Origin of the sequence: Methylobacterium sp. W2 (assembly GCF_020662345.1) — a bacterium.
In the GTDB taxonomy this organism is placed as follows: domain Bacteria; phylum Pseudomonadota; class Alphaproteobacteria; order Rhizobiales; family Beijerinckiaceae; genus Methylobacterium.
The window spans coordinates 1-56,284 of sequence record NZ_VMOA01000032.1 but is presented as its reverse complement, the minus strand read 5'-3'; the positions used below and the strand labels follow the sequence as shown (position 1 = coordinate 56,284).

The following is a 56,284-nucleotide window of genomic DNA, read 5'->3' as shown; positions in this document are numbered from 1 at the left end:
CGTCCTTGGCGAGGCTGATGCCGCGCACGCCGGTGGAATCGCGGCCCTTGAAGACGCGGACATCCTCCACCGGGAATCGGATGCACTGGCCGGCCTGCGTGGTGAGCAGGACGTTCTGATCGGCGCGGCAGATCTCCACGTGGACGATGTGGTCGCCCTCGTCGAGTTTCATGGCGATCTTGCCGGCGCGGTTCACCTGCACGAAGTCGGACAGCTTGTTGCGCCTCACCCCGCCGCTGGCGGTGGCGAACATCACGTCCAGCGTCTCCCAGGACGCCTCGTCCTCGGGCAGCGGCATGATCGTGGTGATCCGCTCCGTGCCCGCATCCATGGAGAGGATGTTGACGAGCGCCTTGCCGCGGGCGTTGGGGGCGGCCATCGGCAGGCGCCAGACCTTCTCCTTGTAGACCTGGCCCATGTTGGAGAAGAACAGGATCGGCGTGTGGGTGTTGGCCACGAACAGGCGGGTGACGAAATCCTCGTCGCGGGTCGACATGCCCGAGCGGCCCTTGCCGCCCCGGCGCTGGGCCCGGTAGGTCGAGAGCGGCACGCGCTTGACGTAGCCGGCATGGGACACGGTGACGACCATGTCCTCGCGCTGGATCAGGTCCTCGTCCTCGACGTTGGAATCCCAGTCGAGGATCATGGTCTTGCGCGGCGTGGCATAGGCCTCGCGGACCTCGGTGAGCTCGTCCTTGACGATGGTCATGATGCGCAGGCGCGAGCGCAGGATGTCGAGGTAATCGGCGATCTCGTCGGCGAGCTTCTGGAGCTCGTCGCCGATCTCGTCGCGGCCGAGAGCCGTGAGGCGCTGCAGGCGCAGGTCGAGGATGGCGCGGGCCTGGATCTCGGAGAGGCGGTAATTGCCGTTCTCGTCCACGCGGTGGCGCGGGTCGTCCACCAGGGCGATGAGCGGCGCGATGTCGAGGGCCGGCCAGACGCGGCCCATCAGCGCCTCGCGGGCGGTGTTCGGATCGGGCGAGGTGCGGATGAGGCGGATGACCTCGTCGATATTGGCCACCGCGATGGCGAGACCGCACAACACGTGGGCGCGCTCGCGGGCCTTGCCGAGGAGGAACTTGGTCCGCCGCGAGACGACTTCCTCACGGAAATCGACGAAGGCCGTGAGCAGGTCCTTCAGGTTCATCAGTTCGGGGCGGCCGCCGTTGAGCGCCACCATGTTGCAGCCGAACGAGGATTGCAGCGGCGTGAAGCGGTAGAGCTGGTTCAGCACCACGTCGGCCATCGAATCGCGCTTGATCTCGATGACGATGCGCATGCCGTCGCGGTCGGATTCGTCGCGGAGATCCGAGATGCCCTCGACGCGCTTCTCCTTCACCAGCTCGGCGATCTTCTCCATGAGAGTCGCCTTGTTCACCTGATACGGGATCTCGGTGAAGATCAGCGCCTCGCGCTCCTTGCGCAGCTCTTCCACATGGGACTTCGCCCGCATGATCACGGAGCCGCGCCCCGTGGCGTAGGCCTGCCGCACGCCGGCGCGGCCGAGGATCGAGCCGCCGGTGGGGAAGTCGGGGCCGGGGACGTATTCGGTGAGCTGTTCGATGGTCAGGCCCGGATCGTCGATGAGGGCGATACAGGCGTCGATGAGCTCGCCGAGATTGTGCGGCGGGATGTTGGTGGCCATGCCCACCGCGATGCCGCCGGCTCCGTTGACGAGGAGGTTGGGGAAGCGCGCGGGCAGAACCTTCGGCTCCTCGCGCGACTCGTCGTAGTTCGGCTGGAAGTCGACGGTGTTCTTGTCGATGTCGGCGAGCAGCGCGTTGGCGGGCTTGGCCAGGCGCGACTCGGTGTAGCGCATGGCCGCCGGCGGATCGCCGTCCACGGAGCCGAAATTGCCCTGCCCGTCGATGAGCATGAGCCGCATCGAGAAGTCCTGGGCCATGCGGACCAAGGCGTCGTAGATCGATTGGTCGCCATGCGGATGGTAGAGACCGATGACGTCGCCGACGATGCGGGCCGACTTGACGTATTTGCGCTCGGGCAGGTGCCCGCTCTCATAGGCCGAGTAGAGGATGCGCCGGTGCACCGGCTTCAGGCCGTCCCGCGCGTCGGGCAGCGCCCGGCTCACGATCACGCTCATGGCGTAATCGAGATAGGAGCGGCGCATCTCGTCGGTGATGGAAACGGGCTTGATGTCCGAGGCGGGCGGCGTCGCGCCGGCGCCGGTATCGTCTTTCTCTGCCAAGGTCTTCGATCTCTGCCTGTGACGGGTCCGGCGGGCCGGGGCCGCATGGAACGCCGGGCGCATGGGAAAGTGAGGAGCGGAGCGCTCCGCGTGGCCTCGAAAAGGCCGTCCACGTCACGCCCTGTCTCGGGCCTTCTCCATACGCCATCCGCTGCCGCCGCGCCACCGCCGGACACATCGCGACCACATCGACAAATCCCAGGCGCCGCAAGCGCTTGCGACGGCTGGTTTCCGCGAATGCGGGGCTATCGGCCTTCACCCCCTTCCCCGGACGCCCGGAGCGTGAGCGGAGGGTGATCCGCGGCCCATGGAAGGACGTCTCCGAGCGGGCGATGGGTCATGAGCCGCCGACGCGGCGCTTATTGCACCGGGTTCCGGATCACCCTCCGCTCCGCTGCGGGCGTCCGGAAAAGATGGGTCGGAGCGTCGTGCCCCTCACCCCACCGCGATGCCGGCGAAATCGGACATCTCGTAGAGCGGCCGGATCTCGATCTCGCTCGGGCCGAGCATCGGATTGGGACAGCGCTTCACCCAGTCCAGCGCTTCCTCCATGTCCTTGACCTGCCAGAGCCAGAAGCCGGCCACCAGTTCCCCGGTCGAGGCGAAGGGACCGTCGCTGACCGTGCGGGTGGCGCCGTCGAAGGCGATCCGTTTGCCCTTGGCGGACGGGTGCAGCCCCTCGCCGGCGAGCAGGATGCCGGCCTTGGCGAGTTCCACGTTGAATTCGCCCATGGCGGTGAGCAGTTCGAGGGACGGCATGATCCCCGCCTCGCTGTCGGTGGTCGCCTTGACCAGAACCATGACGCGCATCGATTCGCCTCCCCTGCTCGATCGAGGCCATGGAAGCACGAAGACGCGGTGCGTGTGAACTCACCGACCGTGAGGACGGTTACTCGACGTCACCGATCCTGCCCGCACCCAACGACAGGGGACCCGTCATGCTCCATCGCCCGAAGGCCGTGGCCTTCGACATCATCGGCACCGTGTTCAGCATGGAGCCGATGCGGCCCGCACTGGTGGCGATGGGCCTGCCGCCGCTTGCCCTGGACTTCCTCTACACCGCCGGGTTGCGGGACACCTTCGCCCTGGCGGCGACCGGCACCTTCGTGCCCTTCCAGTCCGTGCTGTCGGGGTGCCTCGACGAAGTGCTCGCCATGCATCGCCTCTCCGCCTCGCCGGAGGACAAGACAGCTTTGCTCGCCATGATGAAGGCACTTCCCCCGCACGAGGACGCCAAGGCCGCGTTCCAGCTTCTCACGGACGCCGGCATACGGGTCTTCGCCCTGAGCAACGGCGCGGCCGCGACCACGAGGGGACTGCTCGCCGCGGCCGGCATGGAGAGTCTCGTCGAGCGGGTTCTCTCCGTCGAGGAGGTGAAGCTCTCGAAGCCGCGCGCCGAGGTCTACCACCATGCCGTACGGGCCGCTGAGGTGGAGCCCGGCGAGATGGCCCTGATCGCGACCCATCCGTGGGACCTCCACGGCGCCAGGATCGCGGGCCTCATGACCGGCTACGTCGCTCGTGGCGTGCCGTACTCACCGGCGCTGCAGGCGCCGGACCTCACTGGGGAAACCCTGCTGGAGGTTGCATCGGCGATGGCGCAGGCCTGATCGCAGACGCCCAACGCTTCATAGCGGTCCACAAACGTCTCGGGAGCACCTGCCGGTCCGCTCCGTGAGCGACCAATTGGATTCACCAATCTGATCGAGGGCTGCTCCCTCTACCCAAGAGGGTTCGTCATGACGCGCGACCGCACTCCCTCTCCTGGAAGGAGAGGGGACCCGTGGTGCCCACCAGATGTGTGACTATCGTAGCCTCAAGCGGACCGGGTGGAGGCCGATACACTCTGCGTCCCGTCCGTCGGACGTCGACGACCGGCTCAGCAACAACCTAGAACGGAATATCGTCGTCGAGGTCGTAGTTCGGCTTCGACGGGCTTGCCGCCGGACGGCGCTCTCCGCCGGAGGAGCGGGCACCGCCATACTCTCCGCCGCGATCGCCGCCCCTGTCGCCGCCGCGATCACCGCCACGGCCACCGCCGAAATCGCCGCCGCGGCTGATCTGGCCGCCGCCCTCCTCGTCGGCGCCCATCTCTCCGCCGCCACCGCTGCGTCCATCAAGGAGCGTCAGCTCACCGCGGAACCGCTGGAGCACCACCTCGGTGGTGTATTTCTCCACGCCGGACTGGTCCGCCCATTTCCGGGTCTGGAGCTGGCCCTCGATATAGACCTTCGAGCCCTTGCGCAGATATTGCTCGGCCACGCGGGCGAGGTTCTCGTTGTAGATCACGACCGCGTGCCACTCGGTCTTTTCCTTGCGCTCGCCCGACGCCTTGTCCTTCCAGGATTCGGACGTGGCGATGCGCAGGTTGACCACGGGATCGCCGGAGGCGAGGCGCCGGGTCTCGGGGTCGCGCCCGAGATTGCCCACCAAAATCACCTTGTTGACGCTGCCGGCCATGCCGCTCTCCTCTCGATCGATCTCACCGACGGCCGCTTCCTGTGCCAGCCGTCTCGTCTGCCCTTCATGAGCTTCGGCTCGCCGGGCGGCAATCGCCGGGTCGAATTTGTCCCCACCGATCACAGGCTGATGTTCTACATTTGTTCGTTTTGGCGCGCAAGGATCGCGCGCCGGCCGCTCATGCGATCCGCACCAGCATCTTGCCGAAATTCCGGCCCTTCAGCAGTCCGATGAACGCCTCCGGCGCCGCCTCCAACCCGTCGACGATGTCCTCCCGGTGCTGGATGCGGCCCTCGCGCAGCCACGTTCCGACCTCGCTCAGGAACTCCGCCTCCTGCTCGGCGAAATCCCACACGATGAAGCCGCGCAGGGTCAGACGCTTGGTCAGGATGGCGCGCATGATGACGGGGCTGCGATCCGGCCCCGGCGGTAGTTCGGTGAGGCTGTAGCCCGAGACGAGGCCGCAGACGGGGATGCGGGCGAAGTCGTTGAGAATCGGCAGCACCGCGTCGAACACCGCGCCGCCGACATTCTCGAAATACACGTCGATCCCGTCGGGGCAGGCGGCGGCGAGCGCACCGGGGAGGTCGTCGGTGCGGTGATCGACGGCCGCGTCGAAGCCGAGCACGTCGGTGAGATAGGCGCATTTCTCAGGGCCGCCGGCGATGCCGACCGCGCGCGCGCCCTTCAGCTTGGCGATCTGGCCGACGAGGGAGCCCACCGGCCCGGCGGCAGCGGCCACCACCACGGTCTCCCCCGCCTTCGGCTGGCCGATGGTGAGGAGGCCGGTATAGGCGGTCATGCCCGGCATGCCGAGGATGCCGAGCGCCGTGCTGACCGGTGCAGCGTCGGGATCGAGCTTGCGCAGGCCACGGCCATCCGAGACGGCGAAGTCCTGCCAGCCCCCGAAGGCGGTGACCACGTCGCCTTCATGGAAATCCGGATGCCGCGAGGCCGCGACCTCCGCGACGGTGGCTCCGACCATGGTGGCGCCGATGGCGACGGGCTCGGCATAGGATTTCGCCGCGCTCATCCGCCCCCGCATGTAGGGATCGAGGGAGAGGAGGCGGTTGCGCAGCAGCACCTCCCCCTCCCCCGGCGTCGGGGTGCGGCTCTCTTCGAGCCGGAAATGCGCGGCGGTCGGCTCTCCGTGCGGGCGGGAGGCGAGGACGATGCTGCGGTTCACGGCGACCATGATCTGACGCTCCGGTTGAAAGGACAGTTTTTCTGGACGGGCGTTCGAGCCTCGGGGGACATGTCGACAAGGCCGATCGGGCGCCGGTGTTCCGCCTGTGAGGCCGAGGCACCGCCTGCGCCGCGGGGCGTTGACGCGCAAGGGCTGTTCCTGCCTCGCCCGCGATTGGACCGATCCGATGAACCGCCCGCTCCTGCTCGCCGCCCTCGCCGCGATGTCCGGCTCAGCGACGCCGGCTTTGGCCGACGACCCCCTCGCCGCCCATCGCTGGACGTCGCGGGTTCTCCTGATCGTGGCCCCGGAGAGCGGAGATCCGCGCATCGAGGCGCAGAGGCGAGAGGCGCGGGCGAGACGAGCGGATTACGCGGAGCGCGACCTCGTCCTGGTGGAGGCGATCGGGACGGGTGCCGAGGCGGATCGCATCCGCGCCCGGTTCGGGATCGGCGCCCGGGACTTCCGCGTCGTGCTTGTGGGCAAGGACGGCGGGGCGAAGCTCAGCGAGGCCGTGCCGATCCCGGCCGCCCGCCTGTTCTCCACCATCGATGCCATGCCGATGCGGCGGGACGAGCAGGGCCGGCGATGACGTGGCCGATTAAATGGAAAAAGGGGCCGCCGAGGCGACCCCTTCCGAGAGAGTTCTCCTTGAGCGGAACCGCTCAGTAGCAGCGCTCGATCAGGACGCGGCGAGGACCGTAGGGGGTCCAGCGGGTGCGCGGGACGGTGTAGCATCCGCCACCGTAGCCGCCGTATCCGCCATAGGCCGCAGGAGCGTAGCCATAGCCATAGGCCGGGTATCCGCCATAACCGCCGTAGCCGCCATAAAGGCCGCCGGCGGCGAGCCCGAGGCCCACGCCGAGGCCGAGTCCACCGAGGCCATAACCGTAGCCCCGGCCGTAACCGCCCCGCCAGCCGTAGCCGCGATGTCCGCCCCAGCCGCCGCGATAGCCGCCGAAGCCCGCGCCCCGGAAGCCGCCGCGATATCCGCCGAAGCCGCCATGACCGAAGCCGCCGTGGCCGAAACCACCTCGGCCGAATCCGCCGCCATGGCCAAATCCGCCACCATGGCCGAAGCCACCGTGGCCACCCCATCCGCCGCGGGCTTCCGCCGTCGCCGGGATCATCGCCAGCGCGCCGACCATTGCGGTCGCTGCCAGAACAATGCGTTTCATCGTCTTGTCTCCAAAGACAGGTTCTTGTCCCCAGTGGTTGTAGAACGCCCAGGCTCCACAAACGGTTCATGGCACATTTTGTCGTGCACCCTGCCAGCCGATCACAGCTTGGTGACGGGTCGGGGCGGCGACCCTTGAAAACGCCTCCCGTTTCGGGCGAGGACACCACGCGCCACCTCGTCCGCACGGGAGGGCGGATGATGGCTCCGCCTCGGGATTCAACGATGATGTCACTGCGCCGCGCTTTTGCCGGACTCATGCTGTTCGCGTCCGCGACGGGTCTCGCTCCCCTGCCCGCTCTCGCCGCGCCCGCCGTGACGTCGCCGTGCAAGGCGGTGCAGTCCGAGGGCGAGACCTTCACGGTGTGCACGGTGGATCTGCGCCGCGAGCGGGTGCGGGTGTTCTGGCTCGGCGCCGACGGCCTGCCCTATTCCTCGCTCTCGACGCTGGGCGAGAAGATGGGGCCGAAGCTCAGCTTCGCCATGAATGGCGGCATGTACGACAAGGGCCAGGCGCCGGTGGGCCTCTATGTGGAGGAGGGGCGCGAGATGAAGGGCGTCTCTACCGCCAACGGGCCGGGCAATTTCCACCTCAAGCCCAACGGCATCTTCTATGTGAAGGGCGAGCGCGCCGGGGTCGCCGACACGGCCCGCTACCTGCGCCAGAAGATCAAGCCGGATTTCGCCACCCAATCGGGGCCGATGCTGGTGATCGACGGCAAGATCCACCCGAAGATCTCCACCGACGGGCCGAGCCAGAAGATCCGCAACGGGGTCGGTGTCCGCGACGACGGCCGCACCGCCATCTTCGCCATCTCCGAGCGCCCCGTGACCTTCGGTTCCTTCGCCCGGCTGTTCAAGGACACGCTCGGCTGCGCCAACGCCCTGTTCCTCGACGGCAGCGTGTCCAGCCTCTACGCGCCGGGCATCAACCGCGCCGACATCAGCCGGCCGCTGGGGCCGCTGGTGGGAGCGGTGGCGAAGTAGGATCCGCCGATCAGGCCAGCCGCGCCCGCTTGCCGAAGGCGACGCGGAGCCGCGCCTTGGCGAGTTCGGCGATCTCTGTCATCGACTCGATCCGCACCACCGGCATCTCCGCCCCGATCAGGCTCGTCGGCTCGAAGCTGAAGTGCAGGTGGCGCACGCCGATCTCCAGGGCCGTGACGCCATCGGACTGGGTCAGGTCCTCGCCAAAAATCTCGATGAGCGGCCCGTCGGGATCGCCCTTCTCGATCTGGATGATGAAGTAGCCGGCGGGCTCCTCCTCGTCGTCCGCGCCGGAGATCAGGCTGATGCCGTTCTCCTCGTCGTAGCGCACGCGCTGCACCGTGATCGTCGTGATGTCGTCGTCCATGTTCATTGCCTGAAATCGGGTCAGCGTTGCCCGAACTGGGTGTCGCGGAACAGGGTCTTGAACTGGCGCGGCTGGCAGCGCCAGTACTGCTTGGGCGCGCTCACCTGGGCGCCGAGTTCGGCCGCCGCATGCCACGGCCAGCGCGGATCGTACAGCATGGCGCGGGCGAGCGAGACGGCATCGGCCTTGCCCTCGGCGAGGATCGATTCCGCGTGCGCCGCCTCGGTGATGAGACCGACCGCGATGGTGGTGAGCCCGGTCTCGGCCTTCACCCGCTCGGCGAAGGGGACCTGATAGCCGGGCGAGAGCGGGATCTCCTGGCGGGTGGAGAGGCCCCCGGTGGAGACGTGGATCGCCGCCGAGCCGCGCCGCTTGAGCGCATGGGCCAGTTCCACCGTCTCGTCGAGGGTCCAGCCGCCCTCGACCCAATCGGTGGCCGAGACCCGCATCCAGACCGGCTTGGCCGCCGGCACCACCTCGCGCACCGCCTCGAAACATTCCAGCGGAAAGCGCATCCGGTTCGCGAGGCTGCCGCCATAATCGTCCGTGCGCTGGTTGGAGAGCGGCGAGAGAAACTGGTGCAGCAGGTAGCCGTGGGCGCCGTGGAGTTCGAACCCGTCGATCCCGATGCGCAGCGCGCGTTTGGCCGTCTCCACGAACCCGTCGCGGATGCGCTTCAGCCCCTCCGCATCGAGGGCATGGGGCGGCACCTCGCCCTCGCCATGGGGAACGGCCGAGGGCGCCTCGGTGCGCCAGCCGTCGGGCGCTTCGGGATCGATCTGCGAGCCGCCGTCCCAGGGCGCCCGGCTCGAGGCCTTGCGGCCGGCATGGTTGATCTGGATCGCGATGGGGATCGGCGCACGGAGCCGCACCGCGTCGAGGACCCGGCCCAGCGCCAGCTCGGTCTCGTCCGAATAGAGCCCGAGATCGGTGGGCGAGATCCGCGCCTCCGGCGAGATCGCGGTGGCCTCCAGCATCAGCAGGCCGGCGCCCGACATGGCAAGTTGCCCGAGATGCATCAGGTGCCAGTCGCCCGCCTGTCCCGCATGGGCCGAATACTGGCACATGGGGGCGACGATGATGCGGTTGGGCAGCGTCAGGCCATCGAGGGACAGGGGCTCGAACAGGCGTGCGGTCATGTGCGGGCTCCGATCTTGGCTGACAGCCTAGATGGAGCACCCGCGTCCCCGGCGCCAGGGATGGACGGGCCACATCCGTGTTTCCCGGACGCCCAGAGCGTCTCCGGCTACGATATTCACACATCTCGCGGGATGCGCGGGTCCCCTCTCCTGGAAGGAGAGGGACAGGGTGAGGTGTGTGACCCTTCCGGAGATGGACCACACCTCACCCCAGCCCTCTCCTTCCAGGAGAGGGAGCCGGTCGCGCCTCATACCGAAGACCCTCCTGGACAGAGGAACCGCCTTCGAGCAGATGGGTGAGCCCAGTGGGCGTCCCTGACGGGTGATCCGGGATCCGGCGCAAGGCGTGCCGCGTCAGCGGCTCCCCCCGGTGCCGCCGGGAGCAGGGCACTGCGCGTCTTTTTTCGCTGGCCCCCGGATCGGGTTCCGCTGGCGCTCCACCCGTCCGGGGAAGGACGCGCTCAGGCTCCGATCCCCCTCCCCTTCAAACTCTCGCCGATCTCGTCCAGAACGGCGGCGTCGTCGATGGTGGGCGGGGTGGTCCAGGCTTCGCCGTCGGCGATCTTTTTCATGGTGCCGCGCAGGATCTTGCCCGAGCGGGTCTTGGGCAGCCGCGCCACGGTGAGCGCGAGCTTGAACGCCGCCACGGGGCCGATGCGCTCGCGGATGGAGGCGACGAGTTCGCGCTCGATCTCGGCGGTATCGCGGGAGACGCCGGATTTCAGCACCACGAAGCCGCAGGGCTGTTCGCCTTTCAGCGCGTCGCGGATGCCGATGACCGCGCATTCGGCGACATCCGGATGGGCGGCCAGGACCGCCTCCATCCCCCCGGTGGAGAGCCGGTGTCCGGCGACGTTGATGATGTCGTCGGTGCGCCCCAGCACGGTGACGTAGCCGTCCGCATCGACGATGCCGGCATCCGAGGTGTCGTACCAGCCGGGATAGGTGGTGAGGTAGCTCTGGCGGAAGCGCTCGTCGGAACCCCACAGGGTCGGGAGGCAGCCGGGCGGGAGCGGGAGCCGTAGGGCGATCGTGCCCATCGTGTCGGGCGGCAGCGGCTTGCCGGCCTCGTCGAGAACGGCGAGGTCGTAGCCCGGCATCGGCACGCAGGCACTGCCGTGCTTGACCGGTAGCATCCCGACCCCCACCGGATTGCCGGCGATGGCCCAACCGGTCTCGGTCTGCCACCAATGGTCGATGACCGGCCGGTCGAGCGCACGCTCGGCCCAGGCCACGGAATCCGGGTCGGCGCGCTCGCCGGCGAGGAATAGGGAGCGGAAGCCGGAGAGGTCGTAAGAGGCGACGAGTTCGGCCCGCGGATCGTCCTTCTTGATCGCGCGCAGAGCCGTCGGCGCCGTGAACAGGCAGGCGACGCCATACTCGGCCGCGACCCGCCAGAGCGCCCCGGCATCGGGCGTGCCCACCGGCTTGCCCTCGTAGAGCACGGTGGTGCAGCCGTGCAGCAGCGGGGCGTAGACGATGTAGGAATGGCCCACCACCCAGCCGATATCGGAGGCGCAGAAATACACCTCGCCGGGCTTCACGTCGTAGAGGTTGGGCATCGACCACGACAGCGCGACGCAGTAGCCGCCGGTATCGCGCACCACGCCCTTGGGCTTGCCCGTCGTGCCCGACGTATAGAGGATGTAGAGCGGGTCGGTGGCCGCGACAGGGACGCATTCGGCGCTGATCCCGGCGGCCTTCGCGCGGGTTACGGTCTCGGCCCAGTCGCGGTCCCGCCCTTCCACCAGCCCTGCCTCGGCCTGGGGGCGCTGGAGGATGAGGCAGGCGTCCGGCTTGTGCGGCGAGGCGGCGATCGCTGCGTCGAGCAGCGGCTTGTACGGCACGACCCGGCTCGGCTCGATGCCGCAGGAGGCGGCAAGCACCACTTTCGGGGCGGCGTCCGTGATGCGGATGGCGAGTTCGTTGGCGGCGAACCCGCCGAACACCACCGAATGGACCGCGCCGAGGCGCGCGCAGGCGAGCATCCCGAACAGGGCTTCGGGGATCATCGGCATGTAGATGACGACCCGGTCGCCTTTCTCTACGCCGAGCAGGGCGAGGATGCCGGCGAGCGTCGCCACCTCGTCCTGCAGGCTTGCGTAGCTGATCGTGCGCTTCGTCCCGGTGATGGGCGAATCGTACAGGATCGCCGCCTGCTCGCCCCGCCCCATCGCCACGTGCCGGTCGACGGCATTGTGGCAGGCATTCAGCCTCGCATCGGGAAACCAGCGTCCATAGGCGCCGGCCTCCGGGTCGAAGGCGCGCGACGGGGCGGTCTCCCAGTCGAGGGCGGCAGCGGCCTTCAGCCAGAAACCTTCGGGATCGGTGAGGGATGCGGCGTGGATCGGGCCGTAGGCAGCCGTCCCTTCAGTCGAATCGGGAGGTGTCGCAGCAGTCTGCATGGCGGTTCGTCCCCGGGCGGCCGGTCTGAAGATGCCGGCGTCTCGAGGGACTGTAGCCCAACCTGCGTAAGACCACACAAGGCAAGACGAGACACGGGATGGCGATACAAACGAAAACCGCCGCGCTGGGCAGCGCGGCGGCAAAGGTCAAGTCAAGGAAGGGGAATGATGGGGAGCAGGCTAATGCACCGAGTCCGTATCGGCACGAAGCCGATTGATCTCGTCCTTCAGGTGAAGTTTGCGTCGCTTCAATTCTGCGATCCGTAGATCGTTCTCGGACGGGCTTTGAATCGCGGAATGGATTTCTCGCTCGAGAGCTTCGTGCTTGAGGGCGAGTTGGCTCAGATGCGTCTGCAGCGACATGAGTCGTTTCTCCTGTCTCGTTCCGACTCAGGTAGATTGGCATAGTATGAGCCGGCTGTCGAAACCGAAATCGGCCCCCGGGCAACATTGGTTAATCACGATCGGCGGAGCCGGCCCCCGTGGAAGAAGCGTCTTCCAGAGCCAATTGCGGGCACCGCCTTGCCGCAGAAGCGCCCGTGCCGCATGGTTTCAGTCAGGTGCGTGTCGGGGCTGCAGGTGCGATGGCGGGTGAGTTCGAGGATAACGGGACCGCAGAATTCGTCGAGGAACTGGCGCGGCTCCGCCAGGAGCATCGCGACCTCGACGGGGCCATCGACGCCCTGGAGCTCAGCGTCGCCGGCGACCAGCTGCAGATCCAGCGCCTCAAGCGCCGCAAGCTCGGCCTTCGGGACAGGATCTCCTATATCGAGGACCAGATCACGCCCGACATCATCGCCTGAGCGGTGGCTTGACCCGAGCGCCGGGTTGCGGGCGAGCGCGCGCCCGCGTATGCGGCAAGATCGGGTCGCCGGATGCGTCCCGGGATCGCGCCACCGAGAGTTCTTGGCCCTGACCCGGCCGTGCAGGACCAGGCGGCCGTGATCGTCTCGGGAAGGAAGTGACGACGATGGCGGGAGCGCCCCCGGTCGCGATCATCATGGGAAGCCAGTCGGACTGGGCGACCATGCAGCATGCCGCCGACACCCTCGACGCCCTCGGCGTGCCGCACGAGGCGTTCATCGTCTCCGCCCATCGCACGCCGGATCGCCTGGTCGCCTTCGCCAAGGGTGCGAAGCAGGCCGGCTACAAGGTCGTCATCGCCGGCGCCGGCGGGGCCGCGCATCTGCCCGGCATGACCGCGTCGATGACGCCGCTGCCGGTTTTCGGCGTACCGGTGGAATCGAAAGCCCTGTCCGGCCAGGACAGCCTGCTCTCCATCGTGCAGATGCCGGCCGGCATTCCCGTGGGCACCCTCGCCATCGGCAGGGCCGGAGCCGTCAACGCCGCCCTCCTCGCCGCCGCCGTCCTGGCGCTGACCGACACCGCCCTCGCCGAGCGCCTCGATGCGTGGCGGGCGGCGCAGACCGCATCCGTGGCCGAAAGGCCGGAGACACAGATTCCGTGACCGATATCTCCCTCGCGCCCGGTTCCACCCTCGGCATCGTCGGCGGTGGCCAGCTCGGCCGCATGATCGCGCTGGCCGCGGCCAATTACGGCCTCAAGGTCCATGTCTACGCACCCGACGCGGCGAGCCCGGCCTTCGACGTGGCGGCGGAGACGACCTGCGCCGCCTACGACGATACCGAGGCGCTGGCCCGCTTCGCGGCGAGCGTCGATGCCGTGACCTACGAGTTCGAGAACATCCCGCGCCAGACCGCCGACCTCTTGGCGCGCCATGCTCCCCTTCGTCCCAGCGCCGATGCCTTGTCCACGACGCAGGACAGGCTCTCCGAAAAAAGCTTCATCAACGGCCTCGGAATCGCCACCGCGCCGTTCCGGCAGGTCGACACGCCGGACGACCTCGCCCGCGCCCTGGAGGCGATCGGCCTGCCGGCCGTGCTGAAGACCCGGCGCTTCGGCTACGACGGCAAGGGCCAGCGCATCATCCGCACTGCCGAAGAGGGCGACCGGAACGCGATCTTCGCCGAGTTCGGCGGCGCGCCGCTCATCCTCGAAGGGTTCGTGCCATTCGAGCGTGAGGTCTCGGTGGTGGCGGCCCGTTCCCCAAACGGGAGCTTCGCGGCTTTCGACCTGTGCGAGAACGAGCACCGCGATCACATCCTGGCCCTCACCCGCGTGCCGGCCCCGAACCTGTCGGACGAGACCGCCCGGAACGCGGTGGAGATCGCCCGGCGGATCGCCGAGGCACTGGATTATGTCGGCATCCTCGCCGTTGAGATGTTCCTCGTGCGCGACGAGGTCGGCGAGCACCTGATCGTCAACGAGATCGCGCCGCGGGTGCACAATTCCGGTCACTGGACCATCGAAGGGGCGGTGACGTCGCAGTTCGCCCAGCATGTCCGCGCCGTCTGCGGCTGGCCCCTGGGCGATGCCTCCCGCGTCGCCGGCGCCTCCGTCGAGATGCGGAACCTGATCGGCGACGACATCGACGCCTGGCAGGCCCTGCTGGCTGAACCCGGCGCGCATCTGCATCTCTACGGCAAGGGCGACGCGAGGCCCGGCCGCAAGATGGGCCATGTCACGCGGGTGATCCCGGCTTCGTGAGGACGGATCAACCTCGCCGAAGGGCGCGGGCGTCCTTTGCCGACATGCCGAACCGCCGCCGGAAAGCCTTGCTGAAGCTGGGCGCATCGGTGAAGCCGCACGCAGGTATCAAGACGTTGATGGGCGTGCGGTCGTTGAAGGCCGATGTCAGCCGGCGATGGACGCGGTCCAGCCGGGCATCGCGGATCTCGGCAGCGATCTCTTCACCGTCGGCGAAGGCACGATAGAGTTTCGAGCGCGAGACGTTGAGCGCCGCGGTCATCGCCTGAGGTCCATAGGATGGGTCGTGCGAATGCCGTTGGATATGCACGCGCGCGAGGGACCGGAGAACCTCGGACGAAGCCCGATCCCCATCGTCCTGGCCTCCGACGAGCGAGCGCACGATGTGAAGCGCGCCCTCGATCGCGATCCCGGCCTCGGCCTCCGACATCCCCGTGGCGGATCGCGCGACATCGTGCATGTAGGTCGTCAGCAATTCGGTGGAGGGGCTCGCGCGGATGTGGTGGCCGGCCAGGGCGTCGGCATTCCCGACCCGTGCTTCGAAATCCGACCTGGTAACGCTGAAACGGATCTCCCGATACGGCGACAGCCCTCCCACGGCAAAGGGGCGGTCGAGTCGGAGGAAGCCGATATCCCCGACGCCGACCACGTGACCGCAATGGCCCTGTTCGAGGTAGCCGTGTCCCGCCAGAAAGAAGCTGACGACGACCTCGTCGCGGCCGGCCCGCCGAACATGGCGCAGATCGCCCTCGACGCTCACCGGACTGCTCTCCGTGAGAAGCAATGTCGTGTGGGTTGAAAGAGCGGCCAACCGGTTGGCGGAGAACGCTTCGTGGGGATCCGACCGGTCCACGATGCCGACATTCTTCAACGCGGCGTTTCGCCAGAACTCGAAGGCTTGGACAGGCTTGACGGGCTTCGTCGTCTCAACAACCGTCAGCACCTTCGAGGCGGTAGACACGCACAACTCCTGATATCGCTCGATGGGACCTCACGGCCGGCGACGGACGGCTGCGCGGAGCGGCGCATCTCATCGTGCTGTTACATCGAGCGTATTCGATCCCGTGATCATGATCAGAACGCACAACAACCGATCACCTGATTGATTTCCGTACGTTGCGTTGCGTTCGATTGCGTAAGTTGTGATCGGGATGTCGGTCGTTCATGGCCTGCGAAGACGCTAAGCGTCTCACGCGCAGGTGTCCCGAACCATGATTTTGGGACGGAGAGACAATTCCTGCACATTGACCCGCGTCGCTCGATGCCGGTATTGCGACTGACGCAGCTCGCTCCTTGCGCGATTCATGATGATTGAAACACGTCACTGCTGATTGGTGCGATGTCTATTTGGTTGTTTAAGCTTAAGTGGCCGTCTTGTTGGTATAAAACTGCGTTTTATTGAGACAGATCCTTGGTTGTTCGATGGTGATATTTAAGCAAGGGCGAGCTGCGCTGATGAGTCGATGTGTGTCGTCGGCAGCTATAATTTCAGGTGTGGTTGAGAAGAAAAGCTGTTTTTAGTTTGTCGTTGAAATCATCAATTAGCGCGGTGGTCGTAAAAATCGTTCTCGGTCTTCAAATGGGGTTGCGAATGATTGAGATCATTCGTGGGTTAATTGTCGCCTAGTCTTGCGCAACCTTGGTCGTTGGGCCGTCGATCCGCGCGGCATGAAGAAATACCGAACGAGCATCATCATCGCGGCGTTGCTGAAATCGACGACGAGACAAAATTCAACGTCAGATAGAAGCTATAGGCAGGAATGATTTTATGGCTTAGATCAAACTGACGAAGAGATCTGCTCAAGATGTAACGTCAATACGTTTCTCTTGATTGGTGTCACGGCGTCTCATGCCGGCTCCGGATTGAGGTATGTCTGACAATCCAGCGCTGGAGCTACGGTAGGACCGATCTCCGACAACGTCAGTCAATCGCCTGAAGACGTCATGGATCTGATCAGGCAGGCCGAGGCGTCGAGGCATTCAGGTCATTCCTAGGCCAGTTTTATCTTCGGTTCGCGCTATCCGGCGCTGACGATGACTCGAGACCTTGAGGTGGTAAAGCCGCTGGTACATCTATACTGGTACGAAATTTGAGACGCCTCTTGTTATCTTGTGTGAATCCGTCGGTTTCGAAATGAATACGTTTTATTTCACAGACATTTAACGGAACATATTGTATTGTCTTGATGCCGCCGCTGGAAGCTGAGTTTCAGGACTCATTCCAGATGGGCATGCCAATAAACGTAGTTTATCTGAGGGATATTGCCGTGGAACGGACAATCGTCGCATTCGCTAAACCTATTGCTCTGGGGCTCATTTGTTTCGTATCGATACTATACATATCGAAGAATGTTGGAGCTGCATTCGTCATCAGCCTCGTTCCATTGCTGTTGGGCTGGCTCGGGATCATGGAAACGTTTGCCTACGCGATCGCGGCGATGGTGTTCCTGGCGGCAGTGGCATGGGCGGCGACGCCTGTGTCCGTGAAGGGTATTCTGGTCGAGCATTCGGAACGCGCGATCACAAATATTCAGCAGGAAATAAAGGCGCGATAGGGCTTGCCGGTCGTATCGGCCGGGCAAGCGCGATCTGATCCGGGTCGAGCAGGGCAAGGGCCGCAAGGACCCCTTCGCCATGCTCGCCCCTGTTCCGTCGATCCGTCCCCTGTCGCCGATCCGCACACGACGCCCGGAGCCGGGCGGGCGGGACAACCGCCCATCACGATTGTCGATTCGGGCACCGGGCGTCTGTCCGAGACGGCCGATCGAGCTATGGCGGGGTAACCCCGTGACCATCGGCGAGGGCGTCGAAACTGCGTCTTGTCGGACACAGTCTGTCCTCCCCGTGCCCCGCCGGACGGCCTTCGCGACCCCGCGCGGAAGCGAGCCTTACCTTCGCCACATCGCGCCGCTTCAGCGGGTGAGCCGGCGGGTTTTAAGCGCGTGTTCACCGCGATGCGAGACTGTGCCGGCACTCGTCGTCTTGTCCGGCATCCAAAGCGCTTCGAGGCGCCACGATGGATGGGATGATCGATTGCAGCGGACGGGAGCGTGCCTCGGGGGGCATGGCGATCCCGAGGGGAGAGGGGCAATGACGTTTGTAGTGCCGCGCGCGAAGGCGGGTCTGGTCGGGGCCGTGGCGATCGCGGCGGCTTTGGCCGGGTGTGAGACCTACGGCGGTGGCGGGGCTGCGGCGACGCGCCAGTTCGCCGTGGTCGAGACCGATGCCACCGGCGCCACCAGCGTCAACATCGCCTCGCTCACCGAGGTGATCCAGCGCAATCCCAACGATGCCGGCGCCTACGTCACCCGCGGCGCGGCCTATGCCCGCTCGGGCCAGTTCAACGACGCCATCGGCGACTTCACGAAGGCCGTGCAGATCGACCCGAACTCGGCCTCCGGCTACTACAACCGGGCGCTGGCCTATCGCCAGACCGGCCGCAACGACGCGGCGCTCGCCGACTTCTCGAAGGCCATCTCGGCCGATCCGAACTACGGACCCGCCTATATCGGCCGCGCCAACGTGCTGCGCGCCCAGGGCGATCTCGATGGGGCGATGTCGGACCTCAACCAGGCGATCCGCCTGACGCCGGAATCGGCCGAGGCGTATCATGCCCGCGGCCTCGTGCGTCAGCGGCAGGGCCAGAACACCCAGGCCATCGGCGATTTCGACGCCGCCATCGACCGCAATCCCTTCGTCGCGGCCCCTTACGCCGCCCGGGGCCAGAGCCTCATCGCCACGAACCAGTTCGACAAGGCGATCGAAGACTACAACGCAGCCCTCAACGTCAACAACAAGGACGCCAGCTCCTGGGCCTATCGCGGTCTCGCCTACGAGAAGACGAACCGCAAGAAGGAGGCGATGGAGAGCTACCAGCGTGCCGCCCAGCTGGAGCCGGGCAATCCGGTGGCCAAGCAGGGTCTGGGGCGCGTCTCCGGCGGCGTCGGGTCGCTGTTCAATTGAAGCTCGCACCATGCACCGAGGTCTCTCGAACGGCATCGCCGCCTTGGCGATGCTGGCGCTGTCGTCGGCCGGAGGCGCCCTCGCCCAGACCGATACGGGCCGTCAGGCCTCGTTTGACCTCGCCGCGATCGAACGCTGCGTCGCATCCGCCAAGGACGATGGCGCGCGCCTGTCCTGTATCGGGCGCGTCTCCCAGCCCTGCATCGATGCGCCGGACGGTTCGGGCTCGTCCACCATGGGCATGAACGGATGCTACGCCCGCGAGATCGCGGCCTGGGATACGCGGCTCAACCGGACCTACAAGGATGTGGGCGCCGCCATGAGCGAGAGCGCCAACCTTTCCCTGCGCGACGCCCAGCGGGCCTGGATCGCGTTCCGCGACAAGGCCTGCGACTGGCCGTCCCTCGTCTATCCCGGCGGCTCGATCATCGGCCCGCTCAGCGGCGAATGCCTGCAGATCCAGACCGAACGGCGCGCCCTCGACCTCGACCGCATCAAGGCGGCGCTGACCGAGCGATAGGCGGCTGTCGTGAATCCGCGTCAGACCCGGCACAAGCGTTCGTAGCAGGCCCGATCAGTTGGTTCTGCCCATGAGCAGTTTGTCCACGCATGGGTTTTCTCGAAAGCCGATGGACCTCCGTGCCTGATGCCATAAGCTGAAATCGCGGCTGACCGTCCGCTCCTCACGCTTGCCGGTCGGTCACTTGCAGCCTGAGCAGGTGCAGCCGGCCTCCACAGAGACGTAGCCATGGCCCAGGACGTCGACGAGGGAGACGACTGGCGCTCGGTGGGAACGCGTTCGCAGGACGAAGCGGCCCTGGAGACGGCACGGCAGCGGGCACGGGAGCCCGACCGCGGCCGCGATGCGAGCCGCCCCTCCGACATTCCGGAGGCGGGATGGAAGGACATCCTCTGGCGCGTCCTGTGGGCCCTACCGCAGGACCGCGTGCTGACCACCGCTGGCGGCGTCGCCTTCTTCGCCCTGCTCGCCGTGTTTCCCGGTCTCGTCGCCGTGGTCTCGATCTACGGGGTATTTTCCGATCCCGCCGTGATCAGCCAGCATGTCGGCCTTCTGACTTACATCCTCCCCGCTGCCGCCCTCGATCTGTTGTCCGAACAGTTGGTGCGGATCGCCGAACGCAGCACCGGGTCGCTCGGTCTCACCTCGACGATCAGCCTGCTGATCGCCCTGTGGAGCGCGAATTCCGGGGTCAGCGCCCTCTTCGATGCCCTCAACGTCATCTACCGGGAGCGGGAGGATCGGAGCCTGCTCCTGTTCTACGTCACGACCTTCCTGTTCACCCTCGGCGGCGCGGCGTTTCTCCTCCTGACGATCAGCGTGGTCGTCGTCCTTCCCGCGATTATGGAACGCTTCGGGTTCGGGGGATTGGCCGATACCATCCTGTCCGTGGCGCGGTGGCCCGTCATCCTGATCGTGGTGAGCCTGGGCCTGTCGCTGATCTATCGCTACGGCCCGAGCCGGCGCCGGGCGAAATGGCGCTGGGTGACCTGGGGCAGTACGCTGGCGGCGTTTCTCTGGGTCTGCACCTCCGGGGTGTTCTCCTGGTACGTCGCCAGCTTCGACAGCTACAACCGCATCTACGGATCGCTCGGCGCCGGCATCGGTTTGATGTCGTGGATGTGGCTCTCGATCGTGGTGGTCCTGCTCGGCGCCGAGATCAATTCGGAGATGGAACGCCAGACCGCCCGCGACAGCACGGAGGGACGTCCGAAACCCCTCGGCGGCCGGGACGCCTTCGCCGCCGACAACGTCGGACCGGGCCGGGAATAGATCACGTGCGACTTAGCTCGGATGGTCGGAGCAAGACTCCGATGTCGGATCTCTACCGCTGGATCGCCCGCTCAGCCCGGAGACAGGATCCGCCGGTACTGGATGAAACCCGGCCGGTCGGCGAGCTTGTCGTAGAGCGCGCGTGCCGGCGCGTTGTCCTCCATCGTCAGCCAGTAGACGCGGTCGGCGCCGGCGTGACGGGCTTCCGCCGACACTGCCTCGATCAGGGCGCGGGCGACGCCCCTGCCCCGCGACGACGGCGCCGTGAACAGGTCCTGCAGGTAGCAGTAGGGTCCGCGCATCCAGGCCGAGGCGTGGAAGATGTAATGGACGAGCCCCAGGATCGCACCCTTCTCCTCGGCTACCAGGGCATGGATCGGCACGAGGGGATCGTGCAGCCGCGACCAGGTCAGGTCGCGCATCTCCGGGCCGATCGCGGCTCGATAGAAGTCGAGATAGCCCGACCACAAGCCCTCCCAGGCCTCGCGCTCGTCGGGCCGTACCGGGCGGATCGTCAGATCCGACACGGCGTTCACGCCTCGAACCGTTCGGGCCGACGATGTTCGCCGACGATGCGGCGGACCGTGCCGGTGGCGGAGCGGTAGACCACCGTCTCGGTCACGATCATGCCGGACTTGAACCGCACGCCCTGCAGGAGCGCGCCATCGGTGACGCCGGTGGCGGCCACGATCACATCGCCCCGCGCCAGGTCGGCGAGCTCGTATTTGCGGTTCGGATCGGTGATGCCCATGCGCGCGGCGCGTTCGCGCTTGTCGTGGCTGTCGAGGATCAGGCGACCCTGCATGTGGCCGCCGATACAACGCAGGGCGCCGGCCGCGATGACGCCTTCAGGCGCCGCGCCGATGCCGAGATAGATGTCGGCGCCGGTCTCGTCGGGGCTCGTCGTGTGGATGATGCCGGCGATGTCGCCGTCCGAGATCAGGCGGATTCCCGCGCCGGTCTCGCGCACGGCCGCCACCAGGGCCATGTGGCGCGGCCGGTCGAGGATAATCGCGGTGATCTCGGACGGGTCGCAGCCCTTGTGCCGGGCGAGCGCGGCGATGTTGTCGGCCGGGCTCGCATCGAGATCGACGAGACCCTGGGGATAGCCGGGGCCGATGGCGATCTTCTGCATGTAGACGTCGGGCGCCGCCAGCAGCGACCCGTGCTCGGCCAAGGCCATCACCGCGATGGCGCCGGGCATGTCCTTGGCACAGAGGGTCGTCCCCTCCAGGGGATCGACGGCGATGTCCACCTTCGGGCCGGCGCCGGTGCCGAGCTGCTCGCCGATATAGAGCATCGGCGCCTCGTCGCGCTCGCCCTCGCCGATGACGACGGTCCCGTTGATGGGAAGGAGGTTGAGCTCGTGCCGCATGGCATCGACGGCGGCCTGGTCGGCCTCCTTCTCCCGGCCCTGCCCGCGCAGGCGGGCGGCGGCGATGGCGGCGCGTTCGGTCACCCGCGCCAGTTCGAGGCTCATGGTGCGGGACACCGGACGTCCCACTCCCCCGACGATGTCGTCCGCCATCCTGGTCCCGCCCTTCATTGATGCCTGGGCCGCGATGGGCGACCGACTTATTCGCGTTCGATCCTGATCAATTGCGGCGCCTCGGCGAGGAGGCCATCGGCCGCGATGGCGTCGAGCGCCGCGCGGATGGTCCCTTCGGTGGCGGCGTAGGTGATCAGCACCAGGGGCACCGGCTGGCCGGAGCGGCCATGCGGGTCCTTGGTGGCAGCACTTTCCGAGCGGCGCTGAAGGATGCTCTCGATGGAGATGTCGCGCTCGGCCATCCGCGTGGCGACGCCGGCCGCGACGCCGGGCCGGTCGTGGACGGTGAGGCGGATGTAATAGCCGCCCTCGTGCCGCTGCATCGCCACGCGCTCGGACGGGGCGAGGCTTGCGGCGGGGCGCCCGAAGGTTGGGCGCGCCACACCGGCCGCGATGTCGGCGATGTCGGCCACCGCCGCCGAGGCGGTCGCCTCGCCGCCGGCTCCCGGGCCGATCAGGGTGAGTTCACCCACCGCGTCCGCATCGATGGTGACGGCGTTGGTGACGCCCATCACCTGGGCGATGGCGGAGGATTTCGGCACCATGGTCGGGTGGACGCGCTGCTCGATGCCGCCTTCGGCCACCTGCGCGACGCCGAGCAGCTTGATCCGGTAGCCGAGCTCCTCGGCCATGGTCAGATCGAGCGGCTGGATCGCGGAAATGCCCTCTACAGAGACCCCTTCCGCGTCGATCTCCACGCCGAAGGCGAGGCTGACCAGGATGGCGAGCTTGTGGGCGGTGTCGAAACCCTCGACGTCGAAGGTCGGATCGGCCTCGGCATAGCCCAGAGCCTGCGCGTCCTTGAGGCAGGCCTCGAAGGTCAGGCCCTCCCGCTCCATCCGGGTGAGGATGTAGTTGCAGGTGCCGTTCATGATTCCGTAGACGCGCGACACGGCATTGCCGGTCAGCCCCTCGCGCAGCGCCTTGATGACGGGGATGCCGCCGGCGACGGAGGCCTCGTAGGCGAGGGTCACGCCCTTCGCCTCGGCGGCTTTCGCCAGGGCCGCGCCGTGATGGGCCAGCAACGCCTTGTTGGCGGTGACCACGTGTTTGCCTGCCGCGATAGCGGCTTCCACCGTGGCCTTGGCCGGGCCTTCCGAGCCGCCGATGAGCTCCACCACGCAATCGACCTCGCCCGAGGCGGCCAGGGCGACGGGATCGTCGAACCAGGTCACGCCGGCGAGATCGAGGCCGCGGTCGCGGGTCTTGTCGCGGGAGGAGACGGCGGTGACGCGCACCTCGCGGCCCGTGGCGGCGGCGATGGCTTCTGCGCGGCGAGCCACCATCCGAACGACGGAAGCACCGACGGTGCCGAGACCGGCGACGCCGAGGCGGAGGCTCTGTGACATGGACGCGATCCGTATCTGACTTCGCTCGGCCGAGCGCGGGTAACGCGTCGTTCAAGCCTGTGCGCGACGCCGCTCCTTCGAACGGCCGGCTCTTCTGCAACGAATCCCCGTGTGGTGCAAGAAAGCCCAGTTGCGGAAGAAAACCCGTGGTTCCTCGCGATGCGGCTTCGAGCGGGCATGATGGAGAGCGATGGAGCCAGCCTCCTCAAGGTGCGGGGCACCGGTCATCCCCCTCTGCTTTGAAGCGCCATGCGGTGGCGATGAGGCCGTAAAGGACGGCGGCGTTGAGGCCATGCCAGAGGAAGTGGGTGCCGATCGGCAGGCTTGGGCAGAGGGCGGCGTCCAGGGTCCTGAAGGTCAGAGAGAGGGCGAACATCGCGGCGATGGCCAGCAGCGACAGGCCGGCGCGGCGCCGGGCCGGGCCGAGGGAACAGGTCTGGGGCATCAGCAGGCCGGCCGCGACACCGATCAGGGCCAAGATGGCGGGCGCGTAGGCGATGGAGCCGTTGCTCAGTCTATCGACCGATTGACCCGCGAGCGCGTCGAGGGCCGGTTCCAGTCCCGCCGAGAAAGCGGCAAAGCCGAGCGTCGCCAGGATCGCCGATGCGATCGAGAGCCCAAGGAGGCGCCGCAGGGCCAGGAAGAAATAGGCGTATATGAAGAGGGCGATGGGGATGACGTCGGCGAGCATCGCCCAGCGGACGGCGAGGGTGTGGAACAGGAACGAGCCGATACCGACGATGGCAACGAGCCCGGCGAGCGCCATCCCGGCCGGATCGCGCCGCGCGCCGGAGCCCACGAGGCGGAAGGCCAGGAATGCGGCGACGAGAAACGCGGCGTTCGAGGCGGCGTTCAGCGGTTCGGCCCAGAAGCCGGCATCGCCGCGTTCGCAATAGGCCCGGATCGGTGTGAACCAGCCGTCGGACATCCCGTGTTCCTCCTCCCAGGGCCATCGCCTGAAGCGATGGCCCTGTCTTTCTCGACGGCCTCAGTCGTCGGCGCCCGCCTCCGCGGGCTCAGGCTGTCGCTCCGCTCGATGCGTGTCAGGACATGCGTCCTGACACGCCCGCTCCGCGCGGCGCTCTTCGCGCCGTGCCGCCGCTTACGCTGCGTCGACTATCGCCTGGGACCGATGATCGCCACGCCTTGCCAGCCCGGCGCGAAGGCCCGATGACGGTCGGCCCTCTCCGACCGGATCTCAAAGCCCATGCGGATCGCCACCTGGAACGTCAATTCGATCAAGCAGCGGGTCGGCCATCTCGTGGGCTTCCTCGACGAGGCCAAGCCCGACGTGGTCTGCCTGCAGGAGTTGAAATGCCAGGACGAGGGCTTTCCCCGCGCTGAGATCGAGGCAGCGGGCTATGCCGTCGAGATCCTGGGGCAGAAGGCCTATAACGGCGTGGCGCTGCTGGTGCGGGCGCCGCTCACCATGAGCGAGGTCCGCCGCGGCCTGCCCGGCGACGAGACCGACGAGCAATCCCGCTACATCGAGGCGCTGATCTCGGGGGAGGATGTCGCGCCCGTGCGGGTGGCCTCGATCTACCTGCCCAACGGCAACCCGACGCCGGGGCCGAAATACACCTACAAGCTCGGCTTTATGGAGCGGCTGCGGCTGCATGCGCGTGCGCTCCTGGCCGACGAGGAGTCCCTGGTGCTGGCGGGCGATTACAACGTGATCCCCGAGCCCGAGGATGCGGCGGATGCCGCTGCCTGGGTGACCGACGCACTGTTCCTGCCCGAGACCCGCGCGGCCTTCCGCGCGCTCCTGGCGGAGGGCTTCACCGAGGCCCTGCGCGCCTGCGACCCCTCCCCCGGCCTCTACACGTTCTGGGATTATCAGGCCGGCTGCTGGCAGCGGAACCAGGGTATCCGCATCGACCACCTGTTGCTCTCGCCGCAGGCCGCAGACCGTCTGGTGTCGGCCTCCGTCCAGAAGCACCTGCGCGGCCTGGAAAAACCCTCCGACCACGTGCCGGTGACGATCGAGTTGCGACCGCGCTGAACGAGGCTCGCATGGGATGAACCCGCCGGGCGGGACCGTCGGGAAGACGCGATCGTCCATCGCCGGAGCCATCCGGAGACGATCCTCCGTCACCGGGCGGTCATGCGGATGCCGTAACGGCGCTGGCGTCGATCACGCCAACCAGCGACGCGAGACCCCGCATGACGCGCGCAGCACGGGCCATCCGCCGCGAGACGAATCTGGGTCTCACCCAGGCCGTCCATCGCAACCGGGCCTTCTCGAAGGCGGGAGTGTCGGAACGCCTGTTCACGGCGGCCTTCAGCGGGCTCGTCTATCCGCAGATCTGGGAAGACCCCGTGGTCGACATGGCAGCACTCCGGCTGCGGCCGGACGACCATGTCGTCACCATCGCCTCGGGGGGCTGCAACGCCCTGTCCTATCTCACTGCCAATCCCGGCCGGATCAGCGCCGTCGACCTCAACGGTGCCCATGTGGCCCTGGGCAAGCTCAAGCTCGCCGCCCTCCGGCACCTGCCCGACCATGCCGCCTTCTTCGGATTCTTCGGTCGCCCTGCCCGGCCCGAGAACGTCGCCGCCTACGACGAGACCATCCGCCCGCATCTCGACGCCACGTCCCGCGCCTATTGGGAGGCGCGGCGCCTCGACGGGCGCCGCCGCATCTCGGCCTTCGAGCACGGCTTCTACCGCTACGGCCTTCTCGGCCGTTTCATCGGTGCGGGCCATTGGCTCGCCCGCCGCTACGGCTGCGACCTCGGCGTCGTGCTGACGGCGCGCGACATGGCGGAGCAGCGGGCGATCTTCGAGGCCGAACTGGCGCCGCTGTTCGAGAAGGCCTTCATCCGCTGGCTGATCCGCCAGCCGGCCTCGCTCTACGGCCTCGGCATCCCGCCCGCGCAATACGTCGCCCTCGCCGGCGATGGTCCGGGCGGGATGGCGGCAATCCTGCGCCACCGTCTGGAGCGGCTCGCCTGCGGCTTCCCGATCCGCTCCAATTACTTCGCCTGGCAGGCCTTCGGCCGTGCCTACGACACCGCGCCCGACGCGTCGCTGCCGCCCTATCTCCAGGCCGGGAACCATGCGGCCCTGCGCGAGCGCGTCGGGCGCCTCGACTTCCGCCAGCAATCGATGACCGAGTTCCTGCGCGCGAGCCCGGCCGCGAGCGTCGACGCCGTCATCCTCCTCGACGCGCAGGACTGGATGACGGATGCCGACCTCACCGACCTCTGGACCCAGATCACCCGCGCGGCCCGGCCCGGCGCCCGCGTGATCTTCCGGACGGCGGCGGACGAGCGCCGGCTCCCCGGCCGGGTCCCGGATGCCATCCTCGGCGCCTGGGATTATGCCGAGGAAGAGAGCCGCCGCCTCGGCGAGCAGGACCGCTCGTCGATCTACGGCGCGTTCCACCTCTACCGGCTGGCCTCGTCATGAGCGAGGCGGCGCGGCTGATGGACCGGATGTACCGGCACCAGCGGCACATCTACGATGCGAGCCGGAAATTCTACCTCCTCGGCCGCGACGGCATGGTCGCCGATCTCCGTCCTCCCGCCGGGGGCAGCGTGCTGGAGATCGGTTGCGGCACCGGGCGCAACCTCGTGCGCATCGCCCGGACCTACCCGGATGCCCGCTGCTTCGGCCTCGACGTCTCGGCCGAGATGCTCGATACGGCGGCGCGTGCCACCGCCCGCGCAGGATTCGCCCATCGCATCCGCCTCGCCCGTGGCGATGCCACCGCCTTCGACCCCGCCGCCCTGTTCGGGGAGGCGGAGTTCGACCGGATCGTGATCTCCTACGCCCTCTCCATGATCCCGCCCTGGCGCGCCGTCCTCGCGGAGGCCGCCGGTCATCTCGGCCCCGGCGGCGCCCTGCACGTGGTGGATTTCGGCGATCAGGGCGGCTTGCCCAGGCCGGCCCGATGGCTGCTCAACCGATGGCTCGCGGGCTTCGACGTGACCCCGCGGCAGGGGCTCGCCGAGGCCCTCGGTGAGGTCGCGCGGCCGCCGCGGCGGCGCGCCCGGATCGCGCAACGGTTCCGCGGCTATGCCGTGCATGGGGTGATCGAACGGGATCGCGGCCCTATCTGAGGCGTCGGACGGCATGAGCCATCACGGCCAGCCTCTTCCTTCCGCCACAACAGGTTGTTTCACCGCATGATTCTCTACGGCACGAGCTATTCGCCCTTCGTCCGCAAGATTCTCGTCACGCTGGCCGAGAAGGACATCGCCTTCGAGCACAAGCCGGTCTTCTTCCACGCGCCGGACGAGTCGTTCCAGGCTTGCAGCCCGCTCGGCAAGATCCCGGCGATCGAGGATGACGGCTTTCGTCTGGCCGATTCTACGGCGATCTCGGCTTACATCGAGGCCAAGTACCCGAATCCGGCCCTGTGGCCACAGTCGCCGAAGGAGCGGGCACGTGCCGTCTGGTTCGACAAGTTTGGCGATACCGAGTTGTTCGCGGTGTTGATCAAGCCCTTCGCCGAGCGCGTCGTGAAGCCTGTCATCATGGGCAAGCCCGGCGACGAGGCCGTGGCAGTGAAGGCGGTGACGGACGAGTTCCCGAAGCTCTACGACTACCTGGAGAGCCAGATCGACGGCCCTTACCTCGTGGGCGGCGCCTTTAGCATCGCCGACATCGCGGTCGCCACGACCTTCCACAACCTTCGACTGGCCAAGGAGCCGGTCGATGCCGGTCGCTGGCCGAAGCTCGCGGCCTATATCGACGCGACGCTGGCACGTCCGTCCTTCGTGACGGCGATCGCGGCGCCGACCAACTGAGCCATCGTGCCCGCCGGGCCAATGGCCCGGCCTCGGCCGCAGTCTCGGCTACTCGGGCCTAACGCCGGCGCCGCGACGACCCGGTGACCTGCGACTGGGCCTGGAGAACCTGAGCCTGGGCGGCGGCCTTCTCCTCCTCGGAGGCGGTCGCCCACGCCTTGTCCGAGAGAGTGACGATCCAGTCGTCCTTGCGCCCCTGGGCCGATTCCCGCGCCAGCGACAGCCACATCAGGCCACGGGCACGTTGCGCCGGAACGCCCTGCCCGTTCACCAGAAGGTCGCCCAGCAGGGCTTGGGCCGGAGCATGGCCCTTCTCGGCGGCAAGGTTGAACCAGCGCGCCGCCTGACGCGGATCGGCATCGACGCCCGTGCCTTCGAGGTAGAGGCGGGCCAGATTGTATTGTGCGTTCGGGTCGCCGAAATACGACGCCGCGTAGTTGAACATGTCGTAGGCCCGCTCCGGGTTCGGGCGCACGTAGGTGCCCTTGATCCCGTCGAGGAAATACGTGCCGAGCGCCGTGAAGGCGCTGGCGACGACGCCGGAATTCTGGGTGTCCGGACCGTCATCGGTGTTGTCGTCGGCGATCCGCGAAAAGAATTCGAACGCCTTCAAATCGTCGTGCGGTACGCCGTCGCCCTCGGCATACATGCGGCCGAGCTTCCACAGCGCCAGGGCGTGCCCCTGCCCGGCGGCGTATTCAAGGGCGCGGGCGGCCCCTTCCTTGTCGCCGGCATTGTAGTCGCGAACGCCCGAACGCAGGGCCTCGCGCGCCGTGCGGTAGCCGCCCGTCGCGGGCACGGGTGTGCGCGCGGCGGGATCCAGCGCCGGCGCCGAGGTCGCGCCGACGAGGAGCAGGCCGAGCGCCGCCCCCAATCGCCTCACCCGACGAGCGGCGCGACCGGGATCGGCCCCTGCCGGCCGCACGGGCCGGCGAAGGTCAGTCCTAGACATCCGCATAGGTCTGGATCTCCTCGGCGCCCCCGGGATGGGTGACGGCGCCGTCCACCGCAGGCCCGACGGTCTGCATGTATTTCCAAAGATAGCCGGAGGTCGCGGTATTGGTCCGCGGCGTCCATTCGGCCCGGCGCTTGGCGAATTCCTCGTCGGTCACCGCCACGTCGAGGGTGCCCTTGATCGCGTCGAGGGTGATCAGGTCGCCGTCGCGGATCAGGCCGATCGGACCGCCGATGGCCGCCTCGGGGCCCACATGGCCGACGCAGAAGCCGCGCGTCGCGCCGGAGAAGCGGCCGTCGGTGATGAGGGCGACCTTGTCGCCCATGCCCTGGCCGTAGAGGGCCGCGGTGGTCGACAGCATCTCGCGCATGCCGGGGCCGCCCTTCGGGCCTTCGTAACGGATGACGAGGACGTCGCCTTCCTTGTAGGTGCGCTTCTGGACCGCCTCGAAACAGGCTTCCTCGCCGTCGAACACGCGGGCCGGACCGGTGAAGACCTGCTTGTCCTCAGACATGCCGGCCACTTTCACGATGGCGCCCTGGGGCGCGAGGTTGCCGCGCAGGCCGACGACGCCGCCTGTGACGGTGATGGGCGCGTTGGCGGGCCGGACCACGTCCTGGTCCGGGTTCCAGGCGACCTTTTCCATGTTCTCGGCAATGGTGCGGCCGGTCACCGTCATGCAGTCGCCGTGGATGAAGCCGTGGTCGAGGAGCGTCTTGATCAGCAGCGGGATGCCGCCAACCTCGAACATGTCCTTGGCGACGTAGCGTCCGCCCGGCTTCAGGTCGGCGATGTAGGGCGTGCGCTTGAAAATCTCGGCCACGTCGAACAGGTCGAACTTGATGCCGCATTCATGCGCGATCGCCGGCAGGTGCAGGGCCGCGTTGGTGGAGCCGCCCGAGGCCGCGACGGCGGCGGCGGCGTTCTCGAGACTCTTGCGAGTGACGATGTCGCGCGGACGGATGTTCTTGGCGATGAGCTCCATCACTTTCTCGCCCGCGGTCATGCAGAATCTGTCGCGGATCTCGTAAGGGGCCGGGGCGCCCGCCGAGTAGGGCAGCGCGAGGCCGATGGCCTCGGAGACGGTGGCCATGGTGTTGGCGGTGAACTGCGCGCCGCAGGCGCCGGCCGAGGGGCAGGCGACCTGTTCCAACTCGTCGAGGTCGTCGAGGGACATGTCGCCGACGGCGTGCTTGCCCACCGCCTCGAACAGGTCCTGCACCGTCACCGGCTTGCCCCGGAACGAGCCCGGCAGGATCGAGCCGCCATAGATGAAGATCGACGGCACGTTGAGGCGCACCATCGCCATCATCATGCCCGGCAGGGACTTGTCGCAGCCGGCAAGGCCCACGAGGGCGTCGTAGGCATGGCCGCGCATGGTCAGTTCGACCGAATCGGCGATGACTTCGCGGGAGGGCAGCGAGGCGCGCATGCCGGCATGGCCCATGGCGATGCCGTCGGTGACGGTGATGGTGCAGAACTCGCGCGGCGTTCCGTTGGCGGCGGCGACACCCTTCTTCACCGCCTGAGCCTGGCGCATCAGCGAGATGTTGCAGGGCGCGGCCTCGTTCCAGCACGAGGCGACGCCCACCAGCGGCTGGTGAATCTGTTCCTTGGTGAGACCCATGGCGTAGAGATACGAGCGGTGCGGCGCCCGCTCAGGCCCTTCCGTGACGTGGCGGCTCGGAAGCTTCGACTTGTCTGTGGTACGCACGTCCATCGTCTCTCTCGGCCCCGGTCTCAGGCGCTTCGGGTGAAGCCCGGCTGTCGGCTCTCAACGCGATGGCACGCGACGCCGGTGAAGCGTCGGTCGACACCGTGAAACGCAGTCTCGGAATTCAGCGGTAAAGCGTTGGGGAAACTGTCGTTTACCGCGGATGTTGAGGTGGTCCCGGTTTATGGCGGGATCGCGGCGAATGAGGGCGTGTCCCAAGGCGAAGTCGGGATGCTTTCGCGGTGTTGCGACCTCGCCACAGCCACGCTTCGTTGGTGAGGGGACGGCAGGTGGGATCGGAGACGGCGAGCGTACGGAATGAAGGCTGCTTCATCCCGACCGGTCATGCGGACCGAAGAGGCGGCTCTTCGAGCGGCTTTCTTGGCCCGGTCGCACGGATGGCACAGGCCGTTCCGCGCTCCGTCAGGCTCGGGATGCGGTGTCGCTTCCGTCTTCCAGCGCCTGCTGGCGCGGCGGCGGCTCCAGCTCCGGCCCGCTGCCGTCCTTGAGGTTCACGCCGGTGATCCCGCGCACGAAGGCCTCGCGCAGGAGCCAGTCGAGCTTGAACGCCGCGAGGTCGTGCGACAGCCCGGCTGGGCGGATGTTCGAGATGCAGTTGCGTTCGGCATCCGAACGACCGACGCGCGGGTCGAGGGTCAGGTAGATGCCGAGACTGTCGGGCGAGGACAGGCCCGGCCGCTCGCCAATGAGGACGGCGACGGCACGGGCCTTCAGCGCCGCACCGATCCCGTCGCCGAGGGCGACGCGACCCTGCGTCGCCACCACGATGGGAGCGAGCGTCCATCCGGCCTTGTCGATATGCGGCTTGAAGGCGGCGAGGAAACCGGCGGCGCCTTCGTGCACCGCCCGCGCCGAGAGGCCGTCCGCCACGACGATGACGAGGTCCACCGGTTCGGACGCCCTGTCGGCGAGGATCTTCGCGCTCTCCTCGCCGAGGGTGCGGCCGAGATCGGGCCGGCGCAGGTAGGTGGCGCGGTCCGGCGCCGCAGAGGCGAGGGTAAGGGTGGGATAGCCGAGCGCCTCGATCCCGGAGGCGACCTCGGCCGCATCCATCGGCGTGTGGACCGCATCCCGCGCCTGGGCATGGGCAAGGCCGAAGCGCAGCACCTCGATGGTGGGCATGCCGGTGCCGGCGCGCCCGAGGCCGATCCGCGCCGGCGTCAGGCGGCTCAGTCTGGCCCAGGGATCCATTGTTGCGTCGTCCATGCGGGCGTCGTCTAGGGTCGGGTCTTCGGCGCTCATGCGGCGATCCCCTTCTGGGCGGACAGGCCGGGGGCCGCCGCGATGAGCCGGGCGCTCGGCCCCTCGGGCAGGAGCGCGCCGTCCGTATCGGTGAGGCCGATCTGCTCGAGCCAGGCCTCGAATTCCGGTGCGCGTTTCAGGCCGAGCACCTCGCGCACGTAGAGCGAATCGTGGAACGAGGTGGATTGGTAGTTCAGCATCACGTCGTCTGCACCGGGAATGCCCATGACGAAGGTGCAGCCGGCCGCTCCCAGCAGGGTCAGGAGCGTGTCCATGTCGTTCTGGTCGGCTTCGGCGTGGTTGGTGTAGCAAACGTCGCAGCCGAGCGGCAGGCCCATGAGCTTGCCGCAGAAATGGTCCTCCAGCCCGGCCCGGATGATCTCCCTTCCGTCATAGAGATATTCCGGCCCGATGAAGCCGACGACGGTGTTGACGAGGAGCGGCCGGAACGGACGCGCCACGGCGTAGGCCCGTGCCTCCAGGGTCTGCTGATCGATGCCGTGATGGGCGTTGGCCGACAGCGCCGAGCCCTGTCCGGTCTCGAAATACATGCAGTTGTCGCCGACAGTCCCGCGCTTGAGGGCGAGCGCCGCCTCGTGCGCTTCCTTCAGGATCGGCAGGGTGACGCCGAAACTGGCATTGGCCTTCTGCGTGCCGGCGATGGACTGGAACACAAGATCCACCGGCAGGCCCCGGTTCATCGCCTCGAGGGTGGTGGTGACATGGGTGAGGATGCAGCCCTGCGTCGGGATTGCGAGGCGCTGGATCAGGTCGTCGAAGAGGTGGAGCAGGCCGCTGAGGGTGGAGACCGAATCGGAGGCCGGGTTGAGGCCGATCACCGCATCGCCGCAGCCATAGGATAGCCCGTCGACGATGGCGGCGGTGATGCCGGCGGCATCGTCGGTGGGATGGTTGGGCTGGAGGCGGACGGAAAGCCGGCCGGGCAGGCCGATCGTGTTGCGGAACTTCGTCACCACCCGGCATTTGCGCGCCACCAAGATCAGGTCCTGATGACGCATGATCTTCGAGACGGCGGCGGCGATCTCCGGCGTGATGCCGGGCGAAATCCGGGTCAGCGTCTCGGAGGACGCCTTGATCAGAAATTCGCGGAAGTCGCCGACGGTGAGGTGGGCGATCTCTCGGAAGGCCACCGCATCGTGCGTGTCGAGGATGAGGCGGGTGACGTCGTCCTCCTCGTAGGGGATGAGGGGTTTGGCCAGGATCTCCGACAGTGGCACCTCGGACAAGCACCAGCGTGCCGCCATCCCCTCCTCCGCCGATTCCGCCGCGATGCCGGCGAGCCGATCGCCCGAGCGCAGAGGCGTCGCCTTGGCCATCAGTGTCGCGAGATCCGCGAAGACATGGGTCTTGGGGCCGACGATGTGGCGATAGGTCATGTCTCAACGCTCCTGCATCGCCGTCGCGAAAATCGAGCCATCGGTACTTATCGGTGTTCCCTCTCGGGATGCGGCGCGAAAAGACCGAGGTTCCGGAAGATCTGAGCTTCGAGCACGGCGCGGAGGACCAGACTGAAGATAAGCAAGGGGCTGAGCAAGATACCGGTCAGGATCAAGGATGAGGCCGCCGCTTTCCCTGTCCCCGAGCCGCCGACGAGGACGACCGCCACGCCGGCGATGAGAACCGCGGCGACGATGGGGAATGCCGTGCAAAAACAGATGTAGAAGATCGTCCAGATCCGACCGGCCGCGGCCTCGAACGCGTCCCTGGCCGTGGCTTGCGATTCCTTGATGGCGAGGGCCGGTCCAACGGCGAAGAGACGCAGCGTCAGCCAGAAGCAGAGGATGAACAGGAGAACGGATATGATGCCGTTGAACGACGTGGACGTGATCGAGACCGTCGGCCAGAGGCGGCCGACGAGAAACCATCCCAGCTGATAGGCAAGGAAATCCTTCCGACGGATGGCATCCTCGAGCAAGCTTCGAAGGCTGCCCACCGGCAAGCCCAGGGCGAAGCGATAGATCGCCATCGTGTAGGGGGCCAGAAGGACGGTGACCACGACATCGACGATGAGCTCCAGCGAGGTGAGCGCCGGATTTCCCGATGCCACGGTGGCGGCGTCGACAAGGCCCTGGACCATGACGAGGGCCACGACGGCGCTCGTCTCGCGCCATAGCGATCTGATAGCCTGAAACGATGCCTGATAGGCCGCGGACGTCGTTCCGCGGGTCTGAAGGGGGATAGCCATCGCGCCTCGTTCCATCATGGGATCCGCATGGGACGCAGCCAGCTATAGATGGCAATGTCTTCCTTCGACTGAAAAACCGACGATCATTCCAATCGGATCGGCTTCATCCACAAGGTTGTCCAAGACAAATCCGACCGACTTCGCAGCATCGGAACGACGCCGGACGCAGAGGCGGATCACAGGATGCGGTCATCCTGTGATCCGTTGGTTCACGCCGCACCCGCATGCGGGGCCGGCAGCTCCGTCGAGATCGCGTCCACGGTGCGCTGGGGCGGGCTGCCGAGGCCGTCGGAGCGGGCGATGCGGATCTGCTGGTTGACCGGCTGCATGTTGCCGTAAGGCGTCGAGAACGCGATCTCGGCTGCATCCCGGCCGACGCCGATGCGGACCAGCCCGTCGAGATCGGCCTGACGCGTGGCATCGAACAGCCACCAGCGGCCGTCGAGATAGGCCTCGAACACCGCGTGGAAGTCGCTCGGCACGAGGCCGTGGGCGTAGCAGCTCACGAAGCGGGCGGGGATGCCCAGGGCCCGGCAGAAGGCCGTGCCGATATGCGCGAAATCGCGGCACACGCCCGCGCGCTTGAGCAGGCTCTCGTCGGCGGTGGTCTCGCCGTCGCTGGTGCCGGGCTGGTAGGTCAGGTGATCGTGAATCCAGTTGCAGATCGCGTTGACGCGCTGATGTCCCTTGGGGTGCGCCCCGAACTCGGCCTGCGCGAAGGGCGTCAGCCGGTCGGAGGAGACGAAGCGGCTCGGCAGCAGGAACGGCAGGATGTCGAGGGGAAGCTGCGAGATCGGCGTCTCGTTGATCGTGGCCGGATCGGCCCGGTGGACGGTGAGCTCGACCTCGGCGTTGTACTCCAGGGAAAACTGGCCGGCTGGGACGTTCACGCCGAGATAGCGGTTCTGCAAGTCGGGCGAGATGTAGATTTCCCGCCTCAGGTCCGGCTTGAGCGTCAGTGTTTCGCTGAGGATCTCGAGGCTCTTCAAACGAGCCACTTCGATATTGAAGATGAAGGTCGTGTCCGAGAGTATGTTGTAAGACAGGCTGCAGCCGAGCGTGTAGCGCATGGACGTTCCTTCCTCCGTTAGGGATGTCCTAGCAAGGATTACGCCCGTCGTGGCGACAAGGATCCTGCGGGAAAGGCCGAGTTCGGCCGGTTCGCGGGGGTAGTGCCAGGGAAGGCGCAGCCCACCCGTCGCTACCCGACACCGACCTGTCAGGCACGGGGGAGCAGGATCACCGTGAGCGAGCGCACGCCCTGCGCGCCGTGGATCAGCACGCCCTCGATATCGGCGGTGGCGGACGGCCCGGTATGGAGCACGGCATAGGCCGCCCGGCCGAAATCCGGCCGGCGATAGGCTGCCTGGATGTTGACCAGGATGTCGGCGGGATCGAGCAGCACAACGAGGTGCTGGGCGAGATAGGCCACCGCGTTCACCTGCAACTCGTCCTGCGTGAACAGGACGGACCCGGTCTCGGCCACGCCGAACACGGCGCGGACGACGGCGACGTCGACATCGGCGAGATCGCCCGGCGACGCCACTTGGGAGAGATCGCGGTTGCCGGCGATCTCCGGCACTGCCGAGGCGATCACCGCGCTGTGGTTCAGCCGCTCGCGCACGTCGGCGAAGGGGTCCTCGCCCGGAACCGGCACCGCGATGCGCCCGCCCATGCGCTTCAGGCGTTCGCCGAACTCGGCCACGAGATCGTCGCCGACCAAGGGCGCGAAATCCGGGACCAGCGGCAGGGGATGATCCCCGGCGGGGCGATTCTTGCGGATGCGGGCCAAGGTGTCGTCGCGGGCGCTCATCGGCCGACACTCCAACGACGATGATCCTGCCGGGCCGAGGCTGCGCACTTCCCCCTCCCCGCCGGGCCTACGATAGTCATACATCTCGTAGGCCGCTCGGGTCCCCTCTCCTGGAAGGAGAGGGACAGGGTGAGGTGTGTGACCTCTCCGGAGATGCACCACACCTTACCCCAACCCTCTCCTTTCAGGAGAGGGAGCACGTCGCGCCTCCTGTCGAACTCTCTTGGATCGAGCCAACGGCCTTCGAGCCGATGGGTGAATTCAGCAGCCGCCGGGCGAGGAAAGGGCCGCAGGGACCCTGCCGCCCCTATGGCGAGTAACGGCGACGTCGGAGCGATAGTGAGGGGGGCTCTCAGGATTTGGCGTCTCCGGACGCGCCCCCTCACCGCCGGCTGCCGCCTCGACACGCTCCCCGAACAGGGGATGCGCGCCAGCCGAAGTGATCTCGCCGACAAGAAAGAAGCCCTGCTCACGCGTCCGTCTCCGGCTTCTTGTCCATCCGGTTCTGCTTGTACCAGCTGTGGAAGCTCTGGCGTGGGCTGTCGGGCATCTCGCGGCCCTTCCCCCAGGTGTTGAGCGGGTTGTAGACCGCAAAGCGCGGCAGCGCCCTGAGGGCGGAATCGGCGGCGCCGATGGCGGCCCGGTAGGTGGCGGGCCGGCTCAACACCTGTCCGGCGGCCTTCATCATGCCCTGCTTCAGCAGCGGGATCTGGTGCTCCTCCGCCAAAACCTTGCGCCAGGCGAAGATTTGCTCGTGGATGTTGATTTTCACCGGGCAGACATTGGTGCAGCTGCCGTTCATGGTCGAGGAGAACGGCAGCGTCGAGTATTTCCGCTTGTTGAAGGTCGGGTCGATGATGAGGCCGATCGGACCGGAATAGGTGGCGCCGTAGGAGAGGCCACCAGAGCGCCGGTAGACCGGGCAGGTGTTCATGCAGGCGCCGCAGCGGATGCATTTGAGCGAGGTCCAGAACTCCTCCATCCCGAGCCGCTCGGAGCGACCGTTATCGACGAGCACATAGTGCATCTCGCTGCCCTCGCGGGGGGCGCGAAAATGCGAGGTGTACTGGGTGATGGGCGAGCCGAGGGCCGAGCGCGCGAGCAGCCGCAGGAACACGCCCAGATGCTCGATGCGCGGGATCAGCTTCTCGATGCCGATGGAGTGGATCTGCAGCTTCGGCACATTGCCCGAGAGGTCGGCATTGCCCTCGTTGGTGCAGGTCACCACCGTGCCGGTCTCGGCGATGGCGAAATTGCAGCCGGTCATGCCCGCATCCGCCTCCAGGATGAGGGGGCGCGTATGCATCCGCTGGCTTTCGGCCAGGTAATGGGCGTCGTCGTTCTCGGGGTCCGTCCCCATGGTCTTGGCGAAAACGGCCGCCACATCGAACCGGGTCTTGTGCACCGCCGGCACCACCACGTGGCTCGGCTCCTCGTTGTCGAGCTGCTGGATGCGCTCGCCGAGATCGGTCTCGATCACCTCGATCCCGGTGCCCGCCATGTAGTGCCGGAAGCCGCATTCCTCGGTGAGCATCGACTTCGACTTGATCAGCGACTTGGCGCCATGATCCTTCAGGATGCCGTGGACGATGCGGTTGTGCTCGGCCCCGTCCGCCGCCCAATGGACATGGACGCCATTGGCCTTCGCATTTGCCTCGAACTCTTCGAGATACCGATCGAGGTTCGACAGGGTGTGCGCCTTGATCTGCGAGGCGAGGTCGCGGAGCTCCTCCCATTCCGGAATGCCGAAGGCGGCCGTGTCGCGCTTCTTGCGCAGATCCCAGAGGCGCTCGTCATGAGCTTTCTGGTGAAGGGGAGCCGCGAGGAAACGCTCGGCGGCCTCGGCCTGATCGATCGGCCGGTTGCCGCGAATTTTGGCACCGCGCGGTTGCGCCTCGCGCACCGCCTTCGCCTTGGGCTCCGCGCTGATCGGCCTCGTCGTCGCTTCGGCATGATCGAGGCGGCGCCCATCCTGGCCGCGCTCGCTCTCGTCGCCGGCCTTGGCGACCTCGGGATGGATCATGCGGTCGCGGGGGCCGCTCTCCTCATGCGCGCTCATGCCGAGACTCCGTTGAGGATGCGGGCGATGTGGATGAATTTGAGGGGCACGCCGATCCGGGCGGCGCAGCCCTTCTGGTGCATCATGCAGGACGAGTCGGACGAGACCACGTATTCGGCCCCGGCACGGCTGTGGTCGCTGACCTTGTCGTAGCCCATCTTGGCCGACACGGCCGGCTCGAACACGCTGAACGTCCCGCCGAAGCCGCAGCATTCGTCCGGCCGGGCCGGGGTAACGATCTCGATCCCCTTCACCTTGGCCAGGAGATCGAGGGGCTTCGAATAGGCCGGCTTGTTGAGCTCGGAGGGCCGCGCGTGGTGAATGCCGCGCAGGGCGTTGCAGTTCGAATGATACCCGACCTTGTGCGGGAACTCGGCCCAGGGGAAGGCATCGACCTTCAGCACATCGTGGAGGAACTCCACCAGTTCGAAGGTCTTCCCCCGCACGGCCTTGACCTCGTCCGTCTGCGGGATCGCGGTGAGATGCTCGCGCACCTGATGCACACAGGAGCCGGACGGGGCGACGATGTAGTCGAACGGGGCGAAGTTCCTGACGAAGAGCGCTTCGGTCGCCGCGGCTTCGGCATGGCAGCCGGTATTGGTCATTGGCTGGCCGCAGCAGGTCTGGTCGAAAGGATAGGCCACGTCGAGGCCGAAGCGTTCCAGCAATTCCAGCGTCGCGATGCCGACTTCAGGCTCGAAGGCATCGACGTAGCACGGCACGAACAGTCCGATGCGCATGGAAACCGGTCTTCTCTCCTGGGATGCGGCAGCGCTCACGGGCGGATGCCGCATCACGGTACAGTTTGGATACGTTCAAAGGTTGCCCTTCATCTACCGGATGATGTTGGTCTTGGCGAGGTCGAGAACCGAATCCCCCCGGCCGCTCATCACCGCACGGAGCACGTAGAGGCTGAACCCCTTCACCTGCTGACCGTCGATCTTCGGCGGAATCGAGAGTTCCTGGCGGTTGACCACCACATCGAGCACCGCCGGGCCGTCATGGGCCAGCACCTCGCGGATCGCGCCCTCCAGTTCGGCCGGGTCCTCCACTCGCACCGCGTGGAGGCCGGTTGCCCGGGCCATGGCGGCGAAGTCCGGATTCTCGAGGGCGACGCCGGTCTCAAGATAGCCCGCGGCCTTCATCTCCATCTCGACGAAGCCGAGGGAGCCGTTGTTGAAGATCACCACCTTCAGCGGCAGCTTCTCCTGCCGCAGGGTCAGCAGATCCCCCATCAGCATGGTGAAACCGCCGTCGCCGGACAGGGAGACCACCTGCCGGCCGGGACAGGCCGCCTGCGCGCCGATCCCCTGCGCCATGGCGTTGGCCATGGAGCCATGCACCCACGAACCGAGGAGCCGGCGCTTGCCGTTCATTTTTAGGTAGCGCGCAGCCCAGATCGTCGGCGTGCCGACATCCGCCGTGAAGGCCGCGTCGTCCGCCGCGGCCTCGCTGAGGAGCTTGGTGAGATATTGCGGATGGATCGGCGAGTTCGCCGTTTTCAGGCCGAACCAGCCCTTGGTCGACGCTCCGGTGGCGAGATCGTCGAGGTCCTCGCGCGCCTTGGCGTAGTGCTTCAGGCTGGCATCGAGCCAGGCCCGGTCGGACTTGACGCCGAGCTTCGGCAGCAGCGCCGTGATCGTGTCGCGTACGTCGCCGACGAGACCGAGATCGAGCCTCGTGCGCCGGCCGAGCTGGTTCGGGCGCAGATCGACCTGCGCCACCTTGGCATGGGCCGGGTAGAACTGCTTGTAGGGAAAGTCGGTGCCGAGCATCAGCAGCGTGTCGCAATCGCGCATCGCCGCGTAGCCGGACGAGAACCCGATGAGGCCGGTCATCCCGACATCGTAAGGGTTGTCGTATTCCACGTGTTCCTTGCCGCCGAGGGCATGGACGATGGGGCTCTTCAGCGCTTCGGCGAGCTGGAGCAGTTCGGCATGGGCGCCGGCGCAGCCCCGGCCGCAGAGCAGCGTGATCTTGGATGAGCCATCGAGGAGTTCGGCGAGTGCGTTGAGCTCGGCCTCCGCGGGACGGATCGTGGGCTTGGCCGGCAGCAGGCCTGCATTGGGCGCGATGGCGCTGGCCGGCGCATCCTTCAACGCCACGTCACCGGGGATGATCACCACCGCGACACCGCGCTGACCCACCGCGGCGCGGATGGCGTTGTCGAGGACGAACGGCAGTTGCGACGGGTCTGAGACGAGTTCGCAATAATGGCTGCACTGCGCGAACAGGGCCTTCGGGTCGGTTTCCTGGAAGTAGCCTGAGCCGATCTCGGCCGAGGGGATATGCGCGGCGATGGCCAGGACCGGGGTCCGGCTCCGATGGCAATCGAACAGTCCGTTGATGAGATGGACATGGCCGGGGCCGCAGGAGCCGGCGCAGACCGCCAGCTCTCCCGTGATCTGGCTTTCCGCGCCCGCCGCGAAGGCGCCGACCTCTTCGTGCCGCACATGCACCCAGTCGATGACGCCCCGCGCCCGGATCGATTCGGTCATGGCGTTGAGGCTGTCGCCGACGACACCGTAGATCCGCCGGACACCCACCTGCTGCAAGGTTTCGACGACGAGATCCGCGACGATGTCGATTTTCATGGCTTGAGCTCCTGCTTCAGAAGCCGAACGATGCTGCGCCGCACACGTTCCCCTCGGGCGGGTGAGAGACGCAGCCTCGTGTCACTCCGCGATGTCCCCGACGTTCGGGGCGATCACGGCGAAGAGATCGCCGAGGGTGGCGAGGCTCGCGGCCTGCAGGGCGCTGGCACTCACCACCGAACCATCGGGGCCGGGCAAAGCACGGGTGGCGGTGGTGGAGGCCACCACCGTCGGGCTGAAGCCGAGGTTGAAGGCACCGCGCGCCGTCGAGTTGATGCACATATGCGTCATGAAACCAGCGAGCAGCACCGATTGCACGCCGGATTCTTCCAGATGCTTCTGCAGGTTCGTGCCGACGAACGCGTTGGGGTAGTTCTTCACGATCACCGTCTCGCCGTCTTGCGGCGCCACCTCGTCGCTGATCCGCCCGATGGCGGCCGAGATGTCGTAGGGCGAACCCTGCCCGGCATCGTGCTGGATGTGGATAACGGGGATGCCGGCCTCCCTCGCGCGGCCGAGGAGTTCGCGTGCGGCGCGGATGGCGGGCTCCACCTGCTCCAGGCGCATGATTCCCTCGCGGTAGGTGTTCTGCAGGTCGATCATGATCAGGGCGGAGGCCCGGAGTCTGGCCGGTGCCGGGCTCAGGCCCGAGACGTCGCGCAGGGTCTTGAGGTCTGTCATGGCGGACTTTCGATCTGTCGAGGACGCGGACGGGTGTCGGGTGAGGAGACCTCATCTGGGGGCGGCGTCAATCCCGTCCGTCGCGGCGGGGACGCCCTCTCCCGGTTGGGGGCGGAAGGCGCTCGATGACGCTTTCTCAATCACGAAATCGCGCGCTCAAGCTCGCCTGCGTCGGATGGCGCTTCAGGCGGCGGAAATGTCAGAATTCGTTCAGCGATCGAGTGTCTTGATACAGCACGCCCCGAGGTGAAGCTGTGGTCCCGAGGGGATGCGATCCGGAGTTCGTGTCATGAAGCATGTCAAGACTTTAGGCCTCATCGGCGCCGTCATCGGCGGCCTGACGATGGCTGCCGCCACGACGACGGCTGAGGCCGCGGGCGGCTGCGGCTACGGCTATTATCCATCCGCGTTCGGATGCCGGGCCACGTCCCGTGCGTTCGGCTACTACGCGCCCCGTCCGGTGCCAGTCTACGGCTATGGCTATGGCTACGGTTATCGGCCGTACTACCGTCCGTACTACCGGCCCTACGCCTATGCGCCTCGCCCTTATGCCTACGCCCCCCGCCCCTACGTGCGGTTTGGCTTCTGACGTTGAGAGACGATGCTCCCGGGCCGCCGGGAGCATCCTTGCCCACCGGCAAGGTTCCAGTGGCATCCGGCGGCGAAACACATGGCGCTTCCGAGCCATCGGTAGCGCCTTCTTCATTCCCGGGGAGGAGAGGGTGACCGAGGCGCACTGAGCAGTCTCGCAGCACCACCGAAAGAGCGTGCATGGCGACCCCGGTTGGGCTCGAACCAACGACCTGCCGCTTAGAAGGCGGCTGCTCTATCCAGCTGAGCTACGGAGTCAGGGTGCCGCGCTTCTCCTAACACCCCCCTCCCGACCTGTCATTAGCCTCCTGCGAACCCTGACTTTGTGCCATTAGAGCCTGCCGGAACGAACGACGGCGCTCGTTCGACGCCTCGCCGCGCATCGGTCGCTGCCCACGCAGCCTCAGCCCTTTCAGAGCTGGACTTCGATGAGGCTCGAGACCAACCGTACGGAGCGGACGTTTGCCTTGCTAAGCCCGACTGTGACACGCAAACTGAACGGCGTGATATCGGAGCCTCCTTGCAGAGGGCTGAACCCGTATCGCCGGACATCCGGCAGACCTTTACGCACCTTGACCGTGTGGAAACAAGACCGCTCAGGCCGCCTCAGCGTTGCGCAAGTCACCGAGGACGTACGGCACGACCAGTCGTCCCCAACCTCGTACGCCACACTGTCCAGACCGGCAGTACGAGACCACATCAGGTGTGGATAACAAGCCTGCCAGGCTCCGGTACTGAAAACTCATCGAGGATCGTGACCGCCGTGACTTTCCTCAACAACGCTACGTGATCGAGACGAAGCCCATCCCCAGCATCGCAGTGGGAATGGGCGTCATCGTCAATGATCGGATAAACGAGACGGCGCCCGAATAGGCGCCGTCGGACAGGTTTCAGGCCGCCTGCTTCTTGCGGGGTCCGCGACGCTTCTTCTCCGGCGGAGCAGCGACGGCCTCTTCCTCCGGCTCACTGACGACTTCTTCGGGCTCTGCCTTAGATACGGCGGGTACGGTCTTGCGGCGTTGCTGACCGAGACCAAGGGCGCGCGCCAGCTCCGACCGCTGCTCGGAATAGGCGGCCGACGTCATCGGATAGTCTGGCTGCAGGCCCCATTTGGCACGGTACTGTTCGGGGGTGAGGCCGCGCAGGGTGAGGTGCCGACGAAGCGTCTTGTACTGCTTGCCGTCTTCGAAGCTGACCAAGTAGTCGGGTGTTACCGAGCGGCGGATTTCCTGCGGCGTCGCCTTCGGCGGGCCGGTTTCCGTGGCGGGTGCGCTGCTCGTGCTCACCGAACGAATGGCCTCGTGCACATCACTCAGGAGCTTAGGCAGTTCGGCGCTTTGCACGTGATTGTTGCTGACATACGCGGAGACGATGTCTGCCGCTAAGGTGATGAGACGGGCTGAGTCGGTGTCTGATTCACTCATGATATTCACGCCATCGGTTCGTTATGTTGAAACTGTACACATGCCTAAGCTCTGTCTGCGCGTCTAGCAAGATGTTATTGGAGGAAATTCGCGGTTTTAAGGATCTTTCGTTCAAATGTTTCGCGTGTTGGCCGATTGCGAGCGCCCACATCGTCCGTTTCCCATACGTTTGGCGGTAGAGCGAGCAGAGTTTATCGATCGTTCTGCAGCACTAGAGCGTCGCGGAGGGCCGCTTAACATCGGGTCCTGTGCAGGAGGGCGTACAGAACTTTGCCACCGGCGCGGGGTATCGGTAAAAACTGTCTCAACCGTTCATTGCAGGTTCGCCAGCGTCGAAAACCCAGTGGTTCGAGCGGGCGATTCATGATTGCCGGTCGCTATTATGGGGCATAAGTGAGCAAAACCCGCTTACAACAATCACCCGGTCGTAAAACAGCGACGGTCACAGCCTCTTCGCCGGCGATTCCGTTCAAGTGTCCGTTAGAGCGCTTTCATCGCAACACTCGCCGATGACACCGGGAGTTGGCCACATACTGATGCCTGACGCCGCTCGAATCGCGATCTGCACGATCTGATTGGCAGATTGCGCGTAGCCTCTCAGAAAGTATACTCTCGTGCAGTCGTATCTTTGCTCTCCCACCATACTTTAAGCCGAACGATCCGAGGGCTGCGGCAGGTCTGCCGGGTATCGCTACTGCCGTTCGAAGAACGACAATTCTCTCCTGACTCACCGAGCATGCCAAAGACCAGAGATGAGAGAATCGCCTCTGAACCTCACCGCTCCCGCCACACCAAAGCGAAGCGGTGCCATCACACAAGCGTCAAGCACCGACCCCCAACTTGTTCAACGATGAACAGTTCCCGGGATGCATCTTCAAAATTCATGTTTGACCAATAAAATCGGTCAGTCTTGCTGCCTTCGCTTTGAGGATTTGCAAAAAATCTCGCCTGTTTTCGGTCCTCTGGCATCGAGAAACCAGACTTCGAACGGAGGGGAAATTAAGCAGCTTGGCGTGATGTGATCGATGAGGGATGACGTTGCCTCAGCAGATTCGTGCTGAAGCAATTCGGGCCCGTGGAGATGGCTCGATCCTGTTTTTGGCTGAAGTCATGCTCCCGGCCAAAACCGAGCTCCGGTCACGGGGGTCTACCGATCCTTGGCTCGCCCTTATCCGTTTCCGATCCAGGCCGATGACCCGTCTTGGGGGGATCCTTGAAAAGAACCTGGGTCATGGCGCTGAACCTGCCCATGGACCCGATGATACGAACCTGCGGCATCACGACGCGTAGTCTTGGTGTGCATAGACTTGGCGTCGGACGAGAGCTTGCTGAACTGACGGATTGCGGCATGTCCGGCAACGAGGACATGGAGGGGCAACGGCCTTTGTCCCAATCCGCGTCCCGATCTTAATCCAGACCCAGCATGAGGCCGATATTCTGCACGGCGGCGCCGGATGCACCTTTTCCGAGATTGTCGAGCCGGGCCACAAGCAGTGCCTGAGCATGGTCCGACGTGCCATAGACCCGTAACTCGAGATGATCGGTGTCGTTCAAGGCCTCGGCGTCCGGCTTGTCGTCCGGGCTGGTCTGAATCACCGTCACCATGGTGCTGCCGGCGTAATGAGCGGTAAGGGCTGCTATGAGCGCCGCTGAATCCGGATGTCCCGGCAGGGTATCGAGGTGAAGCGGGATACTCACAAGCATGCCCTGGCGAAAGTTTCCCACGGATGGGATGAAGATTGGCCGGCGGGTCAGGCCACCATAGGTCTGTAGTTCCGGAACGTGCTTGTGAGCAAAGCCGAGACCGTAGAGCTGAAAGGCCGGCGCTTCTCCGGCCTCATAAGCCTCGATCATGTTCTTACCCCCGCCGCTATAACCGCTGACCGCATTGACGCTGATCGGAGTATCGGACGGCAGCAATCCGGCATCGACCAGGGGACGCACGAGGGCGATGGCTCCGGTCGGATAGCAGCCGGGATTAGCGACGCGCCGCGCCTCGCGGATCACCTGTGCCTGACCGGCATTCAATTCGGCAAAGCCGTAGGCCCAGCCGGGGCTGACGCGATGGGCAGTGCTGGCATCCAAGATGCGGGGCCCGCCATTGGGCAGACCATCGGCCAAGGCCACCGTTTCCTTCGCCGCATCGTCGGGCAGGCAAAGGACGACGAGATCCACATCTGCGAGAAGCGCGCGTTTCACCGCAATGTCCTTGCGGCTCTCGTGCGGGATGCTCTTCAGGGAAACGCGGCCCTCGCGCTCCAAGCGTTCGCGAATGCCGAGGCCGGTGGTGCCGGCCTCTCCATCAATGAACACCGTGGGCTTTGCCATTCCACTCTCGCTCATTCCAAAGGTCCCGTTCGTCTCGCCTGGGATGGGAGCCGCCCTGCGCGTTCGCGAGGTGGAGGCTGCGGCTTCTCAAGTCAATGTCGCGGCTTTACCGCGTTTCCGGCCGTATCGCCTGTATCGCGTTGCTTTCTCACGGATTGATGACACGCCGTCCACCGGGAACCGGCCCCCTCGGTGCAGGTTGATCGCACGGAAACAAGCATAGGCTCGAACGATGGCCGCCAGCGCAGAAAAGACCGACCCTAAGCTGTGGGACAGGATCAAGTCCGAGGTGACCGCTTCCGACAAGGGAGGCAGGCCCGGTCAATGGTCTGCCCGCAAGGCCCAAGCGGCAACGAAGGCCTACAAGGAGGCCGGAGGCGGCTACAAGGGCAAGAAGTCCGACGAGAACAGCCTGACGCAATGGTCGAACGAGGAGTGGGATACGAAATCCGGCAAGCCCAGCGGTGAGACCGGGGAGCGCTATCTTCCAAAGAAGGCCCGCTCATCCTTGTCGAAGGACGAGTATGATCGCTCCACGAGAAAGAAGCGCGCCGACACCAAGGAGGGCAAGCAGTTCTCCAGTCAGCCGAAGGACGTGGCCGAGAAATCTGCGTCCGCCAGGAAGGCCGGGGCCAAGCAAGGGAAGGCGTCCGGCGGCCCGACGAAGGCGGAGCTGATGCAGAAGGCCAAATCCGCGAACATTCGCGGCCGGTCCACCATGTCGAAGGGCGAACTCGAAAAGGCACTCCATGCCGCGTGATCGCGTGGATATGCGGGTGTTCAGGCTCTTCTTCTGTCTCCGATTTGAACGGAACTGAACCGGGCGGAGTTCTGCCCCAGACATCACCCGTCGTTCAGGATTTCGCTTCGATGATCGCCAGACCCCTCGTTTTCAGCCTATGCCTTGCTCTGTTGCCGACGGGAGCCGCCATCGCGCAGATTATCGAAGCGCCGGCCGGCATTGGTACCGTTCCGTCAAGCCGCGGTGAGGCGATGGCACCGGAGGGTGGACGCGGCCAGACGCCGTCGAGCGGGGCAATTCCGGTCGAAGGATCTGTGGAAAAATCCTCCGCTTCCAAGGCCCCCGTCGGTGGCGCGGGCGCGGCATCGAGCACGTCGTCCGGAGTTGGCGTCGGCACCGGCGTCGGCGGTCCGCCCGGAACCGGTGCCCTGCCCGGCACCGGCGGAACCTCGGGCGGCCCGGGCGGGATCAACCGCTGACCCGACCGGGACATCCGTTGCGACCTACTTCCTACAGTCCGAAACTCGAAAGGCTACGCCATGCCTCTCCGCTCGACGCTCGTCTTCGCAGGGCTCGCATCTGTTACGGTTCTGGCGAATAGCCAGGGTACGGCCGAAGCGTCGTGCCTGCGACAGGTCGCCAACCGGTCCACATTGACCTTGGTGGTGGGCCAGGGTGTCGGTCCCGCCGTGACGGTTCGCCCTGGCACCTCCCGGACGATCAGGCTCGACGGGCCGGCCCCTGTGGAGATCTCGGGTTATTGCGGCGGAGTGCTTCGTGGTGGTGTGCCCCTCGGACAACCCGTCCTACAGCGAAGCTTCGCCGTCACCGCCGTGAAGGATCGTTGCTTCTACGAAGTCGGTAACGGCTTCTTCGAGCGCGAACTCGGTCCGAGCTTTTTCCCGCGTGAGGATGCCGGAGCGTTTGCCCTCAACAATCCGCGTCAGGGGGATCTTGCAATCGGTCCGTCCGCTGAGAGCTGCGCCGCCATCCGCTGAACGACGAGCTGGAACGAAAAAGGCCCGCATGCGTGGCATGCGGGCCTTTCTTCGTGGGGGCTCTTACCTCGGCGTCAGTACGCGGCGACCTTCCGGTTGATGGCGAGCGCGCTCAAGGTCGCGACCGCGCCGGACAGGAGGTAGACGCCGACCCAGGCCAGGCCGAACCGGCTCGACAGGCTGAGCGCCACGAGGGGCGCGAAACCGGCTCCGATCAGCCAGGCAAGGTCCGAGGTCAGCGCAGCGCCGGTATAGCGGTACCGTGTCCCGAGATTCTCGGTCACCGAGCCGGAGGTCTGGCCGTAGGAGAGGCCGAGCAGGCCGAAGCCGACAAGGACATAGATCGTTTGGCCGGTCTCACTATCGCCGAACAGCAGAGGCGCGAGAATGCTGGCGAGGCTGAACAGGCCGATCAGGCTGGCGGCGATTCCCACTAGTCTGCGACGGCCCACCTGATCTGCGACGATTCCCGAGATCACGATCGCGCCAGCAAAGACGATGGAGCCGACGAACTGCACCAGCAGGAACTCGCCGGCCGAGCGTTTCGTGAACAGGGTGATCCAGCTGATCGGGAAGATGCTCACAAGGTGGAACAGGGCGAAACTCGCCAGCGGCACGAATGCACCGATAAGGACGGTTCGTCCCTGCGCGCGAATCATCTCCCAGACCGGGGTCGGGGCGAGTTCGCGGGTCTCGAGGAGTTGCGTGAATTCCTCCGTCGCGACGAGGCGAAGCCGGGCAAAGAGGGCGACCACGTTGACCGCGAAAGCGACGTAGAACGGATACCGCCAGCCCCAATCCAGGAAGTCGTCCATGGTCAGGTTGGCGAGGAAGAACGAGAACAAGGCACTGGCGAGCCCGAAGCCGATCGGCGCTCCGAGCTGGGGGATCATCGCGTACCAGCCCTTGCGGTCGCTGGGGGCCTTGATCGAGAGGAGCGACGCCAGACCATCCCAGGCTCCCCCAAGGGCGAGCCCCTGCCCGATCCGGAAGGCGGCAAGCAGCCAGACCGAGGCCATTCCGATGCTATGATAGGTCGGCAGGAAGGCGATCGACACCGTCGAGCCGCCGAGCAGGAAAAGGGCGATCGTCAGCTTCACGCCCCGCCCGTGCCGCCGATCGATCTCCATGAAGATCACCGAACCGATCGGCCGGGCGACAAAGGCAAGGGCGAAGAGGGCGAACGCGTAGAGTGTGCCGTCCAACGGCGACACGAACGGGAAAAAGACCTTCGGGAAGATCAATACCGAGGCGATGCCGAAGACGAAGAAGTCGAAGAACTCCGACGTCCGGCCGATAAGGACGCCGACGGCAATGTCGCCGGGGGCGACCTCGGGTTCGGTAGCGCCGGCCCGGGCACCTGCACTCAGATGCGGCGGGGTCTGCAACGCGTAATCTTGGCTCATGGACGGCCATTCGCTGCTTGAAGGGTGGGAGGACACGCCGCACTTGGCGCGCCCCTGTGTTCCGATTATGAAGGCTTGTTGCACTGCGGCAAAGCGATGCAACAGCACGATTCGCGGATTGCTATGGCATATAGTCCGCGGATGATGCTCCCCTTCTTACTGCCTCTCGCGAGATAAATCAGCTATGCTCCGAACGCCCGGCTGATTGAAGCCGCAGGCCCTTGCCAGGGCGCCTTTGCACTGCGCAGGAGAAGCCCGTATCGAACCGGTCTCGCGGTAAGCGGTCCGGTCCGAACCGCCGCTTCTCGTAAACCAGATGTTTCCTCCCGACGTTCCGTCCGCGGACGTCTCACTGCAGCCGGTCGGATGTCATCCAGATCCTTGCGCGCTCTCGCTATCCTGCCTCTCGTGGCCCTTCTGTCGGGCTGCAACATGGTCGTCATGCAACCCGCGGGCGACATCGCCACGCGGCAGCGTGACCTGATCGTTGCCTCGACGGGGCTGATGCTGCTGATCATCTTACCCGTGATCGCCTTCACGCTCTTCTTCGCCTGGCGCTACCGTCAGTCGAACACCGAAGCCGAGTACGATCCCGAATGGCACCACTCGACGCAGCTCGAGGTGCTGATCTGGTCCGCTCCCCTCGTCATCATCATCGCCCTCGGGGCGCTGACCTGGATCAGCACGCATACGCTTGATCCCTACCGGCCCTTGAGCCGCATCGACGCCTCGCGGCCGCTCTCCCCGGATGTGAAGCCGCTGACCGTGGAGGTCGTGGCCCTCGACTGGAAATGGCTGTTCTTCTATCCCGATCTCGGCATCGCCACGGTGAACGAACTGGCGGCACCGGTGGACGTGCCGATCAACTTCAAGATCACCTCGGCCTCGATGATGAACTCGTTCTTCATCCCGGCGCTGGCGGGACAGATCTATGCCATGGCCGGCATGGAGACGAAGCTGCACGCCGTCATCAACAAGGCGGGCGTCTACGAGGGATTCTCGGCCAATTACAGCGGCGAGGGCTTCTCACGGATGAACTTCAAGTTCCACGGCGTGACCCAAGAGGGGTTCGACCAGTGGGTGGCCAAGGCGAAAGCCGAAGGCAAGGAGCTCACCCGCGATGCCTTCATCGCGCTGGAAAAGCCGAGCGAGCGTGAGCCGGTGAGCTACTATTCCTCGGTCGCGCCCGGCCTCTATAACGCCATCCTCAACATGTGCGTCATTGAGGGCAAGATGTGCATGGGTGAGATGATGAGCATCGATTCCAAGGGCGGCGCCGGCAAGGAGAGCCACGCCAACCAAGAGAGGCTCCGCTACGACAACCGTCATGCGGTCCGCGGCGAGGAAGCGCAGGGGGCCACGTTCCCCGCCTCCGAGAAGAAGCCACGCACCCAGGAGGTCGACCCCGCCAAGGGGCACGATCACCACCATGACCATTCCGGGCCGGACACGAAGCCAAGTGACCCTGCCCCGGCGCAACTGAACCGCTAGGCCGACGCGATGACGCGCGGCCTTCGGGACAGGCGCGTCACGGCGACGGCATCACTAAATTGAACCCATGAGAGACGGGTACCGAATCGATCGGTACGTCCCCTCGCCGATAACCGGGAACGAAGCGATCCCATGTTTGCCAATCTCGATCTTCAGAAGCTCGTCTTCGGGCGGCTGACTCTCGAAGCCATCCCGTATCACGAGCCGATCCTGCTTGTGACCTTCATCGGCGTCGCCATCGGTGGCGTCGGGCTGCTGGGCCTCATCACCTATATGCGCTGGTGGGGTCCGCTGTGGCGCGACTGGTTCACTTCCGTCGACCACAAGAAGATCGGCATCATGTATGTGGTGCTCGCCCTGGTGATGTTGCTGCGCGGCTTCTCCGACGCGCTGCTCATGCGCTCGCAACAGGCCATGGCCTTCGGTGCCAACGAGGGTTACCTGCCGCCTCACCATTACGACCAGATCTTCACCGCCCACGGCGTGATCATGATCTTCTTCGTGGCGATGCCCCTGGTCACCGGCCTGATGAACTTCGTCGTGCCGCTGCAGATCGGTGCGCGCGACGTGTCGTTCCCGTTCCTCAACAATTTCAGCTTCTGGATGACCGTCAGCGGTGCCGCGACGATCATGGCCTCGCTGTTCGTCGGCGAGTTCGCCCGCACCGGATGGCTTGCCTATCCGCCGCTCTCCGGCCCCGCCGGCAGCCCGGGCGTGGGCGTCGACTATTACATCTGGGGTCTTCAGATCGCCGGTATCGGCACCCTGCTCTCGGGCATCAACCTCATCGCCACCATCGTGAAGATGCGTGCCCCCGGCATGACCATGATGAAGATGCCGATCTTCACCTGGACTGCGCTCTGCACGAACATCCTCATCGTCGCCGCTTTCCCGATCCTCACGGCCGTTCTCGCGCTGCTCTCCCTCGACCGCTACGTGGGCACGCACTTCTTCTCGAACGACCTCGGCGGCAACCCGATGATGTACGTGAACCTCATCTGGATCTGGGGTCACCCGGAGGTCTACATCCTGATCCTCCCGGCCTTCGGCGTCTTCTCGGAAATCGTCTCGACCTTCTCCGGCAAGCGGCTCTTCGGCTACGCGTCCATGGTCTACGCCACCGTGGTCATCACGATCCTGTCCTACCTCGTCTGGCTGCACCACTTCTTCACGATGGGCTCGGGTGCCTCCGTGAACTCGTTCTTCGGCATCACGACGATGATCATCTCGATCCCGACGGGGGCGAAGCTCTTCAACTGGCTCTTCACCATGTACAAGGGTCGCATCCGCTTCGAGGAGCCGATGCTCTGGGCCATCGGCTTCATGGTGACCTTCACCATCGGCGGCATGACCGGCGTTCTGCTCGCCGTGCCCCCGGCCGATTTCGTGCTGCACAACAGCCTGTTCCTCATCGCCCACTTCCACAACGTCATCATCGGCGGCGTGCTGTTCGGCATGCTGGCCGGCATCACCTACTGGTTCCCGAAGGCCTTCGGCTTCCGGCTCGACCCGTTCTGGGGGAAGATGTCGTTCTGGTTCTGGCTCACGGGCTTCTACTTCGCCTTCATGCCGCTCTACGTCCTCGGCCTGATGGGCGTGACCCGCCGTGTGCAGCATTTCGACGATCCGTCGCTGCAGATCTGGTTCATCATCGCCGCCTTCGGCGCCGGTCTGATCGCCCTCGGCATCCTCTCGTTCATCATCCAGCTCGTGGTGAGCTTCATGCGGCGCGAAGCCCTGCGTGATCACACCGGCGACCCGTGGGGTGGCCGGACCCTCGAATGGTCGACCTCTTCGCCGCCACCGGACTACAACTTCGCCTTCACGCCGGTGATCCACGACCACGATGCGTGGTCGGACATGAAGCGCCGCGGCTATGCGCGACCGCTCAAGGGCTTCCGTCCGATTCATATGCCGAAGAACACCGGCACGGGCATGATCCTGGGTATCCTCAGCATCGGGTTCTCGTTCGGCATGATCTGGTACATCTGGTGGCTCGCGGCGCTGACCTTCATCGCCATGGCCGTCGTCGCCATCGGTCATACGTTCAACTACAACCGCGACTTCTACATCTCGGCCGATGCCGTCATCGGTACCGAGACTGAACGGACGCGGATGCTCGAAGGTCGGGTCTGAGAACCATGGCGTCGCACTCCCCCACCCTCGCCAAGGACGGCGAGGCACCCTCCTTCTACATGGAGGAGGATCACCATCCCGAAGGCGGCACCATGCTCGGCTTCTGGATCTACCTGATGAGCGATTGCCTCATCTTCGCCGCCCTGTTCGCCACATACGCCGTTCTCGGCCGCAACTATGCGGCAGGTCCTTCCCCGAAGGACCTGTTCGACCTGCCGTTAGTGGCGCTGAACACCTCGATGCTGCTGTTCTCCTCCATCACCTATGGCTTCGCCATGCTGGAGATGGCGAAGGGCGAGCAGCGGCGGATGCAGCTCTGGCTCGGCGTGACCGGCCTGTTCGGCCTCGCCTTCATCGGGCTCGAACTCTACGAGTTCGCCCACCTCATCCATGAGGGCGCCGGCCCACAACGCAGCGCCTTCCTGTCGTCGTTCTTCACCCTGGTGGGCACCCACGGCCTGCACGTGACGCTCGGCCTCGTCTGGCTCATCGTCCTGATGGTCCAGACCGAACAGAAGGGCCTGATCCCGGAGAACCAGCGGCGGCTTCAGTGCCTGTCGATGTTCTGGCACTTCCTGGACGTCATCTGGATCGGCGTCTTCACCTTCGTCTATCTCATGGGAGTGCTGCAATGAGCGCCGCCAGCCAGTCCGCCCATGCCGCTGACCATGAAGAGGACGTGAAGGGCCACGGCGACCATAGCGGTCATGGCTCATTCAAGGGCTACGTCACCGGCTTCGTGCTTTCCGTCATCCTCACTGCCATTCCGTTCTGGCTGGTGATGGGCGACGTGCTCGGAAGCCCCCGTTTGACCGGCCTCGTCATCATGGGCTTCGGCGTCGTGCAGATCGTGGTCCACATGGTCTACTTCCTGCACATGAACACCAAGTCCGAGGGCGGGTGGACGATCCTGGCATTGATCTTCACCCTGACGCTGGTGGTGATCACGCTCACCGGCTCCGTCTGGGTCATGTATCACCTGAACACGAACATGATGCCGATGACGCCGACCAGCCTCCATCAGCACCATTAGCGCATCACCCCGGAACGCGACCCTGTTCGCTGGACAGATGATGCGACATCGGAAGTCCATGGCCCCGTCCCGGATGCGAAATCCGCGGCGGGGCCATGGCTTTAGTGCCGTCCCGTTTCGATGAGTACGGAGAGATCCTCGCGGCGCGCGACCCCGACGCTTGCCGCGGTCGGCGTCCTGACACTCGTGGCCGTGGTGGCTTTCGCGGCACTCGGCACATGGCAAGTGCAGCGCCGCGCGTGGAAGCATGACCTGATCGCCCGCGTCGATGCGCGGGTCCATGCCGATGCGGTTCCTTCTCCGGGTCGCGCAGACTGGCTCGCGCTCGATGTCGCGGCCGATGCCTACAGGCGCGTCTTCGCCACCGGGACCTTCGCGGATGACCGGGAGACCCTGGTCCAGGCGGTCACGGAGCTCGGCGGCGGATACTGGGTGATGACGCCGCTGGTCGGCGCGAATGGTTCCACCATCCTCGTCAATCGCGGCTTCGTTCCGACGCAGATGCGCGATCCGGCGACGCGGGAGATCGGTCGGCGGGCGGGCGAGATTCGCGTCACCGGCCTGCTGCGCATGTCGGAGCCCGGTGGCGGTTTCCTGCGCCGCAACGACCCCGCTGCCGATCGCTGGTACTCGCGCGATGTGGCGGCCATCGCCGTTGCGCGCGGCCTCGGCCCGACCGCCCCCTACTTCATCGATGCCGATGCGGAGCCCAATCCCGGAGGGTATCCCGTGGGCGGGCTCACCGTGGTGGCCTTCAGCGACAACCACCTCGTCTATGCGCTGACTTGGTATGCGCTCGCTCTCATGGCGGTGGCCGGTGGCGCTTACGTCATCCGCGACGGGATGCGCCGGCGCGACGCCTGAGCGGTCAGCCCTCCTCGGGAACCCAGCCGATGGATTGCCGGAGAAATCCCATGCCGAGGGCGAGGAAAGCCGCTGTCTCGGAATTGTCCTTGCCGTAGCCGTGGCCGCCGGCCGCCGGTTCGAAGAAGGCCGGGTCGTAGCCGAGATGGCGCAGCTTCTCCGCCATCTTGCGGGCATGGCCCGGATGGACGCGGTCGTCGCGCCGCGTGGTGGCGATGAGGATCGGCGGATAGGGCTTGCCCGCCTCCGCCGTGTGGTAGGCCGAGATGGCGCCGAGGAAGCTCCAATCCGCCTCCAGATCGGGGTCGCCGTATTCGGCGATCCAGCTCGCACCGGCCAGGAGCTTCGCATAGCGCCGCATGTCGATGAGGGGGATCGTGCAGAACAGGGCGCCGAAGCGCTCGGGGTAGCGGGTCAGCATGTTGGCGATGAGGAGACCGCCGTTCGAGCCGCCCTGCGCGGCGATGCGCCGGGGTTTCGTGACGCCCCGCGCCACCAGATCGGCCGCCACCGCCGCGAAATCGGCATGCGCCAGCGCCTTGCCCTCGCGCCGCCCGGCCTGGTGCCAGCGGGTGCCGAACTCGCCGCCGCCGCGGATATTGGCGACGACGCCGGTGCCGCCCTTTTCCAGCCAGAGCTTGCCGAGTACGCCCTGATAGGTCGGCAGCAGCGAGATCTGGAACCCGCCATAGGCGGAGAGATGCACGGGCGCGTCGCCGGTCTCCCCGCCGGGGCCGACCTGGACATAGGGAATGCGCTCCCCGTCCACCGAGACGGCCTCGTGGCGGGTGACCGTGAGGCCGTTCGTATCGAAGGCCGGTGGCGTGGTGCGCAGGATGGTGGGCGCCGAGAGGTCGCCGGGGATCGCCAGCAGCGTCGGCGGCGTCAGCGGGTCCTGAACCATCGCCAGGAGCGAGCCGTCGGACTCGCTCGGCTCGGAATCGAAGGGCCAGACCGAGACCGAGCCGATCTCCGGCAGGCCCGGCAGGCTCAGGCGGTTCCAGCCGCCCTCCCCCGGTTCGAACACGCTGTAGGCGGGACGCAGGTCGTCGAGGGCATCGACGATGAGGCGCGGGCCGGCCCAGGAGACGTTCTGCAGCGCCCTGCGCTCGGAAGGCTCCCACAGCACGGTGAAGGTCCTGTCGCCGTCGAGGAAGGCCGGCAGGGCGATGGCGAGCACCGTATCGGCCGCGTGAACGCTGCCGCCCACATCCCAGACTGAGCGCGTGCGGATGACGAGATGGTCGCCGTGGAGGGAGATATCGGCGTCGGTGGGGGCGTCGAGGCGATGGGTCGGCCCGGTCCGGTCGCCGATATGGACGGTGCCGTCGAAGAAGCCGGTGCGCTCGACGAAGACGACGCGCTCGCCCGGCGCGTCGTGGTCGACACCGCCCCAGAGGCCCATATTCTCGGGCGCGGTCTCGAACAGGATGGTCGCCGCGAGCGGGTCGGTGCCGCGCGTCCAGAGCCGCACGGTGCGGGAATAGCCGGAGCGGGTGGCCATGTCCTCGCCGAGGGCGCTCGACAGGATCAGCGTGTCGCGGTCGAGCCAATCCGCCCCGCCCTTCGCCTCGGGGAGTGTGAACCCGTCGGCGACGAAGCTCAGCGTCGGCAGGTCGAATTCGCGCAGGATGGTGGCGTCGCCCCCTCCCCGGCTCAGCTTCACCAGGGCGCGGTCATGGGTGCCGGGGATCAGCGTCGCGCCGCCCCAAACCCAATCCACGCCTTCGGTTTTCGCCAGGGCGTCGATGTCGAGGAGGATCTCCCAGGCGGGGGCGCCGGCGCGGTAGGAGGCTTCGTCGGTGCGGCGCCACAGGCCGAGGGGATGCTCGGCATCGCGCCAGACGTTGTAGAGGAGCTTGCAGCGCCGTGACACGAGGGGGATCTTGTCAGGCCGGTCGAGGATGGCCTTCACCGCCGTGCGGTCGCGCTCCATGACAGGGTCGGTGAAGCGCGCCAGCGTCTCGGCATTGCGCGCCTCGACCCAGGCGACGGCCTCCGCGCCCTCCACCTCTTCGAGCCAGAGATGAGGGTCGTCATCCGGCTCCAGGCGGAGGAGGGGATCAAGCTCGAAGTGATGACCA

General features: G+C 66.2%; 52 protein-coding genes and 1 tRNA gene (1 of these 53 cut by a window edge). 23 read left to right on the top strand and 30 right to left on the bottom strand.

The genetic code is table 11. The features are described 5' to 3' along the window. Together gyrA and FPV16_RS17410 are read right to left on the bottom strand one after the other, a co-directional pair. Positions 1-2,206, bottom strand: partial view of a DNA gyrase subunit A gene (gene gyrA, locus FPV16_RS17415; protein ID WP_227439635.1) — the 5' portion only. Its footprint begins 551 nt before the window's first position; the window shows 2,206 of its 2,757 coding nt (coding positions 1-2,206); the start codon lies at positions 2,204-2,206; its stop codon lies off the left edge, out of view. Positions 2,207-2,641: 435 nt separating this feature from the next. Beyond that, complete coding sequence (locus tag FPV16_RS17410; RefSeq protein WP_227439634.1) at positions 2,642-3,016, bottom strand: YciI family protein; 375 nt, start codon at positions 3,014-3,016, stop codon at positions 2,642-2,644. 29 nt (positions 3,017-3,045) lie between these two features. On the opposite strand from FPV16_RS17410, the gene FPV16_RS17405 reads away from it, so the two are divergent. Beyond that, on the top strand, positions 3,046-3,816 hold the full coding sequence (locus FPV16_RS17405) for an HAD-IA family hydrolase (protein WP_227439633.1): 771 nt from the start codon (positions 3,046-3,048) through the stop codon (positions 3,814-3,816). Between the two features lie 280 nt (positions 3,817-4,096). Here the strand turns inward: FPV16_RS17405 and ssb are convergent, their stop codons facing one another. Both ssb and FPV16_RS17395 read right to left on the bottom strand, forming a co-directional pair. Then, on the bottom strand, positions 4,097-4,666 hold the full coding sequence (gene ssb, locus FPV16_RS17400; protein ID WP_227439632.1) for a single-stranded DNA-binding protein: 570 nt from the start codon (positions 4,664-4,666) through the stop codon (positions 4,097-4,099). A 178-nt stretch (positions 4,667-4,844) separates the two neighbouring features. Further along, entirely contained in the window at positions 4,845-5,861 is a 1,017-nt protein-coding gene (locus FPV16_RS17395) for an NADP-dependent oxidoreductase (protein ID WP_227439631.1), read from the bottom strand. Between the two features lie 178 nt (positions 5,862-6,039). On the opposite strand from FPV16_RS17395, the gene FPV16_RS17390 reads away from it, so the two are divergent. Further along, on the top strand, positions 6,040-6,444 hold the full coding sequence (locus tag FPV16_RS17390) for a DUF4174 domain-containing protein (RefSeq protein WP_227439630.1): 405 nt from the start codon (positions 6,040-6,042) through the stop codon (positions 6,442-6,444). 73 nt (positions 6,445-6,517) lie between these two features. Here FPV16_RS17390 and FPV16_RS17385 read toward each other — a convergent pair whose 3' ends face one another. Beyond that, positions 6,518-7,030 (bottom strand): hypothetical protein, encoded by a 513-nt coding sequence (locus FPV16_RS17385; RefSeq protein WP_227439629.1) that lies wholly within the window; start codon positions 7,028-7,030, stop codon positions 6,518-6,520. Between the two features lie 227 nt (positions 7,031-7,257). On the opposite strand from FPV16_RS17385, the gene FPV16_RS17380 reads away from it, so the two are divergent. Then, on the top strand, positions 7,258-8,016 hold the full coding sequence (locus tag FPV16_RS17380; protein WP_413629318.1) for a phosphodiester glycosidase family protein: 759 nt from the start codon (positions 7,258-7,260) through the stop codon (positions 8,014-8,016). Positions 8,017-8,026: 10 nt separating this feature from the next. Here FPV16_RS17380 and FPV16_RS17375 read toward each other — a convergent pair whose 3' ends face one another. The 4 genes from FPV16_RS17375 to FPV16_RS17360 all read right to left on the bottom strand — a co-directional run bounded on the left by FPV16_RS17375 (position 8,027) and on the right by FPV16_RS17360 (position 12,290). Next, positions 8,027-8,383 (bottom strand): hypothetical protein, encoded by a 357-nt coding sequence (locus FPV16_RS17375; protein WP_227439628.1) that lies wholly within the window; start codon positions 8,381-8,383, stop codon positions 8,027-8,029. Positions 8,384-8,403: 20 nt separating this feature from the next. Then, the gene (locus FPV16_RS17370; RefSeq protein ID WP_227439627.1) at positions 8,404-9,522 is read right to left on the bottom strand and encodes an NADH:flavin oxidoreductase/NADH oxidase; all 1,119 of its coding nucleotides are present in this window, start codon (positions 9,520-9,522) and stop codon (positions 8,404-8,406) included. Between the two features lie 461 nt (positions 9,523-9,983). Beyond that, positions 9,984-11,927, bottom strand: coding sequence for a propionyl-CoA synthetase (locus FPV16_RS17365; RefSeq protein ID WP_227439626.1), 1,944 nt, complete (start codon positions 11,925-11,927; stop codon positions 9,984-9,986). Positions 11,928-12,107: 180 nt separating this feature from the next. Further along, the gene (locus tag FPV16_RS17360) at positions 12,108-12,290 is read right to left on the bottom strand and encodes a YdcH family protein (RefSeq protein ID WP_027174092.1); all 183 of its coding nucleotides are present in this window, start codon (positions 12,288-12,290) and stop codon (positions 12,108-12,110) included. 221 nt (positions 12,291-12,511) lie between these two features. Between FPV16_RS17360 and FPV16_RS17355 the strand changes: the two genes are divergently transcribed. The 3 genes from FPV16_RS17355 (at position 12,512) to FPV16_RS17345 (ending at position 14,495) form a co-directional block, all read left to right on the top strand. Beyond that, on the top strand, positions 12,512-12,730 hold the full coding sequence (locus FPV16_RS17355) for a YdcH family protein (protein ID WP_027174093.1): 219 nt from the start codon (positions 12,512-12,514) through the stop codon (positions 12,728-12,730). Between the two features lie 167 nt (positions 12,731-12,897). Then, complete coding sequence (gene purE / locus FPV16_RS17350) at positions 12,898-13,395, top strand: 5-(carboxyamino)imidazole ribonucleotide mutase (RefSeq protein WP_227439625.1); 498 nt, start codon at positions 12,898-12,900, stop codon at positions 13,393-13,395. Next, complete coding sequence (locus FPV16_RS17345; protein WP_227439624.1) at positions 13,392-14,495, top strand: 5-(carboxyamino)imidazole ribonucleotide synthase; 1,104 nt, start codon at positions 13,392-13,394, stop codon at positions 14,493-14,495. The genes purE and FPV16_RS17345 overlap by 4 nt, the downstream gene beginning before the upstream one ends. A 7-nt stretch (positions 14,496-14,502) precedes the next feature. On the opposite strand, the gene FPV16_RS26320 is transcribed toward FPV16_RS17345, so the two are convergent. Beyond that, complete coding sequence (locus tag FPV16_RS26320; RefSeq protein ID WP_227439623.1) at positions 14,503-15,456, bottom strand: helix-turn-helix domain-containing protein; 954 nt, start codon at positions 15,454-15,456, stop codon at positions 14,503-14,505. Between the two features lie 1,222 nt (positions 15,457-16,678). Between FPV16_RS26320 and FPV16_RS17335 the strand changes: the two genes are divergently transcribed. The 4 genes from FPV16_RS17335 to FPV16_RS17320 all read left to right on the top strand — a co-directional run bounded on the left by FPV16_RS17335 (position 16,679) and on the right by FPV16_RS17320 (position 20,250). Then, on the top strand, positions 16,679-17,050 hold the full coding sequence (locus tag FPV16_RS17335; protein WP_227439622.1) for a hypothetical protein: 372 nt from the start codon (positions 16,679-16,681) through the stop codon (positions 17,048-17,050). A 535-nt stretch (positions 17,051-17,585) separates the two neighbouring features. Beyond that, the gene (locus FPV16_RS17330; protein ID WP_227439621.1) at positions 17,586-18,458 is read left to right on the top strand and encodes a tetratricopeptide repeat protein; all 873 of its coding nucleotides are present in this window, start codon (positions 17,586-17,588) and stop codon (positions 18,456-18,458) included. A gap of 10 nt (positions 18,459-18,468) precedes the next feature. Beyond that, complete coding sequence (locus FPV16_RS17325; protein ID WP_227439620.1) at positions 18,469-18,978, top strand: lysozyme inhibitor LprI family protein; 510 nt, start codon at positions 18,469-18,471, stop codon at positions 18,976-18,978. A 228-nt stretch (positions 18,979-19,206) separates the two neighbouring features. Then, entirely contained in the window at positions 19,207-20,250 is a 1,044-nt protein-coding gene (locus FPV16_RS17320; RefSeq protein WP_227439619.1) for a YihY/virulence factor BrkB family protein, read from the top strand. A gap of 71 nt (positions 20,251-20,321) precedes the next feature. Here FPV16_RS17320 and FPV16_RS17315 read toward each other — a convergent pair whose 3' ends face one another. From FPV16_RS17315 to FPV16_RS17300, 4 genes are all read right to left on the bottom strand, one after another. After that, a complete protein-coding gene (locus tag FPV16_RS17315; protein WP_413629317.1) occupies positions 20,322-20,786 on the bottom strand; it encodes an N-acetyltransferase family protein in 465 nt (154 codons plus the stop codon). Continuing rightward, positions 20,783-21,778, bottom strand: a complete 996-nt coding sequence (gene glpX, locus FPV16_RS17310; protein WP_227439618.1) for a class II fructose-bisphosphatase — start codon at positions 21,776-21,778, stop codon at positions 20,783-20,785. Before glpX ends, FPV16_RS17315 begins: the two co-directional genes overlap by 4 nt. A gap of 47 nt (positions 21,779-21,825) precedes the next feature. Then, positions 21,826-23,148, bottom strand: coding sequence for a homoserine dehydrogenase (locus FPV16_RS17305; protein WP_227439617.1), 1,323 nt, complete (start codon positions 23,146-23,148; stop codon positions 21,826-21,828). A 205-nt stretch (positions 23,149-23,353) separates the two neighbouring features. After that, a complete protein-coding gene (locus FPV16_RS17300) occupies positions 23,354-24,076 on the bottom strand; it encodes a ceramidase domain-containing protein (protein ID WP_227439616.1) in 723 nt (240 codons plus the stop codon). 279 nt (positions 24,077-24,355) lie between these two features. Here FPV16_RS17300 and xth point away from each other — a divergent pair, with 279 nt between their 5' ends. The 4 genes from xth (at position 24,356) to FPV16_RS17280 (ending at position 27,902) form a co-directional block, all read left to right on the top strand. Further along, the gene (gene xth, locus FPV16_RS17295; protein ID WP_227439615.1) at positions 24,356-25,150 is read left to right on the top strand and encodes an exodeoxyribonuclease III; all 795 of its coding nucleotides are present in this window, start codon (positions 24,356-24,358) and stop codon (positions 25,148-25,150) included. Positions 25,151-25,311: 161 nt separating this feature from the next. After that, positions 25,312-26,559, top strand: a complete 1,248-nt coding sequence (locus tag FPV16_RS17290; protein ID WP_227439614.1) for a DUF3419 family protein — start codon at positions 25,312-25,314, stop codon at positions 26,557-26,559. Then, complete coding sequence (locus FPV16_RS17285) at positions 26,556-27,212, top strand: class I SAM-dependent methyltransferase (RefSeq protein ID WP_227439613.1); 657 nt, start codon at positions 26,556-26,558, stop codon at positions 27,210-27,212. The genes FPV16_RS17290 and FPV16_RS17285 overlap by 4 nt, the downstream gene beginning before the upstream one ends. Before the next feature lie 66 nt (positions 27,213-27,278). Next, positions 27,279-27,902, top strand: a complete 624-nt coding sequence (locus FPV16_RS17280; protein ID WP_227439612.1) for a glutathione S-transferase family protein — start codon at positions 27,279-27,281, stop codon at positions 27,900-27,902. 58 nt (positions 27,903-27,960) lie between these two features. Here FPV16_RS17280 and FPV16_RS17275 read toward each other — a convergent pair whose 3' ends face one another. From FPV16_RS17275 to FPV16_RS17225, 11 genes are all read right to left on the bottom strand, one after another. Beyond that, a complete protein-coding gene (locus FPV16_RS17275) occupies positions 27,961-28,860 on the bottom strand; it encodes a tetratricopeptide repeat protein (protein WP_227439611.1) in 900 nt (299 codons plus the stop codon). Beyond that, entirely contained in the window at positions 28,847-30,577 is a 1,731-nt protein-coding gene (gene ilvD, locus FPV16_RS17270; RefSeq protein WP_227439610.1) for a dihydroxy-acid dehydratase, read from the bottom strand. The genes FPV16_RS17275 and ilvD overlap by 14 nt, the downstream gene beginning before the upstream one ends. Before the next feature lie 417 nt (positions 30,578-30,994). Continuing rightward, complete coding sequence (eutC, locus tag FPV16_RS17265) at positions 30,995-31,834, bottom strand: ethanolamine ammonia-lyase subunit EutC (RefSeq protein WP_413629316.1); 840 nt, start codon at positions 31,832-31,834, stop codon at positions 30,995-30,997. Next, on the bottom strand, positions 31,831-33,231 hold the full coding sequence (locus FPV16_RS17260) for an ethanolamine ammonia-lyase subunit EutB (RefSeq protein ID WP_227439609.1): 1,401 nt from the start codon (positions 33,229-33,231) through the stop codon (positions 31,831-31,833). The genes eutC and FPV16_RS17260 overlap by 4 nt, the downstream gene beginning before the upstream one ends. Positions 33,232-33,278: 47 nt before the next feature. Beyond that, a complete protein-coding gene (locus FPV16_RS17255; protein ID WP_227439608.1) occupies positions 33,279-33,851 on the bottom strand; it encodes a hypothetical protein in 573 nt (190 codons plus the stop codon). Positions 33,852-34,249: 398 nt separating this feature from the next. After that, positions 34,250-35,110, bottom strand: a complete 861-nt coding sequence (locus FPV16_RS17250) for a transglutaminase-like domain-containing protein (protein WP_227439607.1) — start codon at positions 35,108-35,110, stop codon at positions 34,250-34,252. Between the two features lie 149 nt (positions 35,111-35,259). Then, the gene (locus tag FPV16_RS17245) at positions 35,260-35,853 is read right to left on the bottom strand and encodes a LutC/YkgG family protein (protein ID WP_227439606.1); all 594 of its coding nucleotides are present in this window, start codon (positions 35,851-35,853) and stop codon (positions 35,260-35,262) included. Between the two features lie 469 nt (positions 35,854-36,322). Then, complete coding sequence (locus FPV16_RS17240) at positions 36,323-37,912, bottom strand: lactate utilization protein B (RefSeq protein WP_227439605.1); 1,590 nt, start codon at positions 37,910-37,912, stop codon at positions 36,323-36,325. Beyond that, the gene (locus tag FPV16_RS17235; RefSeq protein ID WP_227439604.1) at positions 37,909-38,652 is read right to left on the bottom strand and encodes a (Fe-S)-binding protein; all 744 of its coding nucleotides are present in this window, start codon (positions 38,650-38,652) and stop codon (positions 37,909-37,911) included. Before FPV16_RS17235 ends, FPV16_RS17240 begins: the two co-directional genes overlap by 4 nt. A gap of 93 nt (positions 38,653-38,745) precedes the next feature. Next, a complete protein-coding gene (poxB, locus tag FPV16_RS17230) occupies positions 38,746-40,506 on the bottom strand; it encodes a ubiquinone-dependent pyruvate dehydrogenase (protein WP_227439603.1) in 1,761 nt (586 codons plus the stop codon). Positions 40,507-40,587: 81 nt separating this feature from the next. Continuing rightward, the gene (locus tag FPV16_RS17225; RefSeq protein ID WP_227439602.1) at positions 40,588-41,187 is read right to left on the bottom strand and encodes a cysteine hydrolase family protein; all 600 of its coding nucleotides are present in this window, start codon (positions 41,185-41,187) and stop codon (positions 40,588-40,590) included. A 289-nt stretch (positions 41,188-41,476) separates the two neighbouring features. Here FPV16_RS17225 and FPV16_RS17220 point away from each other — a divergent pair, with 289 nt between their 5' ends. Further along, entirely contained in the window at positions 41,477-41,776 is a 300-nt protein-coding gene (locus FPV16_RS17220; protein ID WP_227439601.1) for a GCG_CRPN prefix-to-repeats domain-containing protein, read from the top strand. Between the two features lie 183 nt (positions 41,777-41,959). On the opposite strand, the gene FPV16_RS17215 is transcribed toward FPV16_RS17220, so the two are convergent. The 3 genes from FPV16_RS17215 to argC form a co-directional block, all read right to left on the bottom strand. Beyond that, positions 41,960-42,036, bottom strand: a tRNA-Arg gene (locus FPV16_RS17215). Between the two features lie 632 nt (positions 42,037-42,668). Next, entirely contained in the window at positions 42,669-43,202 is a 534-nt protein-coding gene (locus FPV16_RS17210) for a MucR family transcriptional regulator (RefSeq protein WP_227439600.1), read from the bottom strand. A gap of 1,407 nt (positions 43,203-44,609) precedes the next feature. Continuing rightward, complete coding sequence (argC, locus tag FPV16_RS17205; protein WP_227439599.1) at positions 44,610-45,545, bottom strand: N-acetyl-gamma-glutamyl-phosphate reductase; 936 nt, start codon at positions 45,543-45,545, stop codon at positions 44,610-44,612. Positions 45,546-45,762: 217 nt separating this feature from the next. On the opposite strand from argC, the gene FPV16_RS17200 reads away from it, so the two are divergent. From FPV16_RS17200 to FPV16_RS17190, 3 genes are all read left to right on the top strand, one after another. Next, entirely contained in the window at positions 45,763-46,290 is a 528-nt protein-coding gene (locus tag FPV16_RS17200) for a DUF5872 domain-containing protein (RefSeq protein WP_227439598.1), read from the top strand. A gap of 110 nt (positions 46,291-46,400) precedes the next feature. After that, the gene (locus FPV16_RS17195) at positions 46,401-46,751 is read left to right on the top strand and encodes a hypothetical protein (protein WP_227439597.1); all 351 of its coding nucleotides are present in this window, start codon (positions 46,401-46,403) and stop codon (positions 46,749-46,751) included. Positions 46,752-46,811: 60 nt separating this feature from the next. Further along, positions 46,812-47,270: a hypothetical protein gene (locus tag FPV16_RS17190; protein WP_227439596.1), complete on the top strand. Its 459-nt coding sequence runs from the start codon at positions 46,812-46,814 to the stop codon at positions 47,268-47,270. 74 nt (positions 47,271-47,344) lie between these two features. Here the strand turns inward: FPV16_RS17190 and FPV16_RS17185 are convergent, their stop codons facing one another. Further along, positions 47,345-48,676, bottom strand: coding sequence for an MFS transporter (locus FPV16_RS17185; RefSeq protein ID WP_227439595.1), 1,332 nt, complete (start codon positions 48,674-48,676; stop codon positions 47,345-47,347). A gap of 366 nt (positions 48,677-49,042) precedes the next feature. Here FPV16_RS17185 and cyoA point away from each other — a divergent pair, with 366 nt between their 5' ends. The 5 genes from cyoA (at position 49,043) to FPV16_RS17160 (ending at position 54,200) form a co-directional block, all read left to right on the top strand. Beyond that, the gene (gene cyoA, locus FPV16_RS17180; protein ID WP_227439594.1) at positions 49,043-50,167 is read left to right on the top strand and encodes a ubiquinol oxidase subunit II; all 1,125 of its coding nucleotides are present in this window, start codon (positions 49,043-49,045) and stop codon (positions 50,165-50,167) included. A gap of 132 nt (positions 50,168-50,299) precedes the next feature. Then, entirely contained in the window at positions 50,300-52,303 is a 2,004-nt protein-coding gene (gene cyoB / locus FPV16_RS17175) for a cytochrome o ubiquinol oxidase subunit I (protein WP_227439593.1), read from the top strand. A 5-nt stretch (positions 52,304-52,308) separates the two neighbouring features. Then, on the top strand, positions 52,309-52,938 hold the full coding sequence (gene cyoC / locus FPV16_RS17170; protein WP_227439592.1) for a cytochrome o ubiquinol oxidase subunit III: 630 nt from the start codon (positions 52,309-52,311) through the stop codon (positions 52,936-52,938). Next, positions 52,935-53,336, top strand: a complete 402-nt coding sequence (gene cyoD, locus FPV16_RS17165; protein ID WP_227439591.1) for a cytochrome o ubiquinol oxidase subunit IV — start codon at positions 52,935-52,937, stop codon at positions 53,334-53,336. The genes cyoC and cyoD overlap by 4 nt, the downstream gene beginning before the upstream one ends. A 120-nt stretch (positions 53,337-53,456) precedes the next feature. Beyond that, positions 53,457-54,200, top strand: a complete 744-nt coding sequence (locus FPV16_RS17160; protein ID WP_227439590.1) for an SURF1 family protein — start codon at positions 53,457-53,459, stop codon at positions 54,198-54,200. A gap of 4 nt (positions 54,201-54,204) precedes the next feature. Here the strand turns inward: FPV16_RS17160 and FPV16_RS17155 are convergent, their stop codons facing one another. Further along, entirely contained in the window at positions 54,205-56,250 is a 2,046-nt protein-coding gene (locus FPV16_RS17155) for a prolyl oligopeptidase family serine peptidase (RefSeq protein ID WP_227439645.1), read from the bottom strand. Between the last annotated feature and the right edge of the window lie 34 nt (positions 56,251-56,284).

What these genes read in the sequence shown, in the direction of transcription:
- FPV16_RS17260 (WP_227439609.1), bottom strand. Translation starts at nt 33,231, where the DNA reads ATGACCTATCGCCACATCGTCGGCCCCAAGACCCATGTCTTCGCGGAT.
- FPV16_RS17275 (WP_227439611.1), bottom strand. Translation starts at nt 28,860, where the DNA reads ATGCGGATGTCTAGGACTGACCTTCGCCGGCCCGTGCGGCCGGCAGGG.
- FPV16_RS17220 (WP_227439601.1), top strand. Translation starts at nt 41,477, where the DNA reads ATGAAGCATGTCAAGACTTTAGGCCTCATCGGCGCCGTCATCGGCGGC.
- FPV16_RS17185 (WP_227439595.1), bottom strand. Translation starts at nt 48,676, where the DNA reads ATGAGCCAAGATTACGCGTTGCAGACCCCGCCGCATCTGAGTGCAGGT.
- FPV16_RS17375 (WP_227439628.1), bottom strand. Translation starts at nt 8,383, where the DNA reads ATGGACGACGACATCACGACGATCACGGTGCAGCGCGTGCGCTACGAC.
- FPV16_RS17300 (WP_227439616.1), bottom strand. Translation starts at nt 24,076, where the DNA reads ATGTCCGACGGCTGGTTCACACCGATCCGGGCCTATTGCGAACGCGGC.
- FPV16_RS17385 (WP_227439629.1), bottom strand. Translation starts at nt 7,030, where the DNA reads ATGAAACGCATTGTTCTGGCAGCGACCGCAATGGTCGGCGCGCTGGCG.
- FPV16_RS17225 (WP_227439602.1), bottom strand. Translation starts at nt 41,187, where the DNA reads ATGACAGACCTCAAGACCCTGCGCGACGTCTCGGGCCTGAGCCCGGCA.
- FPV16_RS17290 (WP_227439614.1), top strand. Translation starts at nt 25,312, where the DNA reads ATGACGCGCGCAGCACGGGCCATCCGCCGCGAGACGAATCTGGGTCTC.
- xth (WP_227439615.1), top strand. Translation starts at nt 24,356, where the DNA reads ATGCGGATCGCCACCTGGAACGTCAATTCGATCAAGCAGCGGGTCGGC.
- glpX (WP_227439618.1), bottom strand. Translation starts at nt 21,778, where the DNA reads ATGGCGGACGACATCGTCGGGGGAGTGGGACGTCCGGTGTCCCGCACC.
- FPV16_RS17200 (WP_227439598.1), top strand. Translation starts at nt 45,763, where the DNA reads ATGGCCGCCAGCGCAGAAAAGACCGACCCTAAGCTGTGGGACAGGATC.
- FPV16_RS17285 (WP_227439613.1), top strand. Translation starts at nt 26,556, where the DNA reads ATGAGCGAGGCGGCGCGGCTGATGGACCGGATGTACCGGCACCAGCGG.
- FPV16_RS17325 (WP_227439620.1), top strand. Translation starts at nt 18,469, where the DNA reads ATGCACCGAGGTCTCTCGAACGGCATCGCCGCCTTGGCGATGCTGGCG.
- FPV16_RS17210 (WP_227439600.1), bottom strand. Translation starts at nt 43,202, where the DNA reads ATGAGTGAATCAGACACCGACTCAGCCCGTCTCATCACCTTAGCGGCA.
- FPV16_RS17235 (WP_227439604.1), bottom strand. Translation starts at nt 38,652, where the DNA reads ATGCGCATCGGACTGTTCGTGCCGTGCTACGTCGATGCCTTCGAGCCT.
- FPV16_RS17380 (WP_413629318.1), top strand. Translation starts at nt 7,258, where the DNA reads ATGTCACTGCGCCGCGCTTTTGCCGGACTCATGCTGTTCGCGTCCGCG.
- purE (WP_227439625.1), top strand. Translation starts at nt 12,898, where the DNA reads ATGGCGGGAGCGCCCCCGGTCGCGATCATCATGGGAAGCCAGTCGGAC.
- FPV16_RS17320 (WP_227439619.1), top strand. Translation starts at nt 19,207, where the DNA reads ATGGCCCAGGACGTCGACGAGGGAGACGACTGGCGCTCGGTGGGAACG.
- eutC (WP_413629316.1), bottom strand. Translation starts at nt 31,834, where the DNA reads ATGAGCGCCGAAGACCCGACCCTAGACGACGCCCGCATGGACGACGCA.
- ssb (WP_227439632.1), bottom strand. Translation starts at nt 4,666, where the DNA reads ATGGCCGGCAGCGTCAACAAGGTGATTTTGGTGGGCAATCTCGGGCGC.
- FPV16_RS17245 (WP_227439606.1), bottom strand. Translation starts at nt 35,853, where the DNA reads ATGAGCGCCCGCGACGACACCTTGGCCCGCATCCGCAAGAATCGCCCC.
- FPV16_RS17370 (WP_227439627.1), bottom strand. Translation starts at nt 9,522, where the DNA reads ATGACCGCACGCCTGTTCGAGCCCCTGTCCCTCGATGGCCTGACGCTG.
- cyoA (WP_227439594.1), top strand. Translation starts at nt 49,043, where the DNA reads ATGTCATCCAGATCCTTGCGCGCTCTCGCTATCCTGCCTCTCGTGGCC.
- FPV16_RS17250 (WP_227439607.1), bottom strand. Translation starts at nt 35,110, where the DNA reads ATGCGCTACACGCTCGGCTGCAGCCTGTCTTACAACATACTCTCGGAC.
- poxB (WP_227439603.1), bottom strand. Translation starts at nt 40,506, where the DNA reads ATGAAAATCGACATCGTCGCGGATCTCGTCGTCGAAACCTTGCAGCAG.
- FPV16_RS17280 (WP_227439612.1), top strand. Translation starts at nt 27,279, where the DNA reads ATGATTCTCTACGGCACGAGCTATTCGCCCTTCGTCCGCAAGATTCTC.
- FPV16_RS17330 (WP_227439621.1), top strand. Translation starts at nt 17,586, where the DNA reads ATGACGTTTGTAGTGCCGCGCGCGAAGGCGGGTCTGGTCGGGGCCGTG.
- FPV16_RS17410 (WP_227439634.1), bottom strand. Translation starts at nt 3,016, where the DNA reads ATGCGCGTCATGGTTCTGGTCAAGGCGACCACCGACAGCGAGGCGGGG.
- cyoC (WP_227439592.1), top strand. Translation starts at nt 52,309, where the DNA reads ATGGCGTCGCACTCCCCCACCCTCGCCAAGGACGGCGAGGCACCCTCC.
- FPV16_RS17240 (WP_227439605.1), bottom strand. Translation starts at nt 37,912, where the DNA reads ATGAGCGCGCATGAGGAGAGCGGCCCCCGCGACCGCATGATCCATCCC.
- FPV16_RS17190 (WP_227439596.1), top strand. Translation starts at nt 46,812, where the DNA reads ATGCCTCTCCGCTCGACGCTCGTCTTCGCAGGGCTCGCATCTGTTACG.
- FPV16_RS17360 (WP_027174092.1), bottom strand. Translation starts at nt 12,290, where the DNA reads ATGTCGCTGCAGACGCATCTGAGCCAACTCGCCCTCAAGCACGAAGCT.
- FPV16_RS17365 (WP_227439626.1), bottom strand. Translation starts at nt 11,927, where the DNA reads ATGCAGACTGCTGCGACACCTCCCGATTCGACTGAAGGGACGGCTGCC.
- FPV16_RS17405 (WP_227439633.1), top strand. Translation starts at nt 3,046, where the DNA reads ATGGAAGCACGAAGACGCGGTGCGTGTGAACTCACCGACCGTGAGGAC.
- cyoB (WP_227439593.1), top strand. Translation starts at nt 50,300, where the DNA reads ATGTTTGCCAATCTCGATCTTCAGAAGCTCGTCTTCGGGCGGCTGACT.
- ilvD (WP_227439610.1), bottom strand. Translation starts at nt 30,577, where the DNA reads ATGGACGTGCGTACCACAGACAAGTCGAAGCTTCCGAGCCGCCACGTC.
- argC (WP_227439599.1), bottom strand. Translation starts at nt 45,545, where the DNA reads ATGAGCGAGAGTGGAATGGCAAAGCCCACGGTGTTCATTGATGGAGAG.
- FPV16_RS17390 (WP_227439630.1), top strand. Translation starts at nt 6,040, where the DNA reads ATGAACCGCCCGCTCCTGCTCGCCGCCCTCGCCGCGATGTCCGGCTCA.
- FPV16_RS17160 (WP_227439590.1), top strand. Translation starts at nt 53,457, where the DNA reads ATGAGTACGGAGAGATCCTCGCGGCGCGCGACCCCGACGCTTGCCGCG.
- FPV16_RS17355 (WP_027174093.1), top strand. Translation starts at nt 12,512, where the DNA reads ATGGCGGGTGAGTTCGAGGATAACGGGACCGCAGAATTCGTCGAGGAA.
- FPV16_RS17195 (WP_227439597.1), top strand. Translation starts at nt 46,401, where the DNA reads ATGATCGCCAGACCCCTCGTTTTCAGCCTATGCCTTGCTCTGTTGCCG.
- cyoD (WP_227439591.1), top strand. Translation starts at nt 52,935, where the DNA reads ATGAGCGCCGCCAGCCAGTCCGCCCATGCCGCTGACCATGAAGAGGAC.
- FPV16_RS17305 (WP_227439617.1), bottom strand. Translation starts at nt 23,148, where the DNA reads ATGTCACAGAGCCTCCGCCTCGGCGTCGCCGGTCTCGGCACCGTCGGT.
- FPV16_RS17395 (WP_227439631.1), bottom strand. Translation starts at nt 5,861, where the DNA reads ATGGTCGCCGTGAACCGCAGCATCGTCCTCGCCTCCCGCCCGCACGGA.